Source organism: uncultured Psychrobacter sp. (assembly GCF_947488565.1).
GTDB classification, from domain to species: Bacteria; Pseudomonadota; Gammaproteobacteria; order Pseudomonadales; family Moraxellaceae; genus Psychrobacter; species Psychrobacter saeujeotis.
Genome location: NZ_CANKZC010000001.1, coordinates 980414 through 1038084, shown reverse-complemented (window position 1 = coordinate 1038084; position 57671 = coordinate 980414). Strand labels below are relative to the sequence as shown.

41 protein-coding genes and 1 pseudogene (1 of these 42 cut by a window edge) are annotated in these 57671 nt (G+C 43.3%); 30 read left to right on the top strand and 12 right to left on the bottom strand.

The features are described from left to right. Window positions 1-4044: the 3' portion of a DNA-directed RNA polymerase subunit beta' gene (gene rpoC / locus Q0890_RS04205; RefSeq protein ID WP_299217927.1), read on the top strand. Its footprint begins 180 nt before the window's first position; 4044 of the gene's 4224 nt are visible here — the last part of the coding sequence; the start codon falls outside the window, past its left edge; it ends in the stop codon at window positions 4042-4044. A gap of 173 nt (window positions 4045-4217) precedes the next feature. Continuing rightward, window positions 4218-4751 carry a DUF6586 family protein gene (locus Q0890_RS04200; RefSeq protein ID WP_299217925.1) on the top strand — a complete coding sequence of 178 codons (534 nt, stop codon included), beginning with the start codon at window positions 4218-4220 and terminating at the stop codon, window positions 4749-4751. Between the two features lie 158 nt (window positions 4752-4909). Here Q0890_RS04200 and Q0890_RS04195 read toward each other — a convergent pair whose 3' ends face one another. After that, entirely contained in the window at window positions 4910-7519 is a 2610-nt protein-coding gene (locus Q0890_RS04195; RefSeq protein ID WP_299217923.1) for a penicillin-binding protein 1A, read from the bottom strand. Between the two features lie 191 nt (window positions 7520-7710). Between Q0890_RS04195 and Q0890_RS04190 the strand changes: the two genes are divergently transcribed. The 11 genes and pseudogenes from Q0890_RS04190 (at window position 7711) to Q0890_RS04140 (ending at window position 24891) form a co-directional block, all read left to right on the top strand. Next, the gene (locus Q0890_RS04190; RefSeq protein WP_299217921.1) at window positions 7711-8766 is read left to right on the top strand and encodes a pilus assembly protein PilM; all 1056 of its coding nucleotides are present in this window, start codon (window positions 7711-7713) and stop codon (window positions 8764-8766) included. Further along, complete coding sequence (locus Q0890_RS04185; protein WP_299217919.1) at window positions 8766-9416, top strand: PilN domain-containing protein; 651 nt, start codon at window positions 8766-8768, stop codon at window positions 9414-9416. The genes Q0890_RS04190 and Q0890_RS04185 overlap by 1 nt, the downstream gene beginning before the upstream one ends. Beyond that, the gene (locus Q0890_RS04180; RefSeq protein WP_299217917.1) at window positions 9413-10129 is read left to right on the top strand and encodes a type 4a pilus biogenesis protein PilO; all 717 of its coding nucleotides are present in this window, start codon (window positions 9413-9415) and stop codon (window positions 10127-10129) included. Before Q0890_RS04185 ends, Q0890_RS04180 begins: the two co-directional genes overlap by 4 nt. Window position 10130: 1 nt before the next feature. After that, a complete protein-coding gene (locus tag Q0890_RS04175) occupies window positions 10131-10664 on the top strand; it encodes a pilus assembly protein PilP (protein WP_299217915.1) in 534 nt (177 codons plus the stop codon). A 27-nt stretch (window positions 10665-10691) separates the two neighbouring features. Then, entirely contained in the window at window positions 10692-13085 is a 2394-nt protein-coding gene (gene pilQ / locus Q0890_RS04170) for a type IV pilus secretin PilQ (RefSeq protein WP_299217913.1), read from the top strand. 167 nt (window positions 13086-13252) lie between these two features. Beyond that, window positions 13253-13816, top strand: a pseudogene (gene aroK, locus Q0890_RS04165) (shikimate kinase AroK); the annotation flags it as partial. A gap of 141 nt (window positions 13817-13957) precedes the next feature. Next, window positions 13958-15040 (top strand): 3-dehydroquinate synthase, encoded by a 1083-nt coding sequence (gene aroB / locus Q0890_RS04160; protein WP_299217911.1) that lies wholly within the window; start codon window positions 13958-13960, stop codon window positions 15038-15040. A gap of 93 nt (window positions 15041-15133) precedes the next feature. Then, window positions 15134-16231 (top strand): hypothetical protein, encoded by a 1098-nt coding sequence (locus Q0890_RS04155; protein WP_299217910.1) that lies wholly within the window; start codon window positions 15134-15136, stop codon window positions 16229-16231. A gap of 940 nt (window positions 16232-17171) precedes the next feature. After that, window positions 17172-21635: a glutamate synthase large subunit gene (gene gltB, locus Q0890_RS04150; protein WP_299217908.1), complete on the top strand. Its 4464-nt coding sequence runs from the start codon at window positions 17172-17174 to the stop codon at window positions 21633-21635. Between the two features lie 178 nt (window positions 21636-21813). Beyond that, window positions 21814-23235, top strand: coding sequence for an FAD-dependent oxidoreductase (locus Q0890_RS04145; RefSeq protein WP_299217906.1), 1422 nt, complete (start codon window positions 21814-21816; stop codon window positions 23233-23235). Window positions 23236-23655: 420 nt separating this feature from the next. Then, window positions 23656-24891 (top strand): FUSC family protein, encoded by a 1236-nt coding sequence (locus Q0890_RS04140; protein WP_299217904.1) that lies wholly within the window; start codon window positions 23656-23658, stop codon window positions 24889-24891. 88 nt (window positions 24892-24979) lie between these two features. On the opposite strand, the gene Q0890_RS04135 is transcribed toward Q0890_RS04140, so the two are convergent. Next, a complete protein-coding gene (locus tag Q0890_RS04135) occupies window positions 24980-26113 on the bottom strand; it encodes an extracellular solute-binding protein (RefSeq protein WP_299217902.1) in 1134 nt (377 codons plus the stop codon). Between the two features lie 263 nt (window positions 26114-26376). Between Q0890_RS04135 and Q0890_RS04130 the strand changes: the two genes are divergently transcribed. The 3 genes from Q0890_RS04130 (at window position 26377) to Q0890_RS04120 (ending at window position 29527) form a co-directional block, all read left to right on the top strand. Continuing rightward, on the top strand, window positions 26377-27174 hold the full coding sequence (locus Q0890_RS04130) for a 3-oxoacyl-ACP reductase (RefSeq protein ID WP_299217900.1): 798 nt from the start codon (window positions 26377-26379) through the stop codon (window positions 27172-27174). Window positions 27175-27336: 162 nt separating this feature from the next. Further along, complete coding sequence (locus tag Q0890_RS04125; protein ID WP_299217899.1) at window positions 27337-27600, top strand: hypothetical protein; 264 nt, start codon at window positions 27337-27339, stop codon at window positions 27598-27600. A gap of 307 nt (window positions 27601-27907) precedes the next feature. Further along, window positions 27908-29527: an AbgT family transporter gene (locus tag Q0890_RS04120; RefSeq protein ID WP_299217897.1), complete on the top strand. Its 1620-nt coding sequence runs from the start codon at window positions 27908-27910 to the stop codon at window positions 29525-29527. Between the two features lie 146 nt (window positions 29528-29673). On the opposite strand, the gene Q0890_RS04115 is transcribed toward Q0890_RS04120, so the two are convergent. Then, the gene (locus tag Q0890_RS04115; protein ID WP_299217895.1) at window positions 29674-30504 is read right to left on the bottom strand and encodes a Cof-type HAD-IIB family hydrolase; all 831 of its coding nucleotides are present in this window, start codon (window positions 30502-30504) and stop codon (window positions 29674-29676) included. 84 nt (window positions 30505-30588) lie between these two features. Then, entirely contained in the window at window positions 30589-31449 is an 861-nt protein-coding gene (locus tag Q0890_RS04110; RefSeq protein ID WP_299217893.1) for an HAD family hydrolase, read from the bottom strand. Between the two features lie 401 nt (window positions 31450-31850). Between Q0890_RS04110 and Q0890_RS04105 the strand changes: the two genes are divergently transcribed. Continuing rightward, window positions 31851-32330 (top strand): BLUF domain-containing protein, encoded by a 480-nt coding sequence (locus Q0890_RS04105; protein WP_299217891.1) that lies wholly within the window; start codon window positions 31851-31853, stop codon window positions 32328-32330. Window positions 32331-32472: 142 nt separating this feature from the next. Here Q0890_RS04105 and parC read toward each other — a convergent pair whose 3' ends face one another. Next, the gene (gene parC, locus Q0890_RS04100; protein ID WP_299217889.1) at window positions 32473-34764 is read right to left on the bottom strand and encodes a DNA topoisomerase IV subunit A; all 2292 of its coding nucleotides are present in this window, start codon (window positions 34762-34764) and stop codon (window positions 32473-32475) included. A 460-nt stretch (window positions 34765-35224) separates the two neighbouring features. Here parC and Q0890_RS04095 point away from each other — a divergent pair, with 460 nt between their 5' ends. The 5 genes from Q0890_RS04095 to Q0890_RS04075 all read left to right on the top strand — a co-directional run bounded on the left by Q0890_RS04095 (window position 35225) and on the right by Q0890_RS04075 (window position 41923). Further along, window positions 35225-36946, top strand: coding sequence for an AMP-binding protein (locus Q0890_RS04095; protein WP_299217887.1), 1722 nt, complete (start codon window positions 35225-35227; stop codon window positions 36944-36946). A gap of 514 nt (window positions 36947-37460) precedes the next feature. Continuing rightward, window positions 37461-39185, top strand: a complete 1725-nt coding sequence (locus Q0890_RS04090; RefSeq protein ID WP_299218015.1) for an AMP-binding protein — start codon at window positions 37461-37463, stop codon at window positions 39183-39185. A gap of 268 nt (window positions 39186-39453) precedes the next feature. After that, window positions 39454-40170 (top strand): ribonuclease PH, encoded by a 717-nt coding sequence (gene rph, locus Q0890_RS04085; protein ID WP_299217885.1) that lies wholly within the window; start codon window positions 39454-39456, stop codon window positions 40168-40170. A 109-nt stretch (window positions 40171-40279) separates the two neighbouring features. Next, window positions 40280-40771, top strand: a complete 492-nt coding sequence (locus Q0890_RS04080; protein ID WP_299217884.1) for a hypothetical protein — start codon at window positions 40280-40282, stop codon at window positions 40769-40771. A gap of 246 nt (window positions 40772-41017) precedes the next feature. Further along, complete coding sequence (locus Q0890_RS04075; protein ID WP_299217882.1) at window positions 41018-41923, top strand: hypothetical protein; 906 nt, start codon at window positions 41018-41020, stop codon at window positions 41921-41923. Window positions 41924-42073: 150 nt separating this feature from the next. Here the strand turns inward: Q0890_RS04075 and hemJ are convergent, their stop codons facing one another. The 6 genes from hemJ to serB all read right to left on the bottom strand — a co-directional run bounded on the left by hemJ (window position 42074) and on the right by serB (window position 47732). Next, complete coding sequence (gene hemJ, locus Q0890_RS04070; RefSeq protein ID WP_299217880.1) at window positions 42074-42508, bottom strand: protoporphyrinogen oxidase HemJ; 435 nt, start codon at window positions 42506-42508, stop codon at window positions 42074-42076. A gap of 108 nt (window positions 42509-42616) precedes the next feature. Continuing rightward, window positions 42617-43771, bottom strand: coding sequence for a biotin synthase BioB (gene bioB, locus Q0890_RS04065; protein WP_299217878.1), 1155 nt, complete (start codon window positions 43769-43771; stop codon window positions 42617-42619). Window positions 43772-43986: 215 nt separating this feature from the next. After that, window positions 43987-44493 carry an SCP2 sterol-binding domain-containing protein gene (locus Q0890_RS04060; RefSeq protein ID WP_299217876.1) on the bottom strand — a complete coding sequence of 169 codons (507 nt, stop codon included), beginning with the start codon at window positions 44491-44493 and terminating at the stop codon, window positions 43987-43989. A gap of 329 nt (window positions 44494-44822) precedes the next feature. After that, a complete protein-coding gene (aciT, locus tag Q0890_RS04055; protein WP_299217874.1) occupies window positions 44823-45212 on the bottom strand; it encodes an AciT family ciprofloxacin tolerance protein in 390 nt (129 codons plus the stop codon). A gap of 219 nt (window positions 45213-45431) precedes the next feature. Further along, window positions 45432-46472, bottom strand: coding sequence for a DUF368 domain-containing protein (locus tag Q0890_RS04050; protein WP_299217872.1), 1041 nt, complete (start codon window positions 46470-46472; stop codon window positions 45432-45434). Window positions 46473-46514: 42 nt separating this feature from the next. Next, the gene (gene serB / locus Q0890_RS04045) at window positions 46515-47732 is read right to left on the bottom strand and encodes a phosphoserine phosphatase SerB (protein ID WP_299217871.1); all 1218 of its coding nucleotides are present in this window, start codon (window positions 47730-47732) and stop codon (window positions 46515-46517) included. A gap of 347 nt (window positions 47733-48079) precedes the next feature. Here serB and Q0890_RS04040 point away from each other — a divergent pair, with 347 nt between their 5' ends. From Q0890_RS04040 to Q0890_RS04020, 5 genes are all read left to right on the top strand, one after another. Further along, complete coding sequence (locus Q0890_RS04040; protein ID WP_299217870.1) at window positions 48080-49594, top strand: hypothetical protein; 1515 nt, start codon at window positions 48080-48082, stop codon at window positions 49592-49594. Window positions 49595-49771: 177 nt separating this feature from the next. Further along, window positions 49772-50014 carry a PA3496 family putative envelope integrity protein gene (locus Q0890_RS04035; RefSeq protein WP_299217869.1) on the top strand — a complete coding sequence of 81 codons (243 nt, stop codon included), beginning with the start codon at window positions 49772-49774 and terminating at the stop codon, window positions 50012-50014. Between the two features lie 287 nt (window positions 50015-50301). Continuing rightward, on the top strand, window positions 50302-50859 hold the full coding sequence (locus Q0890_RS04030) for a UPF0149 family protein (protein WP_299217867.1): 558 nt from the start codon (window positions 50302-50304) through the stop codon (window positions 50857-50859). Between the two features lie 34 nt (window positions 50860-50893). Continuing rightward, a complete protein-coding gene (locus Q0890_RS04025) occupies window positions 50894-51331 on the top strand; it encodes a YbjQ family protein (protein ID WP_345832190.1) in 438 nt (145 codons plus the stop codon). Between the two features lie 64 nt (window positions 51332-51395). Beyond that, a complete protein-coding gene (locus Q0890_RS04020) occupies window positions 51396-51875 on the top strand; it encodes a YbjQ family protein (protein ID WP_299217864.1) in 480 nt (159 codons plus the stop codon). On the opposite strand, the gene Q0890_RS04015 is transcribed toward Q0890_RS04020, so the two are convergent. Beyond that, entirely contained in the window at window positions 51872-52975 is a 1104-nt protein-coding gene (locus tag Q0890_RS04015) for a formate/nitrite transporter family protein (RefSeq protein WP_299217862.1), read from the bottom strand. The two genes, Q0890_RS04020 and Q0890_RS04015, sit on opposite strands and share 4 nt — an antisense overlap. A 287-nt stretch (window positions 52976-53262) precedes the next feature. Here Q0890_RS04015 and Q0890_RS04010 point away from each other — a divergent pair, with 287 nt between their 5' ends. The 3 genes from Q0890_RS04010 to Q0890_RS04000 all read left to right on the top strand — a co-directional run bounded on the left by Q0890_RS04010 (window position 53263) and on the right by Q0890_RS04000 (window position 57612). Further along, window positions 53263-56220 (top strand): valine--tRNA ligase, encoded by a 2958-nt coding sequence (locus Q0890_RS04010; RefSeq protein WP_299217861.1) that lies wholly within the window; start codon window positions 53263-53265, stop codon window positions 56218-56220. Window positions 56221-56357: 137 nt separating this feature from the next. Then, window positions 56358-57341: a hypothetical protein gene (locus Q0890_RS04005; protein WP_299217859.1), complete on the top strand. Its 984-nt coding sequence runs from the start codon at window positions 56358-56360 to the stop codon at window positions 57339-57341. A gap of 139 nt (window positions 57342-57480) precedes the next feature. Beyond that, window positions 57481-57612: a hypothetical protein gene (locus tag Q0890_RS04000; RefSeq protein WP_299217857.1), complete on the top strand. Its 132-nt coding sequence runs from the start codon at window positions 57481-57483 to the stop codon at window positions 57610-57612. Window positions 57613-57671: the final 59 nt, after the last annotated feature.

Sequence of the window (57671 nt, the reverse complement as noted above, 5' to 3'; positions counted from 1 at the left end):
GCCAAAATCTTTGGCCCAGTTAAAGATTTTGAATGCTTATGTGGTAAATACAAACGTCGTAAGTTCCAAGGCGTAATCTGTGAGAAGTGCGGCGTTGAAGTCACTACCGCTAAAGTTCGTCGTGATCGCATGGGTCATATTGACCTTGCTAGCCCAGTTGCGCATATTTGGTTTTTAAAATCATTACCAAGCCGTATTGGTCTATTATTAGACATGACTTTGCGCGATATTGAACGTGTATTGTATTTTGAAAGCTATATCGTTACCGAGCCAGGATTGACCAGTCTTGAAAAGTACCAACTGCTTGATGATGAAGACTACTATAAAGCGCTTGAAGAGTTTGGTGATGAGTTTGTCGCCAAGATGGGTGCTGAAGCCGTACAAGATCTATTAAAAGACATCGATCTAGATTTAGAGATTGATGAGCTGCGTGAAGCTATTCCGCAGACAGGTTCTGAGACTAAGCTTAAAAAGATGTCTAAGCGTCTCAAATTATTAGAGGCATTCCGTGATTCTAATAACAAGCCTGAGTGGATGGTAATGACTATCTTGCCAGTACTACCACCGGATCTACGTCCGTTAGTACCACTAGAAGGTGGGCGTTTTGCGACCTCAGATTTAAACGATTTGTATCGCCGCGTTATCAACCGTAACAACCGTCTAAAGCGTCTATTAGAGCTAAGTGCGCCTGATATTATCGTACGTAACGAAAAACGTATGCTACAAGAATCAGTTGATGCGCTACTTGATAACGGTCGTCGCGGTCGTGCGATTACTGGAAGTAATAAGCGTCCATTGAAATCTTTGGCTGATATGATCAAAGGTAAGCAGGGCCGTTTCCGTCAAAACTTGCTTGGTAAACGTGTCGATTACTCAGGTCGTTCGGTCATCGTGGTAGGTCCAACGCTACGTCTACATCAGTGTGGTCTACCAAAGAAAATGGCACTTGAGCTATTCAAACCGTTTACTTATTCCAAACTATTGTCACATGGTATGGCAACCACGATTAAAGCGGCCAAAAAGATGGTTGAGCGTGAAGAGCCGCAAGTGTGGGATATGCTGGCCATGGTCATCCGTGAGCATCCAGTATTACTAAACCGTGCGCCAACGCTTCACCGTTTGGGTCTACAAGCGTTCGAGCCAGTACTTATTGAAGGTAAAGCGATTCAGTTACATCCGCTCGTTTGTACTGCATTTAACGCTGACTTTGATGGTGACCAAATGGCAGTACACGTGCCATTGACGCTAGAAGCACAGCTTGAATCACGTGCCTTGATGATGTCGACTAACAATATCTTGTCACCTGCAAATGGTGATCCAATTATTGTACCGTCGCAAGATGTGGTACTTGGTTTGTATTATATTAGCCGTTCATCAGTGAATGCTAAAGGCGAAGGCATGGTCTTTGCTACTGTCAATGAAGCCTTACGTGCGATCGGTTCTAATGACTTGCATGTGAATGCTAAGATAAAAGTACGTGTCGCTGAAACACGTATTGATGAAGAAGGCAATCATACGAAAGAGACCAGTTTAAAAGAAACGGTTGCTGGTCGTTTGCTGATTTGGAATATCATGCCAAAAGGTATGTCATTTGATGAATGCAACCAAGAGATGACGAAGAAAAATATCTCACGTCTGATTAACTCTTGCTATCGTAATATGGGTGTAAAAGACAGTGTCATGTTCGCTGACCAATTGATGTACTTAGGTTTTGCTCAAGCAACCTTATCTGGTGTATCAATCGGTTTGGATGACATGGTTATTCCACCCAGCAAAAAGCAGATTATTGAGACGGCAGAGGCAGAAGTACGCGAGATTGAAGATCAGTTTGAGCAAGGTTTTGTCACTGCTGGTGAGCGTTATAATAAAGTGGTCGATATCTGGTCACGTACCAATGACAAAGTTGCAAAAGCAATGATGGACAACTTGGCTACTGACAAAGTCATCAATGCTCAAGGTGAAGAAGAAGAGCAAAAATCCTTTAACTCAATCTACATCATGTCGGACTCAGGCGCTCGTGGTAGTGCCGCTCAGATTCGTCAGCTTGCTGGTATGCGTGGCTTGATGGCTAAACCGGATGGCTCAATTATTGAGACACCAATTAAAGCCAACTTCCGTGAAGGCTTAACGGTACTACAGTACTTTATCTCTACTCACGGTGCGCGTAAAGGTCTAGCAGATACCGCATTGAAAACGGCTAACTCAGGTTATCTGACTCGTCGTTTGGTCGATGTTGCACAAGACTTGGTTATTACCACTGATGACTGTGGTACTGAGCAAGGCTTGCTTATGACGCCGCATATTCAAGGTGGTGAGATCATCGAAAAACTTGGTGAGCTCGTCTTGGGCCGTGTGACAGCACGTGATGTGACGTACAACAATGATGAAACAAAAGTATTGGTTCCAGCAGGTACGTTGATCGATGAGCAGTGGGTAAATATTCTCGATGAAAATGCAATCGATGATATTTGGGTACGCTCAGTGATTACTTGTAATGTCGCTCATGGTGTTTGCTCGCAATGTTATGGTCGTGATTTGGCTCGTGGTCATAAAGTTAATATCGGTGAGTCAGTGGGTGTTATGGCAGCGCAGTCTATCGGCGAGCCTGGTACTCAGCTAACTATGCGTACTTTCCACGTCGGCGGGGCAGCAAGCTCAGCATCTGTCGATAACAGCATCTCTGTGCGTAACGCAGGTCAAGCGCATTTTGAAAACATGAAAACGGTTGAACATACGGACGGTCACTTAGTCATCGTATCGCGTTCAGCTGAGATCGCCATTACTGATGATTTAGGTCGTGAGCGTGAGCGTTATAAAGTACCTTACGGTTCAAGTGTGTTGGTTAAGAACGAAGAGCAGGTTGATGGTGGTCAGACGATCGCTAAATGGGATCCGCATACGCATCCAATCATTACAGAATTTGCGGGTACAGCACGCTTCAGCGATATTACTGATGGTATGACTGCCACAGTAAAAGTTGATGACGCAACTGGTATGAGCTCGTTTGAAATTCTAGCCACTCGTGATCGTTCAAGTACGGCAAAAGATTTACGTCCTGCCATCATTTTGAATACTGATGAAGGCAAAGAAGTGATTTATTTCTTACCTGCTGAAACGATTATTCGTGTTAGCGATGGTGAGAAAGTAGCCGCAGGTTCTATTTTAGGCCGTGTACCACAAGCAACTTCAGGTACAAAAGACATCACTGGTGGTCTACCACGTGTGGCTGACTTATTTGAAGCACGTCGTCCAAAAGATCACGCCATCATGGCAGAGATGACAGGTGTGGTTAGCTTTGGTAAAGAGACCAAAGGCAAAAATCGCTTTATTATTACCAATGAAGATGGCGAGGTTCATGAAGAACTAATCCCGAAATGGCGTCAGATCAACGTCTTTGAAAATGAGACAGTGGCACGTGGTGAGATTATTGCTGATGGTCCACAAAACCCGCACGATATCTTACGTTTAAAAGGTCAAACGGCCCTTGCTAACTATATCGTTAACGAAGTACAAGATGTTTACCGCTTACAAGGTGTGAAGATCAACGATAAGCACATCGAGGTTATTATTCGTCAAATGCTACGTAAAGTTGAGATCACTGATGGTGGGGATTCAAGCCACTTTAAAGGTGACCAAGCTGAATATGCAGATCTTATCGCATTGAATGCAAAGCTTACGGAAGAAGATAAATTCCCAGTACAGTATGAGCGTCAACTGCTTGGTATCACTAAAGCGAGTCTTGCAACCGAAAGCTTCATCTCAGCGGCATCGTTCCAAGAGACCACTCGTGTACTAACTGCTGCCGCTGTTACTGGTAAGGTAGATGAGTTACGTGGTCTAAAAGAAAACGTGGTTGTTGGTCGTCTGATCCCTGCAGGTACGGGTCTTGCGTATCATAAAACTCGCAAAGAAAAAGCGGAGCAAACGCTACAAGACAACGATATCAATGCCGCTTTTGATATGTCTGCTAGTACTGATAGTAAAGACTTTGCCAGTTTTGATGAAGCCTTTGCGCAAGAACTTAATCAAGATAGCCAATCTTAATCGTAGATGCTTAACATATCATTGTAATCAGAGTAAAAAAGCCAGCCATGTTGCTGGCTTTTTTATGGGCGTAAAAACTAAAAAACTAATAGTTTTATCAACCGATAAGATAGTACACTGCTAAAAGCAACTTTATAAGTCGCTCCTATTTTATTATTTATAAGGATAAACATATGGCAGGTAAAGGGCGTGTTGCCAAATACCAAGCTGATCGAACCAATCAAAAGCTGTATTTTTGTCGTCTGGCCTGTCAGGCAGCGGGCGATAGTAGTGATAAACAGTTGTATCAAGCTCATTGTGAAACCGCTATTTTTCATTTGTACGGTACTTTTTTAGCGTTTATGCAAGAGCTTGCACAATTTTATAGTCTGGATATGTCAGCGCCAACTTTAGAAAGTATTGAGCTAGCACTTAAAGAACGTACTCAAGTATCACCAGAGGTACAGCGCTTACAGCAACTGCAGCAGCAAGGGTTTTTGGCAAATGTAGAACGCGCTTATCAACGTTGTTTATATGCAGTATTACCAGATCAGATCGTCGACAAAGACATGAATATAAATGACTTGGAGCAAGAACCGCGTGACCTTATTGTGAATGTAGTCACACTATCGAATCAGTGGCTACCTGATGAAGCGACTATACGTGAGTGGCGACAACAGTTTTTAGAACTGATTGAACAATTGCGTGCAGGCATGGTAGAGTTTTAAATAGATTATCAGAGTAAAGTGATGAGCTTTTGCAAAGCGGGCTATTGGTAAGCTTTGTAGAAGGGTTTAATATTTAGATATCCAACGTTAAAAAGCTTGCTCAATATTCATTGAACAAGCTTTTTAGTATTTCCATGATCAGCAAAACGACAACCAACTTATTCTGGCATAGGGGGCATACGTTTTGCTGGCGTTACTGATAATGGATTTTGAGGAACACTGTCGTTATTTCCATTTTCTTCTATTTCAATCGGTTCAGGAGCCTTACGCTGCTGCGGTTTAGGTGCCACTGGTTTTGCAACATTGTCAATCTTTTGGTTTTCATCATCAGGATCGACAATCCCATCATCAGTCATCTCTAGAATACGCTGTTGCTGCTTTTTGGACTTGGCACGATTATTAACCGAAACCCATTGGTAAGGTTGATCTTTTAATTGTACCTTCATAAAGTCCATCCATACTGGTAGCGCTGCGACGCCTCCATATTCACGTCGCCCTAATGTCGATGGTTGATCAAAGCCCATCCAGACCACAGTGGCACTGGTTGGATGAAATCCTGCAAACCAAGCATCTTTGGCGTCATTAGTAGTACCCGTTTTACCACCAATATCGCTACGACCCAAAGCTTTTGCACGTACCGCTGTACCGCGCTGCACAACATCGCGCAAAATATCAGCCATCTCAAAAGCAACTCTTGGCTTTAAGATACGCGGTGCTTGGCTTGCATGTAGGTATTGTACTGCAGGTGCTTTTAGACGATCTGCTTGTGGACTGGCATCATAGACACTCAAATTACTCGTATCGACTGCTTGCTCAGTTTCTTCTTCTAAATTATCAGTATTTACTAACTCATCATTAGAACTGTCATCTTTGTCTTTAAGCGACTGATTATACTCTTCAACCAGTTTGGCGTTAAGGCTGTCGACTTGTTCATTAAAACACAATGCGCACGCTTGCTGCGGATTTGCTTGAAACAACAATTTATTGTCATAATTGTAGATTTGTTCAATAAAATAAGGTTGAACACGGTGACCGCCATTGGCGAAACTTGCATAAGCAGTGGCCATTTGTAACGGCGTTGCCTGTCCAGTACCAAGCGCTAACGATAAGGTCGTTGGTAGCTTTTCTTTATCCAGCCCAAACTGATCTAGTAAATTGCGTGTATCTGAGATGCCAATGGCTTGTAGCAAACGTATAGAAACTAAGTTGCGTGACAGGTATAGACCACGGCGCAAGGTAATGTCACCTAAAAAACGTTGATCGGAGTTTTTGGGTTTCCATTCACCTACTTGGATAGGACGATCTGAAACAATACTATCTGAGCGATAGCCTTTTTCTAGGGCAGCTGTATAAACCAATGGCTTAATCGTTGAACCTGGTTGACGCCAACCCTGCAGTGCACGATTGAACTTACTGTGATTAAAGTCAAAGCCGCCAACTAGGGCGTTGACTGCCCCTGTATCAGGATTTAGCGAAACCAGACTGCCTTGTACATCTGGTATCTGTGCCAGTTTCCAACCACCATTATTGGTCGGTACCAAGCGAATAATATCATTCTCATTCACAATTTGTTTGGCGTTACTTGGGTAGTAGCCAATACGATTCGCTGAAAAATACTTACGTGCCCAGCTCATACCTGACCAGTTAACCGTAACGTTTTCACCAGATGGCATTGTGGCTTCAAAGCTACGTGAGTTAACTTTAGTGACTTTAGCTGGATACATACCGCCATAACGTCGAAAGTCTTCTAAAGGCTCATCATTTGCTTCTGCACCTCGCCAGCCGTGGCGATGATCATAGGCTATTAGCCCTTTCGATATAGCTGCTTCAGCCGCTTGTTGTACCTCACTATCGACAGTAAGGCGAACGCGCCAGCCTCCGTTAACCACCTGTTCACCATAGCGATTGACCAAGGCATAACGTGTCATTTCTGCCAGATAAGGCATGTTGACATCAAGCTTTTCTTGATAAAGTTTTAGACCGATAGGGGCACTTATAGCTTCGCTATGCTCAGCATCACTGATATAACCAAGCTCATGCATGCGACCAATAATCCAGTTACGGCGGGTAAGTGCACGATCAGGGTTGGCGACAGGATTATACTTTGATGGCGCTTTAGGTAAGCCTGCCAGCATAGCCATTTCAGCAACGGTCAGACTCTCTAAAGACTTACTATAATATTTTTTGGCTGCTGCACGTATACCGTATGCCCCTTCTCCAAGATAAATTTTGTTGACATATAACGTCAGGATATCATTTTTACTCAGCTCATCTTCCATTTTACGCGCTAAAAACAGTTCGGTTAACTTTCTGTTTAAAGTACGCTCAGGGCTTAAAAAGTAATTTTTGGCGACCTGCATAGTAATAGTAGAGCCACCTGTCTGACCTTCATCGTCAGTGACCGCTTCGGTAACAGCGCGACCAAGTCCTTTAATACTAATACCACTATGTTGAAAGAACGATGAGTCTTCAGCAGCCAAAAAGGCATTGGTCAAATTTTCAGGAATTTCTTCAAAGGTAACTGGGAGCGATAAGCGATTACCATATTGGCCAATAAGCTTGTCATCACTACTATATATTTGCAGTGGCATCTCAAGGCTGGCTGTTTTTATTTCTTGAGTACTGGGTAAGGTTGGCGACAAATACATAGCCATACCGTAGAAGCCAATTGGCACAGTTAATGCAAGGATAATTGCAAGTGCCAGACAGGCAATAACAATCCCCACCAAAAAGTGAACGAGGCGAGCAGTAGCGTTTCTTTTGGTCATAATCAGGCTTATCAAATAAAATTTGCAACAAATATCTCATTATACAGTGAAGAAAACAGACAGGTCATCCTAAAAGTGTAATTTATCCAAACTGAACCTTTAAATGCTTGAATATGTCTGTTAAGTAAAGTATTGTAGTAAATTATTACTGATAACTATCAGAATGTAACTATATATAAGGTAAAACGTCTGTGAGGCTACTTTCTTCTAAGAATCGGCATTTAGTCGGGATAGATATCTGTGCTACCTCCGTAAAGCTAGTTGATATACGACGTCAGCAAGGAATATTTCACCTTAAGTCATATGGAGTTGAGGGGCTGCTACCCGGTACAGTCGTCGATAAACTTATTGTAGATACTGAAGCGGTTGGTGACGCTATCGCTCGTTTGACAAAACGTTGTCAAACGACAAGTGGCAGTGGTGCTACGGCTGTCACAGGTTCAGCAGTCATTACCAAGATTATTGACATGGATAGAGGGCTGAGCGATATCGAACGTGAAGCTCAAATACGTTTGGACGCTGATCAGTATATTCCTTACCCACTAGAAGAAGTCAATCTAGACTTTGAAGTACTAGGCCCCTCATTAGTTGATGACAATTTGGTTCAAGTACTACTCGCTGCCTCTAGATCAGAAAATGTTGATCAGCGTGTTGATGCGCTAACTTTCGGTGGTCTAAAAACCAAAATTATGGATATTGAGTCGCACGCGATAGAACGGGCTTTTGGATTGATGGCAGATAACTTGCCTAATATGCCAGAGCTGGTTGCACTGGTCGATATCGGACACAATCAGACCACCTTATACGTCGCAAAAAATGGTGAGTTTGTTTATAGCCGTGAGCAATTATTTGGCGGGTCACAACTAACAGAGGCGATTCAAGATCGCTACGGTTTGTCATTTGAAGAAGCGACGGTCAATAAACGTGAGCGCGCCCTACCTGATGATTATTATCCAGAAATTCTAACGCCCTTTATCGAAAGTACTATCCAGCAAATCACACGCTCTTTGCAGTTTTATTTTTCGTCTAGCCAATACAATAGTATTGATCATGTACTGCTCGCTGGCGGTAGTAGCTCTATTCCAGGTCTGTCAAGTATGGTAGAGCAAAAGCTTGATGTGCCGGTGACGGTAGCTAACCCTTTTATCAACATGACTATAGACCCCTATATAGACAATGAGCAATTAGAAGCTGATGCCCCAAGCTTGCTAGCTGCCTGTGGCCTTGCGTTAAGGAGCTTTGACTAATGGCTCGTATCAACCTATTGCCATGGCGGCAAGAAGAACGCGAACGTAGTAACAAAGAGTTTATTACCTTAGTAGTCGCAGTGACTTTGCTGGCGTTATTGTCTGCATTTGCAGCATGGAGTTATTTTAATAACGAGCTTGAAGAACAGCGTGATGCCAATACTCTCATCGAGCAAGAGAATGTACGCTTGGACAAGGTGCTAACCGAAATCGATAGCTTAGAGCAGCGCCGAGAAGAAATTATCTCACGGATGCAAGTGATTCAGGACTTGCAAGGTCGACGTCCAGTACCAGTTCGTTTATGGGACGATATTGCTAAAGCCATACCTTCTGCGCTTTACCTCAATAATCTAAAACGAGAAGGGGAGCTTCTGACCTTAACGGGTCTTGCAGACAATCCAAATGTGGTCTCAAGCTTGATTCGTAATTTAGATAGTAGTGAATGGATGGGTAACTCTGCCGTACGCAATATTCAGCAAAATATTACTGCTTATCAGCCAACCATTGCATCAAATGAAACTATCAACTCTGGCGAGAAGTCCCGTCCTATCTATCCTGAAGACAGTTATGTACAGTTTGTTGTCACAACGCAAGTTCAGTCAGAAAGCACCAATAATGATGAGGGCGCAGAGTCTGGAGGTGGGTTGTGAAGCTTATCCGTAAAAAAACGTTAATCAAGACTAAAAAGACTGCAGTAAGAAGCAAGAAGCAGTTTAATTTCAACGAGTTTCGCCGCAGCTTTGAGTCTTTAGATACAGAAAACTATGGCAGTTGGCCGACACCCGTTAAAGTGACGGTACTTGCATTTATCGTTGCATTTATTGCAGCGCTGGCTTGGGCACTGCCTATCAGTAGCAAGATTGATGAGATCACTGCTGCCGAAAGCGAGCAACAAACGTTACTTGATAGTTATCGTCAAAAAGAGTCACGAGCACGCCATCTAGAAGCTTACAAAGCTCAAGTAATCCAGATGGAAACTGAATTCAATACCTTACTTGATCAGTTACCTAAAGATACTCGTGTATCGGAGCTGGTAGAGGGTATCAATATGACGGGTGTCGGTAGCAACATTCGCTTTCAAGATATCTCAGTAGAGCCTGAAATAGAAAACGAGTTTTTCATTGAGCAGCCGATTCGCATCGCAGCTTTAGGTGAATATCATCAGTTTGGTAGCTTTATTAGTGGTCTTGCAGCGTTACCACGCATCATTACCATGCATGATTTCGAAGTTAGCAATCCGCAACCGACATTAGAGGCTATACCGGAGTTAAATCTGGTGCTACAAACCAAAACTTATCGATCAAAAGAAGTGGTGGATGAAGTAACCACGTCAGCTACTGACGATACTGCAGAGGCCAACTAGTATGGATATTAGAAAATCCCCAGCCCTGTTTATGTTAAGTATTGCAGCCATATCGTTGACTGGCTGTACCGATCGGATTGGTATGGCAGGTCAGGCAATGAGTGAGATTCGCAACTCGCCTTCGCAGCCAATTGAGCCGCCGCCAGAAGCCAAATTGGTAGAAGATTTTGTATATAGTGCAAGTTTAGTGCGTAGCCCGTTCCTGCCGCCAAGTCTCATCAACGTGCAGGGGCCAAATATACCATCGGATGGTGTGCGTCCTGATATTACACGAATCAAACAGCCACTTGAGCAGTACGATATTGCACAGCTTACTTTTCGTGGCATATTGATCTCTCCTGAAGGTCAACAGTATGCATTGGTTCAACGTCCAGATGGTTCGGTCGCTAACGTTAAAGTAGGTGATTATCTTGGACCAAACGACGGCCGTATTGTTGAAATCACGCCGACCCAGATTAATTTGATTGAAATTGTGCCAGATAGCCGCGCTGGGTTCATTGAAAGACCTCAGTCGTTGGTCTCACCTATAAATTAAGTTGGCAGATTTTTTGAGGAATAAGTAATGACAGTACGCAATAATAGGGTAATGGCAATGAGTAACCGTATGTCTTCTGCCTTTGCAATACCTGCGTTGGCAATTAGTATGATTGCTATTAGTAGTACAGCTTATGCAGTGGAACGCATCGATAATGTCTCTGTGGTACAGACCGCACCTGCGGTAACCCAGCTGCGTTTAGGATTTAATGGCGCGCCAGTACTGCCTGCCGCTTATCAGCTTGATGATCCTAGTCGCTTAGTTCTAGATTTTGAACAAGTGCAAAATGGTTTGGTCAGCCGATTTAGCAATTATAATATTGGTATGGTCAATGATGTCACAACATTGAGTAACGATAGTACCACACGTTTGATTGTGGGATTAAAGCAGAGCGGCGACTATACGACTGCTGTTGATGGCAATGATTTACTCCTGACTATTACTGATCCAAATCGTATAGTTCCTAATAGTCAAACCGTAACGACTGTACCTGTTACTACAGCCTCTAGAGCTTTATCAAAACCAAATACTACTATTGTTAATGATGATGCGCTGACCACGACAGCGATTGTGACGCCTATCGTCGAGACCAGTAGTGCTGGGGTAACTCCTGTCGTTACCGGCTCAAAAGCCATTAAGGTACAAGCGCCTACTGACACGATGGTTGTTCGCGTTAACCCATTATTAGATCCTAGGTTGGCGTCCTCGCAAGTAAGCCAGCAATATAGTTACGACGGTCTGAGTGCCTTGAATTTTACGGCGGAGAATAATGGTGGCGGTAATGTCAGTATTGTGCTCGCCAATGAGGCCATTCCAGTTGATGTACAGCGCCAAGGCAACAAGCTATTAGTACGTATGACTGGTAGCACCGTGCCTCGAAATTTATTGCGTCGTTTAAATATTAACAGTGGTCTTGTAGATAGTGTTGATACCAAAAATCAAGGTCAAAGCGGTGTTATTACGATTAATATGACTGGTGACTATGAGTATCAAGCGTATCAGTCAGGCAATCAGCTAAATATCAGTATTAGCAAACCTGAGTTATTGCGTGAACCGACGCTTGAAGAAAAGGTCTATAGTGGTGAAGCACTATCTATGGAATTTCAAGACGTTGAGATTCGTAGCGTACTGGATATCTTAGCGCAGTTTACTGATATGAACATTGTTGCTAGTGACTCCGTTAGTGGCAATATTACACTCCGTCTTATCAATGTGCCTTGGGATCAAGCCCTTGATATTATTTTAAAAAGCAAAAACTTAGATAAGCGTGAAAATGGTAACGTTATACTGATTGCACCTTCAATTGAGCTTGCAGCACAAGAAGCGCAAGAGCTTGAAGCTCAGCAAGCTGTCGAATCCTATGCGCCATTACGCACTGAATATATACGTTTGAGCTATGCTAAAGCACAAGATGTGTTCAACCTTATCTCTCAGGGCAGTGGTCCGTCTGGCGGTAGCTCAAACAGCAGTCGCGTAGAAGATAGCAATAGCCTATTGTCCAATCGCGGTACGGTAACGATTGATGAACGTACCAATACGTTAATCGTCAAAGATGTGGCTGATAGTATTGAAAATATTCATAGGCTTATTAGCAAAATCGATATTCCAGTACGTCAAGTGATGATCGAAGCGCGTATTGTGAGTGCCTCTGATAGTTTTAGTAAAGAGATCGGTGTACGCTGGGGTATCTTATCCAATGGCGCAGCCAATAACCGCAACCTACTGGTCGGTGGTAGTAATCAAACCTTGTGGGATCTAAAAGATTTTGATGTTGAGACAACAACAGTCAATGGTCAGACCGTATCCTATCCTTCCTACGATATCAGTCGCCCTGACAATCTAAACGTTGATTTGGGAGTGGCGAATCCTGCAGGAAGTATTGCTTTTGGTCTACTGGCTATGTCAGATATCATGCTAGATCTAGAGCTGTCAGCATTACAAGCAGACAACCGCGGTGAAGTTATTTCTACTCCTAAGATCTTAACCGCTGATAAACAAACCGCCAAGGTTTCATCTGGTACACAAATTCCTTATCAAGAAGCATCAGCTAGTGGAGCCACCTCTACCAGCTTTAAAGAAGCAGCGTTGAGCTTAGAGGCAACCCCAAATATTACGCCTGATGGTAAGATTGGCCTACAATTAATGATTACCAATGGCACGCCAACTATCATCAATAATCAAGTTGCTATTGCAGAAGACTCTATCTCAACCAATGTGATTGTAGAAGATGGACAAACCATCGTACTTGGTGGTGTTTTCAAAAACCGTGTCTCTAATGGGGTGGATAAAGTGCCATTCTTGGGCGATCTGCCTTATATTGGTCGCGCATTCCGTAAAGATGTCCGTAGCAACGCAAAAGAAGAGCTGCTTATTTTTGTCACACCAAAGCTCATTAACGACGGTATTAGCCGTTTGGATTAAATCTGTTTTGTTCATAGGTCACAAGCCATAAAAAAGCGAGCCTAAGTGCTTGCTTTTTTATGGCCTATCATTTAATAAAATCTAATTTTACTGATAATAAACCCAGCTCATTACTAGCCAGAATAACGATGACGTTGTATGATAGTTAATTTATCTGAGTGAGTGCTATGTTGGAGGAATTGCCATCGGTATTCTTAGTTGGGCCGATGGGAGCGGGTAAGACCACTATTGGCCGGTTGCTTGCTAAGCAGCTAGGACGAGAATTTATGGACAGTGACTGGTATATCGAGTTACAAACAGGTGCTGATATTGCTTGGATATTTGCAAAAGAAGGCGAGGTGGGGTTTCGAGCACGTGAGACACGAGCAATTGATGAGTTGACTCAGCGTCAGCATATCGTCCTTGCAACAGGTGGCGGCGCTGTCATGAGCGCTGACAATCGAAAGTTTCTGCATCAGCGCGGTATCGTGGTTTATTTGAACGCACCCGTAGAGGTACAAATGGCTCGCACTGCTAAAGACAAGTCGCGCCCATTATTGCAACAACCCAATCCCAGAAAAATACTACAAGATTTGTATAGCACTCGCGATCCATTGTATCGACAAGTGGCACACATTGTATTGCCGACTGGTCATACCTATCCTCGTCATATGGTCAATCAGTTATTACAGCAGTTGAAGACTTTTTTGGTGGCTGTAAGCACAGATTTAGAGTCAACAACACTAAAAGAGCAGGTAACAACCGATATCCAAACACCAGACACAGACGACAACATACAAACGTCTTCAACGCCAAAGCCGCTTATAGATTAAAAATGCTTTATGCCATCTGGTAATGAGCCGCAAATGGACATATCAAATATAGGAAATTTTATGGCAGCGCCACTATTTAACGCAAAGTTGACCGTTCATACTCAAAGCCATGATTATCCGATAGCTATTGTCGAGCAGTGCGATATGGCCACAAGCATTGCGCCTTATATTAATGGTCAGCAAGTATTGATTGTGACTAATGATACCGTTGCGCCTTTATATTTGCAGCAGTTACAAGAGCAGTTAGCAGATTCATTTACTGTCGCTGTTTGCATACTTCCTGATGGTGAGCAATATAAAAACCAAGATAGCATCAATCAAATTTATGATGCCTTGATGGCTCAGCATTTTAATCGTGATGTAACCTTAGTGGCTCTTGGGGGCGGTGTTATTGGTGATATGACTGGGTTTGCAGCGGCAAGTTTTATGCGCGGCGTGGATTTTATTCAAATCCCGACCACCTTATTGTCGCAAGTAGATTCAAGCGTAGGCGGCAAAACTGGTATCAATCATGCGCAAGGTAAAAACATGATAGGCGCTTTTTGGCAGCCGAAAATGGTACTGGCTGATATGAGCACCCTCAAAACTTTACCTGCGCGTGAACTATCGGCAGGATTGGCTGAAGTCATCAAATATGCGTTGATCATGGATATCGAGTTTTTAGAGTGGCTTGAAACAAATCTACCTGCCATGATGCAGCTGGATCTGGCAGTACTTGGAGCGGCTGTAAAGCGTTGTTGTGAGTATAAAGCGGCCGTAGTGGCGCAAGATGAAAGAGAAGCTGGTATGCGAGCGTTGCTCAATTTTGGTCATACTTTTGGCCATGTGATTGAGACTCACGAAGGTTACGGTAGTTGGCTCCATGGCGAAGCTGTTGCCGCTGGTATGGTGCAAGCGGCTCAGCTATCACAAATGATGGGCTGGCTAGGTGAAGCTGATGTGGCGCGGATCAAACGTGTATTGATACTTGCTAACTTACCAATTGACCCACCACCTATCAATGTCGATACAGCTTTAGAACTTATGGGGCATGATAAAAAGGTGAAAGGCGGACAAATTCGTCTAATTTTGTTAAAATCAATAGGACAAGCGGTGTTAACAGATGATTTTGATACGCAGCTACTTAACGATGTTTTGTCATAGACTATACTTAATCACTATAACATGAGTCGTTAGATAGCTGATTCGCTATAGTTTACTAACATGCTTCACCCTATTTTCCCCAAGGAAACACTCATGGTCTCATCGAGCTCAACGACTCGTTCAAAACATACGTCATATCGCAGGCAGGCTTTAATGTGGCTGATGATGACTTTGCTTTTAGGGGTTTTGACCGCCCTGCTTTGGATGTTTAGTCAGACTCCCGCTATCGGTGCCAAAATTGAAAACGCGCCAATAGCAGCGCCAGAAGCCCTCAGCACTGAGCTGACACAACCCTTATCTGTTGAAGCGTTGCATGAGCTTGATAATGACGTTCAACCGATTAACTTTGAAGATACCATCCGTGATTTGCGCAACTACCCTGATGAGTTTAAAGACAAGCGTTATTTGCTAGCCAATAAAGGTAAATGGACTGTACAAGTCATGAACGTAGCAGAGAACGAAGTCATTACCAGTTATCTAGAAGGCCGTGATGATCGTAAGAAGTTTTCATACTTTCGTTACCGTGATGATAATAATCAACTGCGTTATATGCTGACTTATGGACTAATGAGTAGTCCGCAAGAAGCAGTAGGCGCAGCTAAATTGGTTGATTTTGGATTACCAGCTGACGTACGTGTGCTGCCAGAAGAGATCAGCCGTTATGTCGGTATTGTCGATAACTATGAGCGTCCTGGACCCATCAAAGACTTAAGTACGAGACGTTCGAGATCTGTCAGATTGCAGCCGACTGAACGTGAGGTACCAGCTCGCAAGGCAGATGAAGGCTTGGCAAGCAATGAAGCTGGGAACGGTAATCAAATGGCAAACAATGGCACTGTTGAGAGCATTCGTCAATCAGAGGATACCTCTGCAACGTTGGCAGTAAATGAAGAGCGTACTGTGATTACCGAAGATGAAGGGCGTGTCTCATCAACCACCGCTAAAAAAGAAGATAATGCCCGTAGTTCTGGGTCGGAAGACAAAAGCTTACCAGTGGTTCCTACGCCAAAACCGCCAACTGCGCCAGACAGCAGTGAGAAAAACAGCCCAAGTTCAGCCCCAGCTAATAAAAGCGCCAGTAACGAAACCGTGAAAAACCCCAATGCTGGGTCGGCTAGAAACGATAGCGCTGGAGCAGCTAAAAACAAAGACGATAGCATCAAAGAGCTCATCGAAGAAAAAACTGACTAGCACTTTACCAGCTGATTAGCGCTGCCTTTATCGCTAGTTGCTGTGCCTGCAAAACGTAAGTTTTGCAGGCTTTTTTGTGCCGATTTATTAAATGATTTACTAAGTAGCATCGGAGAGCCGCCATATTTTTGAAAACTGGTTACCAGTAATCGTTCAATTATGATTATGAGCCCTTTTAAGACCATAAGAGTTTAAAGAAAATAAAAATAACTCAGCAGTATTTTATGAAGATTTTAATATAGCTAATTACGTGTTCTAATACTAAAAGTTTGAAACAACTCTTAATACCATAATTAAATGAATTAATAAAAAAGACTAGATTTTTCTATAATCATTAACTAATATGAATATGGGTGACACTTTGTAGAGTTACTGTAAAGCAGCTATTTCGGTTGGCCTTTGTTTTATGCTGTTGTTGCAAGCTTTTATGGTAGCGTCGTCGCTTCAAGCGTATTGACTGACCATTTGCATTAAGTTTATTAAGAATGGTAGTACAAATCCTCTTATCCTCTTCCTTCCTAGGGTTGTTAAGACGCTTGAATGTAAAGTGTCTGATATTCAAACTCAATTGAAAACCGTGTTGTCAGGCTTTCAGTCAGTTGTTGATCGATATATGTGTCATATTGATGCTTATAACTAAAAGCTATAAATAGCTGCCAAGCAAAGAACAACGTGCTAATACTTTAACGATTAGCTTTTTATCGACGCTCTTATCTTGCTTCTATTAATGCTTAGCAGCCGTCTATTTAGTGGTCTGTCTTAAATAAATGCGACAGTGATGAGTATTTTGTCACTTTCAACGCGCTAAAACCTATTGTTAATCGCATCATTTATTTATCCGGAAATATGAGTATTTATCATTAACCCGTTCTGCCTACGGCATTTAGCCTATGTTCTGCATTGGATACATAGGCTGCCCGTTCACTTAAAAGGACTAGCCATGTCAATGATTTCCTCCCATACGCATTTGGCCACGCCAGATGACTTCTCTGATAACTGTGGCTTTGGTTTGATTGCTCATATTGAGGGTCAAGCCAGCCACAATCTGGTAAAGACTGCTATTCATAGCTTAAGTTGTATGACCCATCGCGGCGGTGTTGCTGCCGATGGTAGAACTGGTGATGGTTGTGGTCTATTGTTAGCAACGCCTACGGAGTTCTTTCAGCAGATTGCCACTGAGCAGCAGCTTGTGCTCAATGACAATTTTGCTGTCGGTATGGTCTTTGTTAACGTAGATAATAATAAAGCTCAGCATAGCCAGCAGATACTCTCCGAAGAAATCACTGCGCAAGGCCTAGATGTAGTAGGCTGGCGTGATGTACCACTCGACTTAAGTATCGTCGGTGAGATTGGCCGTGAGACGCTGCCTGATTTTAAGCAAGTGTTTGTCAATGCACCTGATGATCTAGCCGCAGATGATTTTAACCGTAAGTTGTTTGTCGCTCGTAAAAAAGCAGAGCAGCGCTTGGCAGATGACGAACTGTTTTATGTGTGCTCATTAAGTTGCCAGACGATTATTTATAAAGGGCTTGTGATGCCCTCAGATCTGCCAGCTTTCTTTTTAGACTTACAAGATGAGCGTTTGGCGTCCCATATTGTGGTATTTCATCAGCGTTTTTCAACCAACACGCTACCGCGTTGGCCACTCGCGCAGCCATTTCGCTATCTTGCCCACAACGGTGAACTTAACACCATCACAGGTAACCGTAATTGGTCAGAAGCACGTACGCCAAAGCTAAAATCAGATAAATTGCCGAACCTGAATGAGTTGTCGCCACTGGTCAACCGTACAGGTTCAGACTCATCGAGCTTAGACAATATGCTTGAGGTGCTGATGTCAGGCGGTATGAATCTGTTTCATGCCATGTCGATACTTGTGCCACCAGCTTGGCAAAATGTCGATAGCATGGATATGGACTTGCGTGCATTTTATGAGTTTTATTCGCAGCATATGGAAGCGTGGGATGGGCCAGCAGGTCTGGTGATTCAAGATGGGCGCTATGCGGTCTGTATGCTCGATCGTAATGGTCTGCGACCCTCACGTTGGGTGACGACTAAGAATGGCTATATCACGGTGGCCTCTGAAGTGGGCGTTTGGGATTATGATCCCAAAGATGTATTAGCAAAAGGACGCGTAGGCCCAGGTCAGATGCTGGTTATCGATACATTGACTGGTCAAATCTTAGATACTAAAGCCATTGCCACCTTACTTAAAAAGGCTCATCCTTATCGCAAGTGGCTGCGTGAAGAAGCGAAACGTATCCGCGATGATGAGCGTTTGGAAGAAGAGCTAGCAGCGCAAGCATGCCGCGGTGATAAGTTAAAAGCATTGCAAAAAATGTATCACATTACCAATGAAGAGCGTACTGAAATCATTCGTCCCAATGCCGAAAATGGTCAAGAGCCAGTCGGTTCGATGGGTGATGATACGCCAATGGCGGTGTTATCGCAGCAAATTCGCCATGTTGGAGATTTCTTTCGTCAGCAGTTTGCACAAGTAACCAACCCGCCGATTGATCCCCTGCGTGAGTCAATCGTCATGTCGCTGCAAACGTGTCTTGGTGCTCAAACCAACGTATTTGCGCCATCAGAAAAAGATGCGCATCGCATTATTTTATCGTCGCCAGTATTATCAGCCAGCAAAATGCGGCAGCTTGAAACCTTGGATGATCCAGCGTTTCAGATGGCACGTATTGATCTAAACTATGATCGTACGCTAGAGCTGTCTGAGGCTATCAACGCTATTTGCGAAGAAGTGGCACGCGCTATCCGTGCTGGTCATACCTTGATTGTATTGTCCGATAAGAATATCGCTGCAGATAAAGTACCAGCGAACGCCATTATGGTAACTGGTGCGGTGCATCATTACTTGATTGCTCAAGGTATCCGTACTGATGCCAACTTAATCATTGAGACTGGTCTGGCACGTGACTCACATCAAGTAGCAGTATTGATAGGCTTTGGGGCAACCTGCGTTTATCCATACCTAGCCTATGATGTCATTGATGATTTGGTTGCAACAGGGGAGTTGCTTGGCGATCCGATTCAAGCACGGGTTAACTTTCGAAAAGGCTTGGATAAAGGTTTACTAAAAATATTATCAAAAATGGGCATCTCTACCATTGTCTCTTATCGCGGCGCACAATTATTTGAAGCGGTTGGGCTCTCTGAAGAAGTCGTGAGCTTATGCTTTAAAGGCGTACAAAGCCGTATCAAAGGCGCTACCTTTGCCGATCTGGCAGCAGACCAGGCGCAATTGGCGGCCAATGCTTTTAAACGTCGCGCGCCACTGGATCAAGGGGGCTTACTAAAATTCGTCTTCAATAAAGAATATCACGCCTTTAATCCTGATGTGATTAATAGCTTACATACGGCCGTACGTACGGGCGATTATGACAATTATCGTCAGTATGCCGACTTGGTCAATAGCCGTCCGGTTGCAACCTTACGTGATTTGTTGCAACTCAAAACGGATAACAGTATCGATGTCAATGAAGTTGAAGATACAGCAAAGATTTTGGCGCGTTTTGACTCGGCTGGTATGTCGCTTGGCGCGCTATCACCCGAGGCGCATGAATCAATCGCTATGGCGATGAATACCATTGGCGGACGCTCAAATTCAGGGGAGGGCGGTGAAGATCCCACTCGTTATGGTACCCTACGCAACTCAAAAATCAAACAAGTCGCCTCTGGTCGTTTTGGGGTCACGCCTGCGTACTTGCGCTCAGCAGAAGTCATGCAGATTAAAGTTGCGCAAGGTGCAAAACCTGGCGAGGGTGGTCAGCTGCCAGGCGGAAAGGTCAATGCTTTGATTGCCCGCTTGCGTTACTCTGTGCCTGGAGTGACACTCATCTCACCGCCGCCGCATCATGATATTTATTCTATCGAAGATCTTGCCCAGCTTATTTTTGATTTAAAACAAGTCAATCCAGATGCCTTGGTCTCAGTTAAATTAGTTTCGCGTCCAGGCGTTGGTACCATTGCAACAGGTGTAGCAAAAGCTTATGCCGATTTGATTACCATCTCAGGGTATGATGGCGGTACCGCAGCCTCGCCACTGTCCTCTATTCACCATGCAGGCTCGCCATGGGAGCTAGGGTTAGCTGAGACGCATCAGTCGCTACGCGTCAATGGTCTGCGCGATAAAGTACGCGTGCAAACTGATGGCGGTCTCAAAACAGGCCTTGATGTGGTCAAAGCCGCTATTCTTGGAGCAGAAAGCTTTGGTTTTGGTACCACACCGATGATTGCAGTTGGCTGTAAGTACTTGCGAATTTGTCATCTTAATAACTGTCCGACAGGGGTTGCCACGCAAAAAGCTAAGCTGCGTGACGAGCACTTTATTGGTGAAGCTGAGATGCTTATCAATTTCTTTAAATTTGTGGCCACTGAAACGCGCGAATGGCTCGCCGCTCTTGGCGTACGTAGTATGGAAGAGCTGGTCGGGCGTACAGATCTGCTTGACGTCTTAGAGGGCAATACTGACAAACAGCGTCATCTTGACTTGACGCCGTTACTATTTAGTCATCCTGCCAGTAGTGGCAAAGCGCAAACTTGTCAGGTTGAGCGTAATGAGCCGTTCGATAAAGGCTTGCTTGCTGAGCAGATGATTAGTGATATGCTGATTAATATCCGTAAAGGTAGTGGTGGTGATTATAGCTATTATGTCGGCAACTGTGATCGCTCTATTGGCGCCCGTATCTCCGGTGAGATTGCACAAGTCTGGGGCAATCTTGGCATGAGTGACATGCCTATTAAGCTGCATTTAACAGGTACTGCAGGGCAAAGCTTAGGCGTTTGGAATGCAGGCGGCTTGCATATTGAGCTTGAAGGTGATGCCAATGATTATGTCGGTAAAGGCATGGCAGGTGGCGAGATAGTCATTTATCCGCCAAAAGACTCAAACTTTAGCGCACAAGAAACCGCTATTATCGGCAATACGTGTCTGTATGGTGCGACAGGTGGCAAGCTCTATGCAGCAGGTACAGCAGGTGAGCGTTTTGGGGTACGTAACTCTGGCGCTCATGCCGTCATCGAAGGCACTGGCGATCATTGCTGCGAATATATGACAGGCGGTATCGTCACGATTCTTGGTCGTACAGGACTTAATTTCGGAGCGGGTATGACAGGCGGGTTTGCTTATGTACTTGATATGGATGGAGACTTTTTTGATCGCTGCAATCATGAGCTGATTGACCTAAACCGTATCTCAAGTGAACAGACTGAAGAACATCGTATCCATTTGCAGCAGGTTATTGAAGTACACGTGGAGAAGACAGGTAGTGCGTGGGGTCAGACAATATTGGCTGACTTTGAACATTATGTTCGTAAGGTGTATTTGGTTAAACCCAAAGCGGCGAATATTGCAACACTGCTTAAAACCACCACAGCCGATCCACAGTAATTTGCTGTTTATTGATCTGCTAAGGTTTAAGTAAACATTTAAGAGATTACCTCTCACTGCGCTAATATTGTAGGTAGGTAAGTGACAGTATCGCTAGGTCTCTTGACCTAATATAAATGGTATATGCCAACTGTCACTACCCACTATAGAAGAGCCCCATATAGAAGAGTAAGTCATTATGGCAAAACGCTTAGATAATAGTTTTCAGTTTTTAGAAGTACCACGGGTTGAGCCGAATAAAAAAGACATTGCGACGCGCTCAACAGAGTTTGTCGAAATTTACAAACCATTTGAGAGTGAGTCGGTGGCCGAGCAGTCCCATCGTTGTCTTGAATGCGGCAACCCCTACTGTGAGTGGAAATGTCCAGTACACAATTACATCCCTAATTGGCTTAAACTTGCCACCGAAGGACAGATATTCCAAGCGGCAGAATTGTGTCATCGTACTAATACTTTGCCAGAGGTCTGCGGGCGCGTCTGTCCACAAGACCGCTTGTGCGAAGGTGCCTGTACATTGAATGATGGTTTTGGCGCTGTGACCATCGGTAATGTCGAAAAGTACATTAACGATACCGCCTTTGCGCTTGGCTGGCGTCCAGATATGTCAGATGTCGTCTGGACGGATAAAAAGGTTGCCATTATTGGTGCAGGCCCTGCTGGTCTTGGCTGTGCCGACATTTTGGTAAGAAATGGTGTCAAACCAGTCGTCTTTGACAAACGCCCTGAGATTGGCGGCTTACTGACCTTTGGTATTCCAGAGTTTAAGATGGAAAAAGACGTCATGCGCAACCGCCGTGTTATTTTTGAAGGTATGGGTATTGAATTTCGCCTTGAGACAGAAATCGGAACTGATGTCAGCATTGATGAGCTGTTAAGTGATTATGATGCGGTATTTATGGGTATGGGTACATACACTTATATGCGTGGCGGCTTCGCTGGTGAGGAGCTGGACGGTGTCTATGATGCACTAGATTATCTCATTGCCAACGTCAACCGTTGTAACGACTGGGAAAAAGATGCCGACGAATATATCGACCTAAAAGGCAAAAAAGTCGTCATATTAGGCGGCGGTGATACGGCTATGGACTGTAATCGCACCAGTATCCGTCAGGGTGCAGAGCAGGTCGTCTGTGCCTATCGCCGCGATGAAGAAAACATGCCCGGCTCACGTCGTGAGGTCGTTAATGCGCGTGAAGAAGGGGTTGAGTTTTTGTTTAACCGCCAACCAACCGAAATCATCGGTTTAAATGGTAAAGTGAATGCGGTAAAAGTTGTCACGACCCATCTGGGTGCACCAGACAATCGTGGTCGCCGTCGCCCAGAGCCGATTCCTAACTCTGAAGAGATTATTCCTTGCGATGCGGTCATCATGGCCTTTGGCTTCCGTCCTAGTCCTATGGAGTGGTTTGAGACGCAGCAAGTGGCGCTAGACCCTACAGGACGCGTCGTCGCTTTAGAAGAGCAAACCTATAAGTACCAAACGCAAAATCCTAAGATTTTTGCTGGAGGTGATATGGTACGCGGTTCTGATTTGGTCGTGACCGCCATCTGGGATGGTCGCCAAGCGGCTGAAGGTATTTTGGACTACTTAGAAGTATAGTGTTTAAAGCAAGTCCTCTCTTTAAAAATGCGATAAGTATTGAAGAGTGAGTATGTCAGTTTTGTCTATTTTGTACTCGCGCGCTTTGACCTTTAACGTCTTTTGTCTTTTAATAGATGAAAGGCGTTATTTTTTGCTGGTGAGTGAATAGTTATAGTTAATTCACTCCAAAAATGTTATGGCAAAGCTGATATAAATTTTTGTAGCCTCTGTCTGCGCAGGTACAGCAAGCAAGAAAACTTCTATCGGCTTTGCCTACAGATAAAATACATGACACTTTTAGTTAGTATTGGCTATATGAAATAGTAGCTGTCCGATTAATGGCTACGTGGTCAATTATCATTTAATAAATGCTGTCTATTGAAATTCTCTATTATCTTTATTTTTAGATTTTTTATTACATAAAAAGAGTGATTCCAAGTGAAACCGACCTTTTGGCAACGATTTACCGCCCCACTTGTTGAGCCTTATGCGCGTTATCAACATGCTGACGTATTACATGCGATACGTTTGGGCACAGCCGTGCTGACTGCGCTATTATTGAATGAGGTCACCAATTTACCACATGGAGAGTGGACCACCATTACGGTGTTTGTCATTTTGGGTTTATTACAATACCAAGGTGCAATTTATACCAAAGCCAAAGAGCGCATATTGGGTACCTTGCTTGGTGTGGGCGTCGGGCTTGGGTTTTTGTGGTTAAGTCAAGACATCGGTACGTGGATGTGGATATACTATCTACTTATCGGCATCATCAGCGGTATCATTGGGTATGTTGCGGTTAAACAGTTGGGTTATATTGGTCTATTAACGGGTATTACCATGCTGATGATTGTTTCAAGTCCTGACCAAAGCAGTATCGGTCAAGATGGTCTGTACCGTGCCTTTAATATTTTGCTGGGCGCTGGCGTGGCGGTGGCAGCGACCTTAGTTTTACCCCTCAAGTCTACTTTGATGTGGCGTTTTTTGCTGGCAAGCAATCTTGAGACCTGCGGTAATCTATATGCCGGAGTCGGCAACCATATTGATGCTGACATTCTCGTACCCAAACCATTCAAATATACTAAGAGCACCAGCTCAGCAAGTTTGATTTATCCTACCAGTAGCTCTGTCCCTGATATCCCAGTCAACAAAGCATTGGTTAAGGCGCTACAAAAAATCAATAAGCGACTATTAGCAGTACGCCCGCACATTGCTGCGACAGAAAGAGAGTCGGGCATTGATAAAGAGACTCTAGAGACGATTCAGCGTACGCATCGAAATATCATCGGGACGATTGATTTATTATTAAGCGCCGCACCGCGCTTGGCTAATATTGAGATAGATGATGAGAATCATACCCTATTGATTCATTATCAGCATGAGCTGACCCAAGCCATGCTACACATGGCAGCAGTGCTGCGTAGCCCAAGTGATGAGGTGTTTCGGCCGATCACGCGTATTACCGTATCAGATTATCTAAGCGTGCAAAACTTAGGGTTTGAATGGCAAGGTTATTTTTGGTTGACCCAAACTTTGCAAGTGCAATTACAGCGGCTTAGCGATTTATTACAGACCACCAAACCGCAATGGTTTGCAGCCTCAGGTCTTCGTTACCAGCGCCGCGAACAACGTCGAATTGAGAATAAAGGCGGCGAGACCGATCTACATCTATAAAAAAACGCCGACCCTTTAGAGTCAGCGTTTTTATGCGTATGTAACCGATTAGAGGCTTGGGTTAATCGTTAAATAGAACGAAATTGTATTAACGACCAGTTTTGAGCTTATCCCAATATTGCTGATAGACTTGCAGCGCTTCATCGCCCACATCTTCTTGGAACTCAGCTTGCGCCAGTACTTCCTTACTTGGATAAATGGCTGGATTGTTTTGGACGCTTTTGTCCATCAGTTCACGCGCAGCCATGTTTGGTGAAGCATAACCGATCTCTTCACTAACAATCTTGGCATTTTCAGGACGCAATAAGTAATCAATAAATTTGTGTGCCGCATCAACCTGCTTGGCGTTTTTTGGAATAACAAAGTTGTCCATCCAAAGTATTGCACCCTCAGATGGGTATTTATAAACCAAGCTGGTCAGACCTTCATCATTGGCCATGACCGCTTCACCATTCCATGTCATACCAAGGGCAGTTTCACCTTCGATATAGGGCATGCGCGTTGCATCTGAATTAAAGGTTTTGACATTAGGCATCAAAGTGGTGAGCTTATCATAAGCCGCTTTAATTTCATCAGGATCGCTACTATTGCCTGAGTAACCAAGCGTGAGTAGTGCCATGCCAAACACTTCACGCACATCATTAGTCAACATGACTTGACCTTTATACTCAGGATTCCACAGATCATTCCAGCTATTAACGGTCGCAGGATCAACGCTATCGCCATTGATGGCAAGCCCAGTGCTACCCCACATATAAGGAATAGAGTACTTGTTTTCAGGATCGACCTTAGTGTTGGTAAATGAGGTATCTAGGTTACTAAAGTTACTAAGTTTTGACTGGTCAATCTCTTGTAAAAGACCTTCATTGGCCATTTTTTCAACGTAATAAGTAGAAGGTACTGCTAGATCGTACTGACTAGAGTCGTCAAGCAGTTTGAGCTTGGCATACATCGCCTCATTGGAGTCAAAGGTGGTGTAATTGACTGCGATGCCCGTTTCTTCTTCAAAACCGTCCAAAATCTCTTGCGGCATATACTCTGACCAGTTATACAGGTTCAGCGTCTCGTTACTCGCCGCAGCGCTACCATCTACTGCATTGTCAGAGTTGCTACAGCTGGCAAGAGCGAAACCGATCGCAGCCGTTAATAACACTTTTGGCATCACTTTTGTGGCAGGTCGTATCACATTTTTCGCTGCTGATTCAGATGATAATCGGGTCAAAACATTTCTCCTAAAAGGTGATATAAATCAGTATAAACAAGCATATTTATATCTTTATGGTCATGATTTGGGGATATTTAAAGAGGGACTATAAAATTAGTGACTTTTGTTAATGACTCATCGCAGCATAGCGAGTTGAGTGAAAGTAGCGCTATAAAAATGGCTTGTGAATTATGCTATGATTGCTAGCTTTTATTCAACCATAAATGACAGCTCGATGATTGATAGCTATCAAGGACTATAAAACAATAAAGGATAATATAATGAATCAAACTCAAACCGCTATTCCTCATCTGCTCACTGATAAAGTCGCTATTGTCACGGGGGCAAGCCGTGGCCTTGGCGCCCAGATTGCGCAACAAATGGCAACAGCTGGCGCAATGGTTTGCGTAAACTATCTCGATAGTAAAGACGCTGCTGAACAGGTAGTAGCCGATATCGAGCAGGCAGGTGGACAAGCATTTGCGTATCAAGGCGATGTCACGGATTTGGCTCAAATGCAGGCCATGGCAGCCGAAGTCATTAAGCGTTATGGACGTATTGATGTGTTGGTTAATAACGCCTTGCCAAGCTACCAGTTTGATCCAAGTGCTGACTATACCAGTATTGAAACGGTTAAATGGACACATTTTTCGCAGCAAATAGATGGTATCGTACAAGGCGCGGTTAATACGACGCAAGCGGTATTACCACAGATGAAAGCGCAGCAAGTAGGCAAGATTATCAATATCTCAACCAACCTTGTCTACAATCCAGTGGTTACTTACTATGATTACACCACGGCCAAATCGGCGCTGATAGGCTTAACGCGCAACCTTGCAAGTGAGCTTGGACAGTATGGTATTCGGGTCAACTTGCTGGCAGGCGGACTACTCAAAACCACTGATGCCAGTAGTTTAACGACCGAAGAGGTGTTTGACTATATCGCCACCACGACGCCATTACGTCAAGCGACTTCAGTGGCTGATTTTGCCAATTCAGTGTTGCTTATGTCATCTGATTTGAGCTCAGCTATTACCGGACAGTCCATTGCTGTCGATGGTGGTCTGACAATGCCTTAACAATGCTCCAAAACTTTCAGGCTATGATTTGCGGCTTTATACCAGTTGCGCATCACGTTACAACGTATCAATTTTATTTGGTATCGACTATATATAAAGCTTTAAAAATGAGCAGATGAACCACTTAATAAGTAACTTGATTGAATTTGAAAGAGAAATGATATGAATAACCGTAAGCGTGCTGGAATTATTGCTGCATTGATTGGTCTAGTAGGCTTTATGGCGATGTTTAATGCAGGCTCGCCGACCTCTGTTGTGGACTGGCCAGTTGAAACTTATATGGGCTTGGCCTTTACCATTGGTTGGTTAAGTAGCGTACCTAATTGGTTGGCCTATGTATTGGCAGCGCTGGTGCTTATATTAATAGTGGCAGGGTTTTATAAAATTGGTGGTTGGATATATAGTTTGATAACCCGTAAACGTTAGGTGCTGGCGTAGTACTGTTTTCAATGTATCTCTATTATTGTGAAATGACAGTACTTAATTAACCCTTACATATTATTGATTGGCGATAGGTTAGAGATATTCTAATCTGTCGCTTTTTTTATTTTTAATAACAAGTTTTGATTAGCTGTAATTTTGGTATTACCAAATATTGCAAAAAATTTGTTTTATAGGCCAAAACTGTTTGTTTCTGTTTCTCAATTATGTTTCAATCGCAACCTTTTATCGATGTTTTCATACACTTTAAACTATCTCAACAGTATCTAACTTTTGAATGGAGCAATGCGCTATGCAAGGAAGTAATTCGCCAAATGGCAGTCCGCCACCCAATGATTTTGATGCAGCAGAACAAAACTCTCGTATGCAGCGGTTTTTAAAAGGGGTTGAGTGGCTAGGTAATTTATTACCGCACCCTGTTATTTTATTCGTTTGGATGTCGGTGCTGTTGTTGGTGCTCTCAGCGGTCATGTCATACTTTGGCGTGTCAGTCCTTGATCCAAGACCAAAAGGTACAAGCGGACGTAGCGCTGATGGGATGATCGAAGTCGTCAACTTATTAAACGGTGAGGGCTTGGCTCGTATCGTCGAAAACCTTGTGACCAACTTTACTGGTTTTGTGCCGCTAGGTACGGTGCTAGTAGCGTTGCTGGGTGTTGGTATTGCTGAGCATTCTGGCATGATATCAGCGGCGCTACGCGGTCTAGTCATGAATGCACCCAAAAAGATGGTCACCTTTACCATCGTCTTCGCCGGCATCATGTCAAACACCGCAGCTGAGCTGGGTTATGTGGTATTGATACCACTGGCGGCGGTGATTTTCCACTCGCTAGGTAGACACCCATTGGCAGGTTTAGCAGCAGCATTTGCTGGGGTATCAGGCGGTTATAGTGCTAACTTATTGCTTGGTACGGTAGATCCTTTACTATCAGGGATTACCCAAGAGGCGGCGCGTATTATCGATCCCGCTTATATCGTAGGCGCAGAGGCCAACTGGTACTTTATGATCGCCAGTACCTTTTTGATCAGTGGCCTTGGTTACTTTGTCACCGAAAAAATCGTTGAGCCAAGCTTGGGAGAGTATAACCCTAAAGACGCTGACGATGCTTCGGTACTTGAGACGCAAATCGAAAAAGTATCGGCACTTGAGAAAAAGGGGCTACTATGGGCCGGTATCAGCATGTTGGTGTTTTGCTTGTTGCTGGCGTGGACAGTAGTGCCTGCCGATGGCATCTTACGTAATGCGGAAACTGGTCTGGTGTCAGGATCGCCATTCTTAAAAGGTATTGTGGTCTTTATTTTTGTGTTCTTTGCGATACCAGGTTATATTTACGGGAAGATCACTGGCAGCATCAAAAGCAATCAAGACGTCGTCGATGCCATGAGTAACGCCATGAGCTCATTGAGTATTTATATCGTTTTGGTATTTTTTGCGGCACAGTTTACCGCGTTCTTTAAATGGTCAAACTTGGGCTCAGTAATGGCCGTATCTGGCGCGACTTTTTTGAGCGATATTGGCCTAACTGGGCCTTTGCTGCTGGTTGGTTTTATCCTAATCTGTGGTTTGGTCAACCTCATGCTCGGCTCGGCATCAGCACAGTGGGCAGTGACCGCACCTATCTTTGTGCCCATGTTGATGCTCACCGGTTATGCGCCAGAGATGATTCAGGCAGCCTATCGTATCGGTGATTCAACCACCAACATTATCACGCCTATGATGAGCTATTTCGGTCTTATTTTGGCCGTGGCGATGCGCTATAAAAGAGACACTGGGGTCGGGACTTTGATGGCAATGATGTTGCCATACTCGATGGCGTTTTTGATTGGTTGGACAATCTTGTTCTCTGTTTGGGTATTTGTACTGGGTCTGCCTGTAGGGCCGGGTGCAGAGACATTTTATCCTGCTCGATGAATGGAGTTAGAGGCTATATAGCCGCTAAATAACCATTAACGCTTAATGTTGTTTTAAAATTAAAAAGCCCTTATCAGTGTCTGATAAGGGCTTTTCTTTAGCCATTAAAAAAGCTATCGCAACGGTTTGATCTGTTTCCGTTCTATTTACGATGCTATTTTAAGCTGTTTAATCACCGCTTGTATTCCATGCTCTTCAATCGTACCGGTGACGAAATCTGCACGCTCAATCAGAGCAGGCTGCGCATCACCCATCGCTACCGCATAGCCGACCAAGTCAAACATCTCTAAGTCATTAAATCCATCACCGAACGCCATACAATCGCGCGCGTCAATAGCAAAATGCTGGCACAGATCTGTGATGCCCCTTGCCTTGGATGCATTGACTGGTAATATGTCTGCGCCAATATGATGCCAAGGTACCAATTTTAATTCATCCTGAGCAAAGTCAATCTCTTGCATTTGGTCTTGTTGATTGTTAAAAAACACCGAACATTGATAGACCGTGTTTGACTTATAATACTCAGGATCAAGGATAGAGTTGGGCGTTATAGCATTGTATTCACGCAAACGCTCATTCTCATGTGACCAGGCAATATGAGTCGCTGAGTCAAATTTATGAATAAGTTCACTTTTTTGGCACAGTAATACAATCTTATCAGTCTGCGCATCTGATAACGGATAATGACTGATGATACCGTCTTTGTTAAAGCTGTATTGTCCATTCATACAGATAATGGCGTCCAACACGTCGGCCTCAAGTAAGGCTAAGATATCAGGAGGTAAGATCGCTTTAGAACGTCCTGTCGAGATGACCAATTTGATATCAGTCTTTGCAAGTGCTTCAAGGGTTGCTTTGTTGTGTTCGGCAATAATGCCTTTGCGACTGAGCGTATCATCGATATCAAAAAATATAATTTTGGGGGTGGGTACCTTAGTATCGGGCCGTGCGCCGCTCGCTTTGTATTCAGTAAACATGGTTATCCTTGGTTTTTGTATTTTTTCTCTATCGTCTAGCTTATGTCATTTGGCTTTTTTTACAGAATATCATCTTAAACCCTATTATACCGCTTTACCTGTCTGAGCCTGTAGAATAGGGTTCAATACCGTCTGAATACCTTGCTCTTCGATGGTGCCGGTGATGAAATCAGCGCGCGCCTTTAACTCGTCTTTACCATCACCCATTGCTACCGCAAAGCCAACCAAATCAAACATTTCTAAATCATTTAACCCATCACCAAATGCTATACAGTCGGCCGCATCAATACCAAAATACTGGCAGACATCTAAAATTCCACGTGCTTTTGAGGCGTCAATAGGTAAGATATCACCGACAATCTCATGCCAGTGTACTAGCTTTAAATTCTGCTCAGCAAAGTTGACGTTTTGCATTTTGTCGTCTTGATTGTCAAAAAATACCGAGCACTGATAGACAGTGTTATATTTGCAATACTCAGGGTCAATGATGCTACAGCTTTTGATTTTATCGTGATATCTGTCTTGCCACTCATGCTCATCCGACCAAACAATCTGCGATTCGGCATCAAATTTATAAACCAAATTGCTTTGTTGGCATAGCTCTGCGATGGTTGTAGCTTGTTCGCTTGATAACGGATAATCGCTGATTATGTATTGATTATTAAAGCTATATTGTCCATTCATACAGATAACCGCATCCAAAACATCTGCCTCAAGTAAGGCTAAGATATCAAGGGGCAATATCGCTTTTGAGCGTCCCGTTGAGATGACCAGTTTAATATCTAAGTTTGATTTGGCGAGTGCTTCAAGCGTGGCTTTGTTATGCGGGGCAATCTCACCGTTACGGCTTAGCGTATCATCGATATCAAAAAAGATCATTTTTGGGGTGGAAATGGAAATAGTGTTATGCATATCAGCATTCACAGCTTTATCTACAATAAACATGATTATCCTTTATATTTTAAACACTACTATGAATGGTAAGCAGATATCGCTTGGTACTGCTTGTATAAGGGGGTTTTTCATTATGCGTTTCATTCTACATGGTAAGTAGTACGGCAGTACATAGGTTCTGGCCAAGTTATGTAACATGTTGATTAGTTTATTATTTATAGGGGCTGTATATGCATATTCAAGGTTTGCTATTCGCGTAGGCCGTGCTTTTAGACCAGCATCTTGCACCGACTATATGTCAGAAAGAAAATGAGATGGTATATACGACAGGTACAACTCTAAGAAATCATGATAGATAAAAAATCGGTCGAAATCCAAAAGCTTTATCGATTATATTTTATAATAAAGGTGTATCTTTAGTTTATATAAGCATTTTATAAATAAGGTTTCTTATGCATACAACGAAAAGCCCTACTCCAGATAGCAAAAAAAGAAATGGTGAGCATATTCTGATCAACATGACATATATTGCCAAAAATATCGACCTAGATTCGGGAGTCGAGCTGACTCGTGCACTTGAGTATTGGCGAAGATATTTTGAAGATAACAATATAGTTTCAGCTTTAGTCATTAGTGAAGGTTATTTCGTTCAAAGTTTTCAAGGAACAAGGCCTGCTATCAATACGGCCTTAGGAAAAATACTTGACGAGCATTCAACCATTTTTCCTAATATTGTTAATATAGATGAAATAGAAGCGCGTCAATGGAGTGGGTTTTTAATCAAACATCTAACACCAAGCGCTGAAGATGAAGAGTATGCCTTAAAAAGCTTCTCAGCAGGTTCTGATTATAATCCCTATCTAATGACAAGTACTCAGATTGAAAGCTTTTTGACAGCAGTTTTTGAAGATAGCAAATCCAGCAAGTTTTAGACCAGTAGTGTCTTTTCACTATACCGATCATCTGTTTTAGCTTGCATAAAAAAGCCGTCTATACCTTATGTGTAGACGACTTTTTGTCAAAAGTATTGTGAGCTGCAAATGTTAGAGATTAAAGCATGAAGTATAGCTATTATCACCCAACCGCAACACTCGTCACATTCTGAAAGCCTCTTGGCAACTGTCCACCACGATTACCACGATTGCCCGTATAGTTGGCAAGATCCATCGGCTTGAGCGTCACATGACGCTTACCTGCTGTAATAACTAAGCTGTCCTGCAAACTAAGTGGCGTGATAGCAAGTACTTCTTCATCACCTTTTAGCGTAATCATCTTATTACCCTTTCCACGTGCCTGCTCAGGCAAATCATCAAGAGCAAATACCAATAGATATCCTGCATTGGTCACAACGGCAATGTGATCAGGAGTAGTGGTTGGCGCTGCGCTATCATTGGCTTGTACATTAGTATCAATCCGTACAACAGGTAACAGCTTACTATTCGCTGACAGAGTAATAATTTTCTTACCAGCTTTCTGATTGCTATCAAGATTGCCAAGCGTATTGACAAACCCATAACCTTGCGAACTGGCAAGGACGATGCGCTGGTCATTAGCGCCCGTTAATAGCTGCTCAAAGCTGGCACCTGCTGGGGGTTTTAGCACACTGGTCAGCGGATCTCCTTGACCACGAGCAGAGGCAAGGTTGTGCGCATCAATACTATAGCTGCGACCAGTGCTATCAAGCACGTAGATCTTTTCGTTAGATTTGCCGCGTGCATACGCTTGATAGCTGTCACCTGAGCGATAACTCATACCAGTCGCATCGACGTCATGACCTTTGGCAGCGCGAATCCAGCCAGCTTTTGATAGTATGGCAGTAATAGGCTCACTTGGCACCAGATCTGACTCTTTTAACGCCTGTGCCTCTTCGCGTTCTGCCAATGGCGACATACGATCGTTGCCGTGTTCTTTCATGTCGGCGGTAAGCTCTTCAATCATCAGGTTGGTCAAGCTGTCTGGGTTATCCAAGTACTCTTGAATAGTGGCGCGCTCAGCTGCTAGCTCGTCTTGCTCGCGGCGTAGCTCAATCTCTTCTAGCCTTGCCAACTGACGCAGACGTATATCCAAGATAGCATTGGCTTGTATGTCAGTCAGATCATAGCCTTGCATTAATGCTGACTTTGGATCGTCTTCTTCACGAATAATACGAATCACTTCATCGATATTGAGATAAGCAATCAATAATCCCGCGAGGATATGCAAGCGCTTATCGATTTTATCGAGACGATATTGCAAGCGGCGAGTGACCACTGAGCGGCGACAGACTAGCCATTCGTCTAAAATCTCTTTGAGGTTTTTCACCTGCGGTTTACCATTTAGGCCGATCATGTTCATATTGACGCGGTAATTGCTTTCTAGATCAGTACTGGCAAACAAATGACTCATGACGCGCTCGACATCGACGCGGGTAGATTTTAGCTCTAGGACGATACGGCAAGCGTTTTCATGGTCTGATTCATCACGAATATCGGTAATCCACGGCAGTTTTTTGTCCATCATGAGCTTAGCGATTTGCTCTTGGATTTTGTTACCTGAGACTTGGTAGGGCAGCGCATCGATAATGACAAGATTTTTCTCTTTGCTATCGATATGATAGGTTGCGCGCATTTTATAGCTGCCACGACCGCTTTCATACATGGCCTGTAAGTCTTTTTTACTGGTGATGATTTCAGCAGGCGTTGGCAAGTCAGGCGCTGGTATCGACTGCGTGAGCTGCTTCACGGACAGATCTGGATTTTTGAGCAAACGAATGGCTGCACGTACCACTTCATTAAGGTTGTGCGGCGGGATGTCTGTTGCCATACCGACAGCGATACCAGTCGTACCGTTTAATAAAATATTAGGCAGGCGAGCGGGCAGAGTAACGGGTTCTTGCATGGTGCCATCGAAATTGTCTTGCCAATCGACCGTCCCTTGACCGAGCTCTGTCAGCAGGGTATTGGCATAAGCAGACATTTTGGCTTCGGTATAACGCATGGCCGCAAAGGATTTGGGATCATCAGGGCTACCCCAGTTGCCTTGACCCGTGATGAGCGGATAGCGATAACTAAATGGCTGTGCCATCAGTACCATGGCTTCATAACAGGCGCTATCACCATGTGGATGATATTTACCCAATACATCACCGACAGTACGCGCGGATTTTTTGGCTTTGGCGGAGGACTTTAGGCCAAGCTCACTCATGGCATAGACGATGCGGCGCTGGACAGGTTTGAGGCCATCAGCAATATTTGGCAGCGCACGATCCATGATGACGTACATGGCATAGTTTAAGTAAGCTTGTTCAGTGAATTCCGCGACCGATCGGGTATCCATTGGCTCACTTGGAATAATGGGAGCAATCGTATTATCAATAACATCGGACATAAAGTAGGTTTCGCTTCTGTGTTTTTAATTAGTATGGTTTGTATAGCACATATTATGTGCCGCACTGTATTGGCGCAAAATTAATATAAGAATAAGGTAGCGTTATCCTAAAGGATATTACGACAATTAAAAAGGGATAATCTAGAATAGACGACAGGTCATGACGTGCTGATATAGTAGTGCCCACTATATAAGAGCTTGCGATGCATACGTCGTCATGTAGTAATATTCGAGTAACATTATAGGAGGGTAACTCGCTGTTTTTTGCTAAAAATCGATGTAAAAAATGCTCAAATTTGTCATGAATACCATTGATTTAATAGAGAATAATAAACGTCAAGTAACTTTGCGAACTCTGGTGCCAATCTTTTGTATTGAGTAGTGTGTATAAAGTGTGTATGTTAAAGAACAAAGGGGTATTTACCACTGAATGCGTCAATTCATTAGGAGAAACAAGATTATGGATGATCAAGTCAATTTAACCCGTCGTAACGACAAAGTCTGGCTCAAAACGTATGAAGCGCTTGGGCTAACGTACGATATTGACATGCCAAGCGATGACACCTCACTGATTGATATCTTTGAGCAAAGCTTTCTTAAGCACGGTGATAAGACAGCGTTCGTTTGCATGGGTTCTTCGATCAGTTTTAAAGAAGTAGACTTATATAGCCGTCAAGTTGCCGCTTATTTACAATCGCTTGGGCTGGTCAAAGGCGATAAAGTTGCAGTCATGATGCCCAATATTTTGCAGTTGCCTGTTACTGTCATTGGCGTACTGCGAGCAGGTCTGACCTTAGTCAATGTCAATCCACTATATACCACAAAAGAGCTTGAGCATCAGCTGACTGACTCTGAGTCTAAAGCCCTTATCTTGGTCGAAAATTTTGCCAAAACCTATCAAGATATTGGTCGCAAAGTAGTGGATCATGTCGTCATCACTGGCATGGGTGATCTGATGGGCACGTTAAAAGGCCTGATGGTCAACACAGTCGTGCGTCATGTCAAAAAAATGGTACCGCCATACCAAATCGCCAACAGTGTTGATTTTAAAAACATGCTTAAGCAAAGCTCGGCAGGTAAGTATCAGCGTCCTAATAATATCAGTCTTAGCGACGTGGCTGTATTACAGTATACCGGCGGTACAACTGGCGTGGCTAAAGGTGCCATGCTCACGCACAAAAACTTAGTGGCCAACCTTATTCAGTCCGATACCTTTTTGGGTAGTGCTTTTGATGAGTTTGAGAGTAGTAACGAGCAGCCTGTCATCATGACTGCTTTACCGCTATATCATATTTTCTCTTTTACTGTCTGCGGTATGTTTGGGATTTATCGCGGTTGTATTGGCTTACTGGTACCCAATCCACGTGACCTTGATAGTTTATTAAAAGCTTATAAAAACAACCCGCCGGCATTTTTTCCAGCAGTAAATACTTTGTTTAACGCACTGGCTAACAACGATGAATTTAAGTCGATGGATCATAGTAAGCTGCGCACGTCGATGGGCGGCGGTATGGCAGTCCTTAGCTCAACGGCAGAAAAATGGCGTCAGGTAACGGGCAATATTATCGTTCAAGGTTATGGACTATCAGAGACGTCACCAGTTGCAACAGCTAATCCACATAATAGTGCTACGTTCACAGGCAACATTGGCGTACCGATGCCAGGTACTGACGTTGCTATTTTAGATGAAGCGGGTAATGAGCTTGAGCTGGGTGAGCGCGGCGAGATTAGCGTTCGTGGCCCGCAAGTTATGAAAGGTTACTGGAATCGCGATGATGCGACTCGTGAAGTGATGACCGATGATGGCTTTTTCCGTACTGGCGATATTGGGATTATGGATGAAGAAGGCTATGTCACCATCGTTGATCGTAAAAAGAACATGATTTTGGTTTCAGGCTTTAATGTGTATCCGAATGAAGTCGAAGAAGTGATGGCAGGTCATCCAAAGATTTTAGAGTGCGGGGTCATTGGTGTTGAGGATGAGAAGAGTGGCGAGGTTCCAAAAATATTCGTCGTACGCCAAGATGATAGCCTTACTAAAGAAGATGTTCTTGCCTACGCTAAAGAGCATTTGACTGGCTATAAACGCCCACGTCATGTTGAATTTATTGATGAGCTACCAAAATCGAACGTTGGTAAAATTTTGCATAAAGACTTGCGTAAGCTTGAAGAAAAAAATTAAGCATCTTAATATACGACATTTGAATGCGGTTGGAGGATTTGGCTGTCATAGATAGCGGATGTTTAAACAATACTATTTGTATGGATAATGGTGAGACTGTATAGAGGCGGTCTCACCATTTTTATTGAGATTTATTGGCAGTATGAACCATAATAAGCGCAGTATGAGGCACTATTGTTTATAAGCCACTATAATGATAAATATTCTAATGAGGGGATATAGGCTGCCTCTACATACAATTATAGAGAGTTTTTTGCAAAACTGTTATAGTACGGACGCATACAATCAGGCGGACATTGGTTATTATTGTCTGGTTTTTAGTGACTTTGTGTTCACAAATAATGATTTATAAACCCAATACTTTTATCATTATTATATTATTCTACGTTTTTAATTGTAGTACTTAGGAAAAGTTATGACTGACCATACCAACAACAGCGGTACTAATAAAAACGCGCCAGACCAAGCGTCTGTCACTGATGGTAATGACCATGCGCATAAAAACGAACAAATGATGTCGGATATGACAGCGTTTCCTACGATGCCAACCATTCCAAGTGATAGACCATGGCTTGACGCTTATGAGCGTTATGGTATCGATGCAACTATCGATATGCCTGATGATGAGACCTCTTTGCTTGAAGTATTTGAACGTAACTTTCGTCGTTATGGACAAAAAACTGCTTACCTCTGTATGGGCGCATCCATTACCTTCAAACAGTTGGACCTGTATAGCCGCCAAATCGCAAGCTACTTACAATCATTGGGATTGGATAAAGGCGATAAAGTTGGCGTCATGATGCCAAACATTTTGCAGTATCCGATTGTTATGCTCGGTATCATTCGTGCCGGTATGGTATTGGTCAATGTCAATCCACTATATACCAGTCGAGAGCTATCACATCAGCTACATGATAGCGGGGCCAAAGCATTATTCATCGTTGAGAATTTTGCCAAAACTTATCAAGACGCTGAAGACAAAGGCCAAGTAGAGCATGTGATTGTCTGTAAGATTGGGGACATGCTGGGCTCAGTCAAAGGGAGGGTGGTCAATTTAGTCGCACGCCATATCAAAAAGATGATTCCAGCGTATAATTTGCCTAATAGCACAAGCTTTAAACAAGCGCTAGGAGCGGTATCTGCCAGCAAATATAAGCGTCCCGACTTATCATTGGATGATGTGGCGTTGTTACAATATACTGGCGGTACGACAGGTGTGGCGAAGGGTGCTATGCTGTCACATGGCAACTTAGTTGCCAACATGCTACAGATTAGCGTCCTTATCAATAGTGCTTTTGAAGATGACATCAATAGCGACGATGTGATCTTGACCGCTTTACCGTTGTATCATGTGTTCTCATTTATGGTCTGCGGCATGTATGGCATGTATCAAGGTTTTACAGGTCTATTAATACCGAATCCGCGCGATTTAGATGGTCTGATCAAAGAGATGGATAAATATAAACCATCATTTATTCCTGCTGTAAATACCTTGTTTAATGGCTTGGTGCATAAAGACAGCTTTGCCAAATTGGATTTTTCCAATCTTAAAGCAGCTATTGGCGGCGGTATGTCAGTATTGCCAAGCGTGGCAAAAGAGTGGCATAAAATCACAGGCCTGCCTATTGTAGAAGGTTACGGTTTATCGGAAACCTCACCCGTGGTCGCTTTTAACCCGATGACCATTGCAGAGTTTACAGGTAAGATTGGTATCCCAGCATCTAGTACTGATATTGTATTAATTGATGAAGAAGAAAACGAAGTCGCTATTGGTGAGCGCGGTGAGATTTGTGTCAAGGGGCCACAGGTGATGATCGGCTACCAAAATCGTCCTGATGAAACAGCTAACACCTTCACAAAAACCGGTTACCTAAAAACAGGTGATATCGGTATCATGGACGAAAAAGGCTTTATCAAGATTGTCGATCGCAAAAAAGACATGATCATCGTCTCAGGCTTCAATGTCTATCCAAATGAGATTGAAGAGGCCATGAGTGAGCATTCAGGCATCGTAGAGTGCGGCGCCATTGGCATACCGAGTGATGAGCGCGGTGAAGACCCCAAATTGTTTGTGGTCAAAAAAGGCGATGTCACTGAAGAAGAGCTGCTCGATTTTGGTAAAAAGCAGTTAACTGGCTACAAGCGTCCGCGTCATATCCAGTTCGTCGATGAGCTGCCAAAATCAAACGTTGGTAAAATTTTGCGTAAAGAGTTACGTAAAATGGAAGGACTAGAATAGAGCGCCAGTGAGCGTTGTAGAAAATGCTTGCTTTACTCTCATTGTGTTTTTTGTCAAAATCACCACGTAATAACAAGTACTTATATTGCTATTGCGTGGCTGCCACGTTAGGATATCTCAGGTTTTGGGTCTGCTAGTGTTTATCATGTCTGATACTTAAACACTTTTTAATGACTTTTTTAGTATAATTAACGGTTCAAAAAGCCATTGGCAGACCGTTATACTTATTTTATACCACTGCTTTTATAACATCGTCTTAGGGAATTTTATGCGTATTGATAACCGTGAGCTTGACCAACTTCGCTCGATCAGCTTTGAGCGCCACTATACCAAACATGCTGAAGGGTCAGTGTTGGTTAGTTTTGGCGATACCAAAGTGTTGTGTACGGCAAGCGTCGAATCAGGGGTTCCACGCTGGTTAAAAGGCAAAGGCAAAGGTTGGATTACCGCTGAATACGGCATGTTACCGCGCGCAACCAACACTCGCAATCAGCGTGAAGCCGCCCGCGGTAAGCAGTCTGGTCGTACTCAAGAGATTCAGCGTCTCATCGGTCGTAGCCTACGTGCCATGATTGATCTTAGTAAGCTTGGCGAAAACACCATTTATCTTGATTGTGATGTATTGCAGGCAGATGGGGGTACACGTACCGCTAGTGTGACTGGTGCTGCTATTGCTTTGATTGATGCGCTTGAGAGCATTCAAAAAACCAAAAAACTAAAAGCTGATCCCCTGATTGGTCTGGTCGCTGCGATCTCTGTCGGTATGAAAGATGGTAAAGCTTATCTAGACTTAAATTATGAAGAAGATGCCAGCTGTGATACGGATCTAAACGTCGTTATGACGCAAAAGGGTGAGTTTATTGAGCTGCAAGGTACTGCTGAAGAAAAGCCGTTTACCCGTGCCCAAGCTGATGATATGTTAATCCTTGCTGAAAAAGGAATCGCTGAGCTTATCAAAATGCAACAAACCGCCCTTGGCTGGTAGATTTTTTATAAGAACTATCTAATATAAATTATAAGCAGCTGTTCAACTCAATATATAAATAACTGATGTGTTTATTCGTCAATGGGTAGCAATCGATAGGTAATAATGCATGTTAAAGCTAACCGATGATGGTGCCAAAATTACCTTACAGAATCAGCCTCCATCAAAGGACAACGGGCTGTTTTGGTTCGGCTCAGCATTGCTGGTTGGTGCTGTGGCAGTGGCCTTAGCGATGAGTCTACTGCCAGAGCGCCTAGCAATTGGCGCACTGGCTTTTTTGATTATAGGCAGTTTTATCTTTAATCGACAGCGCCAACAGCGTAAAAAATCTATGAGCGGCGATATCAGTAGCGGTGTCTTATGGGTACGTGTAGGCGAGCTAGTACACGACAGTAATGGTCGACGTGATCATATTACGCTCAGCGACGGTGATAAAGTTACCTTGTTTGGCGAGCAGCTCCAAATTGTCGATACAGATAACGTACGTAAATACCATATCAGTGGCTTTGATACTGTCCAAGAGGCGCAAGCAACCAAAGCGATATTAGAAGGACAAGCCCTCAATAAGCGTCATGTTAATATTAAAATGAACGAGGATTGAGTCTTTTATCAATCGATTTTTAGTCAGCGATTTTTAAACAAAAAAGCCATCTGTAAATAGGTGGCTTTTTCTTTATTGTTTTTTTACAGACCATTGTTAACCTACCTTTTATCTTGCTTTTTGTACCTTTTATCATTTAAAAGTGTTGAATAAAGCTTGCAGCCTCTTACCTAAATGGTTTATAACTAAAAACTAAGGCGTGTCGAATATTCATCAACACTATTGCTGTCTTAAAAGGAGCTGGTCATGCTGCTATCGTCGGTTATTACCTCAGATAAAACAAATTCATATAAAGATAAAATGTCATTGTATAAAGCATCGTGGTATCAAGTGTCGTCTACTCAAGCCAGCACGGTTAAAAAGTTTCCTGTAGGGCCTTTTTTCATAAAAAGAACCTCTATTAGCGCATTGTTGTTACTGTTGAGTAGTACAAGTTACGTGTATGCCGATAGTATGAGCGATCTTATCGCACAAAAGACAGCTCAACCTAATCTGGCAGTACCGCGTGCTAAAATAAATACACGCTCGACCATCCAGCGTACCCGTACCAACTATTCAACCGTTAACAACACGAGTCGCTTTAATGCTCAGCTGACACCCAATACGCATGCCTACAATCAGCTGCCGCAAAATACATCCGAATCAAAGTCATTTTATCGCTATCCGAAAATTCAGCGGCAAGCGCCGGCTGTCTTGCCTGCATTTTTATCAGGCAATTACGATAATATTGACAGTGAATATTTGCCCCTATTGAGCAGTGCTGAAAATCAGAGCAGTACGGCTGCACGAGAGGTGATTAGTACGGCACGCAAGATGGCACTGAACGAGCGTGCTATTATTCAAGGCGGCTGCTGGGATTATCTAAATGAGGTATTTAAGCGAGCAGGGGTCACCCGTGACACGGTACATAAAGGCGCTTATGGACAAGGCCCTTATGCCAATAGTAATGAGATTGAGATTGGTGATTGGCTTTATTATATCAATCATGGCTACAACGGGGTCGAACATAGCGGGCTGTTTGTCGGCTGGGTCGATGAAGCGGCCAAGCAAGCGCTGATACTCAGTTATGCTGGGGAAAATCGCCGCGAGCCTGCGCGCTACCGTGTTTATGATTTGAGCAATGTATATCAAATCATGCGCCCAATTATCTAAGTAGCCCAACTATCTAAGTAGTACATGCAATAACTTTCAAACACTATATCTTTCAAATATTAAAAAACGCCCGTGACTGATAGAGGTTACGGACGTTTTTTAGTATTTAATAAAAAGTGCTGTTCATTTGACTAAAATTTATAAATAAGCCTAGAACGGTTTGACGACCACTAAGATGACGATGATGACCAAGGCAAAGACTGGTATCTCGTTAAACCAGCGCCAAAATTTATGGGTTTTGTAGTGGGGGTTACCAATCAGTTTTTTTCGATAAAAACCACATGCGCCGTGGTAGGCTGACAATAAAATCACCAAAAAAATCTTCACATGTAGCCAGCCTTGGGTTTTATATACTTCCCAGCCAAGCGCTACCATCCATAGACCCAAAATCCACGTCGCTATCATTGATGGGGTCATGATACCGCGATATAGCTTACGCTCCATCACAATAAAACGCTCTTGACTGATTAAATCATCACTCATGGCATGATAGACAAAAAGCCTTGGCAGATAAAAAATCGCTGCAAACCAGCAGACCATTGCAATAATATGTGCCGCTTTAATCCAATTAAAATAATCTGGCATAGTTTTTCTCTTGTTCTCTCGTCAATACTTTTATACGTCATATATAAACGCGGGCAAGCTTAACGCAGATTAATGGGTAATGGTAGCAGCACATCGTAAAGACAATTGCTATTCTGCCAGTACCACTTGCGATTGATGCCCACTCATCGCATCCATAACAGGCACTTGCTTGGGCGCTCTTGGTGCTGCAATTTGTGCAGTCAAGCCAAGCTCTCGCATAAGCCTATTATCATTAGACTGGCTAGCATTGCCTGTCGTTAATAGCTTATCACCATAAAAGAATGAGTTGGCACCTGCCATAAAGGCCAAAGCCTGCTCAGCATCGGATAGGCTTTCGCGTCCAGCAGATAGACGTACATAGCTGCTCGGACAGCAGATACGTGTTACCGCAATCGTGCGAATCCATTCCAGCACCGATAGCTCACCCTCTGCCAATACTTTATCACCGATTGGAGTGCCTGCGATCGGGACGAGCAAGTTAACAGGAATAGATTCGGGTGCTTTGGGCATTTTAAGTAACTCATGTACCCAGTCTATGCGGTCATCACGGCTCTCACCCATACCCACAATATTGCCGCTACAGACATTGATACCCGAGTCGCGTACGTGCGTTAGTGTATCGAGCCGCTCATCATAGCTACGCGTACTGACCACTTCTTCGTAGTAACGGCGCGAGGTGTCTAAATTGTGATTATAATAATCCAATCCTGCCTCAGCCAATCGTGTCGCCTGATCAGGGTTTAGCATACCAAGCGTCATACAAGTCTCAAGGCCCAAGCTTTTGACTTCTTTGACCAACTCGACCACATAAGGCATGTCTTTGACACTCGGATGCTTCCATGCAGCGCCCATACAGAACCGCGATGAGCCACTGGCTTTAGCGCGTTTGGCCGCTGCAATCACCTTATCAACTTCTAAGCGTTTTTCTGCTTGAAGTTTGGTTTTATCACGATGGTGACCTGACTGCGAACAATAGCCACAATCTTCAGGACAGTTGCCTGTTTTGATTGATAATAAGGTGCTAATTTGTACTTCATTGGCCTCGAAGTTTTGACGGTGGATGGTTTGTGCTTGTAATAATAGATCCATCAGGGGTAGATCAAACAGCTGCGCAATGTGTTCACGACTGTATTTGACTGCCGAGGTATTTGTTGCTGTGGTTGCGCTGTCCGCCGACAGTAAGCTGGATGTGGAATGCGAGTCAATGTTAGTATTATTATTGGTTTGATGGTTAGGTTCTTGGATAGAAAGCAGTCCTGCCATGGGTTAAGTCCTTTCAAGATAAGATGAGACAAAATCAGATAAGCTAGAATAGTCATCTGATAATAAGACAATAAAAAAGGTTGCGATAACCGTAGTATACCGCAACCTTTTCATAAAATCAGAACGCTATTAACAACATTAACAGATAGCGCTTAAAGACAGGCTAATGGCCGTAACCTTGTAAATACAGACTGTCTTTTTAACGGTACCATGTATTATTTACCGACTTTGTGCTTAGCGACACCAATCCAATGATTGGCAAATTGCTGCGCTTTATAAGCATAAGGTTTTGCTTTTTGAATGTAAGGTTTATAGTCTTCTGGAATAGTAGGTACGATATGTTTGGCAAGCTTATTGAACCACATCATTAAGCTGTAATCACCTTCTATACTTAAATTACCTTCTTGAACTGCTGTCATAAAGGCGGGCAGATTGCCTTTAGATAACAGCTTAACCCCGGTCATTGAGTCTTTAAAGTTAATCGTCAAATCTGGCGCGTCAGCATGACCACTACGCTGACTAAACGTCCCATTATCAAAGTCAAAATGACGCGCAACGTTTGCTTCCACACTAGCGATTTCGATGGTAACTTTACGGTCAGCCAAAAGCTTTTTGATATCTTCATCATCACTGTCAGCAAGCATAGACAAGCGATAGCCAACCACAGCCAACATCACGTCTAAAGGGTCAGATTTGATATCTAATACAGGAATAGTAAACATAGTCAGTCTCCTAAAATAAGTATAACAATAAGTGTAAAAAATGTAGGATTACAATAAAAGTAACTTTATAAAGTAGCTTTATATTGGTTTGTACTACAATTTGTAGGTAGAGTATAAACTATCTTCTACCCTTAATACTTTAGTAGTTGCGTAGAAGGCATTAGATATCGTGTAACAATACCTTGAATCAAAAGTAACTTTATTAATGAACAAGTTGGTACATACCATATTGACAGACAAAGTTGCTTATATTAAAAACAGTCGCGCTAAAAAATGCGCCTATATTGGGCGCAATGATTAAAATAAGTCATATATCTCAAAAGGCACTACTAAAAACGCGGCTGATAGTGATCATCATAGATCGGCGTATGTTCAACGTAGCGTGCAGCAGCTCGTTCACGCTCTTGCTGCACGGTACGGCTCACATCATCATAACGTAGCGCGCGATATAACACCCAACCAGCTAGTGGCAGCCAACTGATACCAAATGCTGCAACATAACTATGCCAATCAGATAAGCCAAAACCACTCATCAACGCGCTATGTAACATCTCAACACTTAGCCAATATATCATACCACCGAGCACATACCATAATAGCCAACGCTGCGAAGTTAAAGCAATCGCTATAATAAAGCTTGCCAATAGACCATAGCCAAGTAGCGCACTACCGTCTAACGTATCTATACCAGCAACCGAAAATATAGTCAAAAACATCATTCATCTCGCTATTCATAAGGTGAATTTCAATAAGACTATTATGCTGGTTTACCGTAAAAAGCTGAATGGGGTAGAGGCGACTTTACGACAACGGTTGTCGTCTGATTTATGGTGGCTGTTTTATAGACTAAGAAGGTTTAATATAAAAAGTAAGCGCCTTATGATTAGGCGCTTACAGTAAAGTATTATAAAAAATCAAGCCATATTAAATGGTTGGGATTATTGCTTAATCGGTTGTACGCGCTTGGTACGATTGCCCCACCACGACAGTGCTGATACCAATATTGCCCCAAGTAACATCAGTCCTAATGTCGTCAGCCAGTGTGCGCCCGCAGGATATTGCCACGGGGCAACGTTATTGATCGCCTCATTATTTAAAGTACCTAAAGCATCTACTTTCCATGGCCACACCTTGACCAGTGAACCAGCAATAAAGCCGGTAAGCAGGGCTAATGTTCCTTGATAATATCGCGACAATAACCATTTAAGCACACGCGTGAAGATGAGTAGCCCAGTGGCCATTCCTGCCATTAAGGTGATAATAACCGTCAGATTAAACGTATGGACGGCTTCCAATACCGTATCGTAAGCGCCCATCAGCAACAAGATAAATGACCCTGAAATACCAGGAAGTATCATCGCACAAATGGCAATTGCACCTGCAAGGAATAGATACGGTAAGCTTGGTGCCGTAGCGAGCAGGGGTAAGTTACTGATCACAACCGCTGTCACAATACCAATGACAAATAACCCCGCCCGTGCCGCATTCCACCGTTTTATTTCACTCAATAAAATAACGACGGTCGCAATTACTAAACCAAAGAAGAACGACCAGATAAGCAGAGGCTGATTGTCCAGTAAATGCTTGATTAGACCTGCTAAAGTGGCAAAGCTTGTGGCAATACCTAATAGCAAAAATAGCAAAAATGTCGCATCGACTTGTCGCCAGACGGCAAGTAAACCTTTGATACCGCCATGCTGACGAAATACTTGCCAAAGGCTTGGGCCAATACTACCCAGCGCATTAATTAGGCGCTCATAGATACCTGCAATCAGAGCGATAGTACCGCCCGATACACCAGGTACGATATCAGCTGCGCCCATTGCCATACCTTTAATGTAGACCGCCGCCAACTGCTTTGGATTGTCTGCACCGGATAGGTTGGCAGATGAGGTGACTGACAGATCTGATGATGGCGCTGCATCAGTCTTCGCGCTTGATGACGGCGTGTCTGGCCGCGGAGTTTGTGATGCCGTCATGGACATTCCTTTCTAAAAATAAAAATAAGTGTTGATCGGCTACTAGTTTGAGAGGAGTGCAGGATACCCAAGTGCATAGAGTACGCCTTCAAGACCTGTGACGTTTACCGCTGCATCAGCACGGGCTTGGACAATAGGTTTTGCATGATAAGCAACACCCAAATCGGCATTGGCCATCATGGGTAAGTCGTTTGCGCCATCACCAACGCAGACCACTTGTGACATCTCTATGCCCATACGCTCAGCAATATGCGCAACAATAGACGCTTTTTTGGCACCATTGATGATAGGCATCTGCACATGCCCCGTCACTTCGCCTTCTTCAATATCTAAGTTATTGGCATGGACTTCGTCAATCCCTAATTGTTCAGCGACATAACGGGCAAAATAAGTAAAACCACCAGAGAGCAGTACCGTGTGGTAGCCCAGTGCTTTAAAAGCACTGATAGTGGTACGAGCACCTGTCGATAAAGTCAGCCGCGCACAAATATCATCCAATACTGTAGTAGAGATGCCTTCTAGTAATGAGACGCGCTGCACAAAGGATTCATCAAAATCAATTTCACCACGCATAGCGGCTTCTGTGATGGTTTCTACTTGCTCACCAATACCAGCAGTCTTTGCCAGCTCAACAATGACTTCTTGTTCGATCAAGGTTGAGTCCATATCAAAGCAGATAAGCTTATGCGTACGTAGCATATGACCAATAGATAAGATGTGGCAGTCGACTACATTCATGCTGTCAATGCCCAGATTTTGGACACCACTATCCTCTTTTGCTAGATAGTTCTCTGCCAAGTCGTGACGCAAACGAGTCGTCAGCTGATCATCAATGATGTGAGCGGCGGCTGTTTTTTTGCCAGGATGCATGAGCGTATCAGTGACAGGAACCAATAAATAACGAAATACTTGAGCGGGAACAAACGGCTGTTTGGTATCATCGTCGATGCCAAAGACAGAATCAGTGTCAGCAGCAGCTTTAGAAATAGTAATATCTACAAAGCTTGCCTCCGTATCTTCTGCCACTGTTACCAAATGCCAGCTTGGCTGCTCATCGACCCAAGACTGTACATATTGATGAATATCAAGTGCGTGTATATGTGCAGGCAGTACGACAATAAGGGCAAATACAGGGAGAGATTGGAGCGTATCGAAGTCTAGCAGATTGGTATCGTCAGGCAATAGTGACGCGACAGAATCTACAGCTTGTTGCCATGCTTTGCTGTCTTTTGGTAACGAGTAAGGCGTATTTTTTGGCATGTCTCAATTGTCCCTTGTGTGCGCAGTTAAGATTAGGAATAATAACAGTTTTACCGTGTATCGCCTATACATGACGCACAAAGTATAACAGTTGAATAATAATGCCATTATCTTGAGTATATTGACCGAATGTCATAAATGATTAAATGTATACTGATAGATAAACCTATGATGACCATTATGGTGATATTATAGACAATACCAGTTGGTCGACTGCTTGTATGATAGTCGGTAGTGCGATTAAATAAGACTCGTTTGAGTTAAAATGATTAGTAGCATACTTTTCCAAAAAATGAGCAACAGTCTCGTTTTTTTAACTTCTTCCATTCAAAAAAGTTTAACATATCATGACGTATTTAGCGCCGCGGCAAGGGTTGTTTGCCATTATCATTCTAGTCAGTTTTTGTTTGCAGACTTTACTGCTGGTCATCAGCACCGATCAGCAGCTGACGACCAGTCGTGAGCAAAAGGGTGAGCAAATGGTCGCCCAGCTGATCGATGAGGCGCGTTTGTCTTTAGAAAACGAAGACCGCGTAAGCTTAAGTGTCATCGCCAATCGCTATACTAGCGAGCAGGACGTGGCGCGCATCGTTATTAAAGACAGCAATGATGAGATTTTAGTGCCAGTCGGCAATGCTCCGATGCAGCAAGGCGATACCATCAGCCAGATGGCAACCAAAGGTGATGCCGTTATTGGTAGTGTCGCGTTGACCCTAAAAGACATCAGTAAGGGTGAGATTATCGCGATGCAATGGCCATTTGTCATCGGCTCGCTGGTATTGCATCTTTTCTTGTGGCTGCTGTATGGTTATGTGGCTCGTCCAACCAAAGAGCAAATCAATGCATTGAGCCGAGATATTCAAGATTTGCACCGCGAACAATATATTCAATCTGGTCAATTGAGCTATGGGCGTGCGCCTAATGAAAATTATGCTGAAAAAAGAGATGCCATGGGCGATGAGATTCATCATACTGCTGATACAAGTAATCATGAGATGGGTAAAACTGGCAAAGTGAACACCGCTGGCATCCATAATGAGCTCAACGCGTATCTAAAGTCGCAGCAAGCCAATACCGCTGATCAGCAAACAAGCTCGAATACATCAACTGACGCCGCGCAAGGCGGACAGTCAAACAACGCTGACAGCACAGTTCAGCATACAGATGATATGCAGACTAGCGCAGGCGTCGACAGTAGTCACACTCATAAATTTACCAGCAGCTCATCAAAGCTGTCTGCGACACGCACTTTTGATACAGTCAGTGTGCAGATTATGTTTCACGATGAATACAATATGCTAGAGCGCCTTGCTCCTGAGATGAGAATGCCTTATTTGGCATTATGCACGCAGTTATTAAATCAAGCAATGACAGAGCTACTCAAGCAGCCACTACTGCTTGGCGTCAGTGCGGTGAATGAGCCACATTTTGATGAAAGTGGAGCATGTGCAATACTTAAAGCTGATAACAGTCATGCAAAAGCTGCTCTAGCTGGCGTTATGCTAGGGAAGCTGTATTTAATGCTCAATAAAATCATTCATGAAAAGCATATTGAGCTGTCAAGATTTGCGTTGCCAGCTAAAGTGGGTGTCAGTGACGAAGACCAAGCACAAGCAATGAGACAGCTACTCAATAGCGTTGGTAGAAAGGAACAAATGCTGATTCTATTACCCAATGCTGGACTCAAACAAATCGGTAGTCATGTTCAGGTACAAAGCTTAAAGCGTCCAACAACGGTATATGAGCGTGAATGTGCGGTCTTTGATGGTGGTAATGATGCCATGATACAACGGTTGGCGACTGTCCGTAATGCAGTGTTAATGTCAGGTGTCGAAGAAGAAGAGCAAAGCGTTACCAATTAGCTTTTAATAGACTACTGTTTATCAATAAAAGATAAATTAAACCAACTCGTAATCAAAGATGTTCCTTTATAATCAGCAATAGGCGTAAAAAGGATTGACAAGAGGCGAGCGAAACTTTATAAGGCATAAGTATATCGATGTGTTTTGAATTTATTGCCCAAATAATAGGAGTTTGTCATGAGTGATACTGATATCGATGATGATTTTGATGGCGAATTTGCCGATGACGATGATGCAAAGATGGTCGAAGAAGCAGAGACCAGTGTTCGCACTCGTCTAAGTAGCCTTGAAAAACGTCGTTTGATTGATAATTTATTAGAAGAAAAGCGTCTGGCCAAAGCACTAAAAGACGAGCTAGATGATCTAGGTGATGATGACGACGATGACTTTGATGATGATTGGGATGATGATGACCTTTAAGCATTTTTAGACCTTGGACTATAGATCAATCAATAAGCAGAAAGCAAAAATCATTAACGAGGCTACATAGTAAGCGTAACAATTTATCGACAGCTAACCGTGTTAAGCTGAACCTATTTTACTGACTGTTATGACTGTTATTCATAAAAGCCAATAGGGTCTTTAGTAGCACAGTCTTTTGCAAGTAGTGTGCTGATCAATCGTCAGGTCGATTATCCCTCATTAGAGATAATTCAATTTTTTATGTGCGTTGTCACTTCAATGACCGATTCAAGGATAAGTATTCCATGAGTAATCAATTAAGCTTTGATGAGCTGTTAGACTTTTTAGACAACCAAGAAAGCCAGTTTGTGCTCGACAGTGTCGCCACTCATGGTTTCTTGACTGCTACCGTAATAGGACGTCCACTACCAAACTGGATAGATGCGTTGTTTGAAGGACACGTCAGTGAAGTGCCAGATAACGTCGTCGATGGTATACGTCGCTGGCGCGACTCTATCATGGCTGAGCTAAAAAACGAGACACCTATCGAGCTGCCTTTTGGTGAAGATGCGGGCAATGAGGAAGTCGCCGTCGACTTTTCAGATGAGTCAGATATCGTGGCATGGTCGATTGGGTTTGTAGATGCCATGTATGGTGATGAAGCCAGTAATTGGTTTGAAGATGAAGATACAGCTGAGGATGTTGCCGTATTAACCCTACCTATGATCGTGCTAAGCGGTATCGATGATGAAGATCCCGAGCTTGCCGACATGCGCGCTGACCAAGACAAAATAATACAGATGGTAAACAGTATTGAAGGTAACTTAACCGAGTTGTTTTTATTGTTCCATACTAATGATTAATTTTATAAGTCACTGCTAAGGTAATACCATGGCTATGCAACTCTCCAATCTTGAGCACTTACCCAATTATCAAATCACTGAACGCTTAGATGTCGTTTATGGTAGTACGGTACGCTCAAAACATGTCGGCAAAGACTTGTTTGCTGGATTTAAAAATATCGTTGGCGGCGAGCTGACAGCTTATACTGAGCTGCTAGAAGAGTCACGTCAAGAAGCGATTGATCGTATGGTAGTCAAGGCAGAAGCCTTAGGCGCGGATGCGATCGTCGGTTTACGTTTTTCGACATCGAGTATTGCACAAGGAGCCTCAGAGTTGTTTGTCTATGGTACAGCTGTCAAAGCGATACGTATGCAACCGAATATGTCGTCTCAACCACCGCATTATCCTTCTAACGATTATCAGTCCAACGAATCATCAAGCACCGCGCAAACCCCAACTGATGAGTTACCACGTTTTAATCCTTTTGGTTAATGATAGTGAACCAACTGCAAAACTCTTGCAACTTCGCCTTTGCTTTTAAGATAAGAGACGTGCCATGAATGATTCTATGACTCAAATACTCATTAACTATGGGCCATTTGTTTTGTTATTTGTGGTCGGGTGGTTTTTTGGCATGCGTCATGAACGTCAGCATTTAGCGCAGTTGACAATAGCAGAAAAACAGCTGGCTCATATCATTGTCTCTAGTGAGCGTTTTTATCGCCCCAATCTGACAGCCAATAGTGAAGGGGAGCTGGTGCTCGGTAGTGTCGTTATTGCACAAGATTATTTTAAAATGGTCATCGCGCGGGTTTTAAGTTTGTTTGGTAAAAATCTCACCACTTATGAGACATTATTAGACCGCTCTCGCCGTGAGGCTTTAGTACGTATGCGTACGCAAGCACAAGCCAAAGGCTACAATCACATCTATGGCCTGCGCTTGGAGGTCAGTAATATTAACCAGCTGGGTAGTATGGTTGAAGCGATCGCCTATGGCACCGCGGTCATTAGCACTGACGATGCCAAAACACGTTAACGACGGCGTATCCCCATTCGAGCTAACCTGTTTTTTCTATCATTCCTTGCCTCTTGTTTTACTCTTTCAACTTCAAATAAGAACGTACGATTTTTTAGTACTGCCACAAACACCACGCCTCCAACGGTATTCCCTGCCAGTACCATAGCCAAAAACAACAAGTAACCTAAGATACTCACAGTTGTGCCGTACATAAGAGCGGCAAACACTTCAATATTACCAACGATACTATGATGCAGGCCCAAAAAGCCAATACTACCAGTGATGAGAGTGACCAGTACAATGCGACTGATCGTATCGCGCGCTGAGGTGACAAGCCATGCTGCAACGCCCATCATCCAGCCTGCCAATACAGCGCTACCAAAGATAACCCACCATTTAAACCCTAGTACATGCGCTGCATAAGCATCGATATCACTGACACTAAACAGATGCATATTCAAGCCGAGTCCTATCATCAAGGCGGCAAATATACAGCCGCCAACGATATTGCCAGTGATAACAATACCCCACAGACGCAGCAACTTGTGTAATGGCTCTATCTTATTTAACACAGGTAAGCTAAGCAGTGAGGTTTGCTCAGTGAACAACAACGACTGACCAATCACAACGATGATAAAACCTATCGGATATAGCAATGAAGATAGCACCATTGCATATTGATTGGGCATCACCCCGCTAAGCAGTGAAAAAGCTGCTAAAATTATAAAAAAGCTAATGCCGATCTCAAGCCCAGCAGTAAAAGCACTGGTAAATAAAGAACCTAAAGAGCGATCAAACGTTTCTTTGGCATGGATGACCTGCTCAACCAAAATACTGGCGTAGCTCTTTGCTTGGCTTAAATTGTCATCGCTGGCGACTTTTTTGATGGTTTCTTTGTCTTCATCACTGATTTGTTCAGGGAAGTCTTCATCCTTAAGGTTTTCAGTGGCTTTTGTTTCGCTGTCTTGTTGCTCATTTTTTTGATGCTGACTGTCCTCAATATCACTGTTATTTTGCTCATCTGTATCATTGGTATCATCGGCATTGTTATCGGCTAAATGCGTATCGTTTGATGGGTCAGTCTGAGAATCGTCTTTACGCTCGGTATCTTGGGGCACAGTAAACTCGCTGATTATGGGATAATGATTTCGCTGCATGGACTAGTAGAAGGCAACGTCTGATATATAAGATGCGTTATATTCTATGGTATGACTATAGCCTATCATATTTAGCATTGCGCTGATTGCTGTTGTTAATGGTTTAATACGCTCACTCAAACCTGATAAATTTGCTCATCATCTAACAAAATCTTGCCATCTGCGTTAAAATCACTCTATTACTTATTTCGCCTATTTTTCGACATATTTTTTGGCCACATTCATTTTTAATAAAAGACAATCCTATTATGAGCAATCCTGAGAATCACACCAATACTAATACCAACCTGACCCAATCTATTCAAGCCGCCTTAAGCCAACTAGAAAACGCCTACAATCCCAAGGATGTCGAAGCGGGTATGTATCAAAGCTGGGAGAACAGCGGCTATTTTCAGCCGACTTTTGATAAAGACGAGTCGTTCTCTATCGCGCTGCCACCGCCAAACGTCACAGGCTCGCTGCATATGGGTCATGGGTTTAATAACGCGATTATGGATGCGCTCACACGTTTCCACCGCATGGATGGTGACAATACGCTGTGGCAACCAGGTACGGATCATGCCGGTATCGCCACCCAAATGGTCGTTGAACGTCGTTTGGAGGCGCAAGGACTCAAACGCCGTGATATGACGCGTGCAGACTTCGTCGATAAAGTGTGGGAATGGAAAGAAGAGTCTGGCGACAATATCACCAACCAAATCCGCCGTTTGGGCAGCTCAGTTGATTGGTCACGCGAGCGCTTTACTATGGATGACGGTCTGTCCAATGCGGTAAAAGAAGTGTTTGTACGTCTGTTCGATGATGGTCTTATTTATCGTGGTAAGCGTTTGGTGAACTGGGATCCGAAATTCCAAACCGCGCTATCTGATCTAGAAGTCGAAAACCATGATGAAAAAGGCAGCTTGTGGCATTTCCGCTATCATTTCACGGATACAGAGCTGACCACGCAAGATGGCAAAAACTATCTGGTGGTCGCGACCACGCGTCCTGAGACTTTGCTTGGTGATACCGCTGTCGCGGTCAATCCTAGTGATGAGCGTTATGCGCACTTAGTTGGCAAAACCATTACTTTGCCAATTACTGGTCGTGTCGTGCCTATCGTCGCCGATGATTATGTCGAGAGCGACTTTGGTACAGGCTGTGTCAAAATTACCCCAGCACATGACTTTAACGATTATGAGCTAGGCCGCCGTCATAGCTTGCCGCTGATTAATATCCTTGATGAGCGTGCCAATATTTTGCCAGCAATGGAAGTCTATCCTGATTTGCAGACGCGTGAGCCAACATTAGAGACCACGCCAAAGGATTATGCAGGACTTGAGCGTTTTGCCGCGCGTAAATTCCTTGTGGCGCAAGCAGGCGAGCAAGGCTGGCTAGAAGAGGTAGAAGACTATGCACTAAAAGCACCGCGCGCTGAGCGCGGCGGTACCATCGTTGAGCCGTGGTTGACCGATCAGTGGTATGTCGCGGTTAAAAAGCTGGCTGGCCCTGCGATTGACGCAGTAGAAGATGGCAGCATTGAGTTCGTCCCTGCACAGTATAAAAACATGTATATGGCGTGGATGACGGATCTACAAGACTGGTGCATCAGCCGTCAGCTCTGGTGGGGTCATCGTATCCCAGCATGGTATGACGATGCGACAGGTGAGATTTATGTGGCGCGCGATGAAAGCGAGGTGCGCACTAAGTACAACTTGAGCGATGATGTGAAACTGCGCCAAGACGATGATGTGCTTGATACGTGGTTTAGCTCAGGGTTATGGACCTTTAGTACGCTGGACTGGGCAGACCCGAATGCCGATCCGCGTGTGTTGGAGACTTTCCATCCAACTAGCGTACTCGTGACAGGTTTTGACATTATTTTCTTCTGGGTCGCACGCATGATCATGATGACCTTGCACTTTGTCAAAAACGAAGACGGCACGCCGCAAGTACCGTTTAAGACTGTCTATGTCCATGGTCTGGTGCGCGATGGTAATGGTCAAAAAATGTCCAAATCAAAAGGTAATGTCTTAGATCCGATTGACCTTATCGACGGTATTGATCTAGAAGCGCTGGTCGAAAAACGCACCAGCAATATGATGAACCCAAAAGACGCGGCCAAGATTGAGAAGCAAACGCGTAAAGAGTTCCCAGAAGGCATCCCAGCCTATGGTACCGATGCGCTGCGCTTTACCTTCACATCCTTGGCCAGTACTGGTCGCGATATCAACTTTGATCTAAAGCGTGTCGAGGGCTATCGTAACTTCTGTAATAAGATCTGGAACGCCAGCCGTTTTGTACTGATGAACTGTGTTGATAGCGAGGGCAGTGCCAAGCCTATCGACCAAACGGCAAACCCTGATGTTTGGGAATTACCAGAAAAATGGATCATGAGCCGCCTGAACTCTAGCATCAAAGATATCCATCAGCATTTTGCTCAGTATCGTCTCGATATGGTCAGCCAAGATATCTATGAGTTTATCTGGAACGAGTACTGTGATTGGTACGTGGAGCTTGCCAAAGCTAGCCTAAATGATGACTCGGTATCGGATGAACGCAAAGCGCAAATCCGCTACGTACTCTTGCATGTGCTCGAGACAGCGCTGCGCTTCACCCATCCAATCATGCCGTATCTGACCGAAGAGATTTGGCAGACCGTCGCGCCACTATTAAATCGTAAAAACACCGACAGTATCGTCATCGCTGACTACCCACAAACCGATAATGCACAAATCAGTAAGCAAGTTGAGTCTGATATGGCATGGCTACAAGAGCTCATCGCGAGCGTCCGTAACATCCGTGGTGAGATGAAACTGGGTAACGCGGTACGTCTGCCAGTGCTACTACAAAATATCTCTCATGATGAAGAAGCGCGTCTAGCCCGTATCAAAAACCAGTTTAAAGCGCTTGCCAAAGTCGAGAGCCTAGAGATCGTCAAAGAAGGCGATGAGGTGCCATTGTCGTCATCAAGTATGGTCGGGCAACTGCGCGTGCTTGTGCCGATGAAAGGACTGATTGATCCAACCGCTGAGCTAAAACGCCTTGATAAATCTTACGAGAAGCTGCAAAAGCAAGCGGACGGTATCTCGCGTAAGCTGGGTAATGAAGGCTTTGTGAGTAAAGCGCCTGTGGAAGTGGTCGAGGCTGAGAAGGTTAAGCTTGAAGAGTTAGAGGGGCAGCTTAAGACTATGGCGGGGCAGATGGAAGAGCTTAAGGCTTTGTAAATCAATGCGGTAACAAGTCTGATAGTGAAAAAAATGCCTCCATGATGGGGGCGTTTTTTTTAGTATAAATTAACTTTTGCTAATTTAGTTGACATCTGTATAGTATTATAAAAAATTTAAAAAATAGGGATGAGAAAATGGATGATAGAAAAATGAAATATTCTTCAGAGTTTGCGATAAGTTTCTCATCTGGAGCATGGACAATGATACCAGTTAAAAATATCGCATCTGAAAAAGATGTAGCTAATAATGGTTTCAAAGAAGTGATTGATGAATATTATATATATTTAATAACAAAACTACCAAAAATTTGGTTTGATGAGCTAGATTGCTCAGAAGATTTAAAAAAATCGGATATAAAAATTTCTTACAGAAAAAAAGGTATTGTACATAGTAATAGTATTAAAATCCCATTTACTCCTACTGAAGATACAAAGTATATAGAAATCTCTGAATATCCTCATGTAAATATTTATATGCTTAATAGCAATAGGGATAAGATAAGATATATTCCTATTAATGTACTTCCAATAGCTATCGGTAATGAAAACAATAATGATGATTTAAGGAATTTAGAAGTTTTATATATAGGAAAATCTTATTCTGAAACTAATAATAGAAATATTATTAGTCGCCTAAAAAGTCATTCTACGCTACAAAAAATACTGGCTGATATTTCTTGTGACGATCCAGATTATGAAGTATATGTGCTTACTATGAATTTTGATGATTATAATTTTATTTCTCAAGTTAATGGTATGAATGAAAACATCGAGATAGACAATAGGGATTTAAATATTGATAGGTTCAATAGTATATATGAAAGTGATATTTCCAAAGAGACTCAGGTTAGTATAGTAGAGGCTGCAATGATTAAATACTTTCAACCTAAGTATAATAAGATATATAAAGATAACTTTCCTAATAAGAGCTATAAAATTTTAGAAGATGTTTTTGCTCTTGATTTTACGGGAGTTATAGTGAATATTAACTCTGATAACTTGTATTGTCGTTTATTTTCCGAAGTCGTTGAACCTTCAGAGAATCATTCTTGCGTATTTAATTTGTCTAACGAAGATAAAAGACAAGGTTTTTTTGAAGCGTTTTATAATACGAAATAGATTACTTTGATTTGAATAGTCTACTGTCCGCTTAAGAGTTTATAAATTTAAACACTTTGACCTATGCTTGTAAATTAGTAAAAATTCTTTTTTATACGCTATTATTACTATAATTATCTGTATGAACGTAAGGAACACCATGAACCACCTCACCGTCGGACAACGCGTGCCTTTAAGCAATCTTGCTATTGACGATACCGCACCGATCACGCTCAAGTTCACTCGCCAAAGTCCAATCGAGATGGACATCAGCTATTTTGCACTAGCTTAAATAGTACAGGCGAACTGATTAATGATAAAATGTAGTTATATTATAATATAAAAAATATG

Bases quoted from the DNA above. Each gene is read 5' to 3' on its own strand.
- Q0890_RS04125 (WP_299217899.1), top strand. From the start codon at position 27,337: ATGAATAACCGTAAGCGTGCTGGAATTATTGCTGCATTGATTGGTCTA.
- hemJ (WP_299217880.1), bottom strand. From the start codon at position 42,508: ATGCCAGATTATTTTAATTGGATTAAAGCGGCACATATTATTGCAATG.
- Q0890_RS04010 (WP_299217861.1), top strand. From the start codon at position 53,263: ATGAGCAATCCTGAGAATCACACCAATACTAATACCAACCTGACCCAA.
- Q0890_RS04080 (WP_299217884.1), top strand. From the start codon at position 40,280: ATGTTAAAGCTAACCGATGATGGTGCCAAAATTACCTTACAGAATCAG.
- Q0890_RS04090 (WP_299218015.1), top strand. From the start codon at position 37,461: ATGTCGGATATGACAGCGTTTCCTACGATGCCAACCATTCCAAGTGAT.
- Q0890_RS04075 (WP_299217882.1), top strand. From the start codon at position 41,018: ATGCTGCTATCGTCGGTTATTACCTCAGATAAAACAAATTCATATAAA.
- Q0890_RS04175 (WP_299217915.1), top strand. From the start codon at position 10,131: ATGGATATTAGAAAATCCCCAGCCCTGTTTATGTTAAGTATTGCAGCC.
- serB (WP_299217871.1), bottom strand. From the start codon at position 47,732: ATGCCAAAAAATACGCCTTACTCGTTACCAAAAGACAGCAAAGCATGG.
- Q0890_RS04030 (WP_299217867.1), top strand. From the start codon at position 50,302: ATGAGTAATCAATTAAGCTTTGATGAGCTGTTAGACTTTTTAGACAAC.
- Q0890_RS04020 (WP_299217864.1), top strand. From the start codon at position 51,396: ATGAATGATTCTATGACTCAAATACTCATTAACTATGGGCCATTTGTT.
- gltB (WP_299217908.1), top strand. From the start codon at position 17,172: ATGTCAATGATTTCCTCCCATACGCATTTGGCCACGCCAGATGACTTC.
- parC (WP_299217889.1), bottom strand. From the start codon at position 34,764: ATGTCCGATGTTATTGATAATACGATTGCTCCCATTATTCCAAGTGAG.
- Q0890_RS04110 (WP_299217893.1), bottom strand. From the start codon at position 31,449: ATGTTTATTGTAGATAAAGCTGTGAATGCTGATATGCATAACACTATT.
- Q0890_RS04115 (WP_299217895.1), bottom strand. From the start codon at position 30,504: ATGTTTACTGAATACAAAGCGAGCGGCGCACGGCCCGATACTAAGGTA.
- bioB (WP_299217878.1), bottom strand. From the start codon at position 43,771: ATGGCAGGACTGCTTTCTATCCAAGAACCTAACCATCAAACCAATAAT.
- Q0890_RS04200 (WP_299217925.1), top strand. From the start codon at position 4,218: ATGGCAGGTAAAGGGCGTGTTGCCAAATACCAAGCTGATCGAACCAAT.
- Q0890_RS04005 (WP_299217859.1), top strand. From the start codon at position 56,358: ATGGATGATAGAAAAATGAAATATTCTTCAGAGTTTGCGATAAGTTTC.
- rph (WP_299217885.1), top strand. From the start codon at position 39,454: ATGCGTATTGATAACCGTGAGCTTGACCAACTTCGCTCGATCAGCTTT.
- Q0890_RS04095 (WP_299217887.1), top strand. From the start codon at position 35,225: ATGGATGATCAAGTCAATTTAACCCGTCGTAACGACAAAGTCTGGCTC.
- Q0890_RS04130 (WP_299217900.1), top strand. From the start codon at position 26,377: ATGAATCAAACTCAAACCGCTATTCCTCATCTGCTCACTGATAAAGTC.
- Q0890_RS04025 (WP_345832190.1), top strand. From the start codon at position 50,894: ATGCAACTCTCCAATCTTGAGCACTTACCCAATTATCAAATCACTGAA.
- Q0890_RS04155 (WP_299217910.1), top strand. From the start codon at position 15,134: ATGGTCTCATCGAGCTCAACGACTCGTTCAAAACATACGTCATATCGC.
- Q0890_RS04050 (WP_299217872.1), bottom strand. From the start codon at position 46,472: ATGACGGCATCACAAACTCCGCGGCCAGACACGCCGTCATCAAGCGCG.
- Q0890_RS04185 (WP_299217919.1), top strand. From the start codon at position 8,766: ATGGCTCGTATCAACCTATTGCCATGGCGGCAAGAAGAACGCGAACGT.
- Q0890_RS04120 (WP_299217897.1), top strand. From the start codon at position 27,908: ATGCAAGGAAGTAATTCGCCAAATGGCAGTCCGCCACCCAATGATTTT.
- pilQ (WP_299217913.1), top strand. From the start codon at position 10,692: ATGACAGTACGCAATAATAGGGTAATGGCAATGAGTAACCGTATGTCT.
- Q0890_RS04105 (WP_299217891.1), top strand. From the start codon at position 31,851: ATGCATACAACGAAAAGCCCTACTCCAGATAGCAAAAAAAGAAATGGT.
- aciT (WP_299217874.1), bottom strand. From the start codon at position 45,212: ATGATGTTTTTGACTATATTTTCGGTTGCTGGTATAGATACGTTAGAC.
- Q0890_RS04000 (WP_299217857.1), top strand. From the start codon at position 57,481: ATGAACCACCTCACCGTCGGACAACGCGTGCCTTTAAGCAATCTTGCT.
- Q0890_RS04035 (WP_299217869.1), top strand. From the start codon at position 49,772: ATGAGTGATACTGATATCGATGATGATTTTGATGGCGAATTTGCCGAT.
- Q0890_RS04195 (WP_299217923.1), bottom strand. From the start codon at position 7,519: ATGACCAAAAGAAACGCTACTGCTCGCCTCGTTCACTTTTTGGTGGGG.
- Q0890_RS04040 (WP_299217870.1), top strand. From the start codon at position 48,080: ATGACGTATTTAGCGCCGCGGCAAGGGTTGTTTGCCATTATCATTCTA.
- aroB (WP_299217911.1), top strand. From the start codon at position 13,958: ATGGCAGCGCCACTATTTAACGCAAAGTTGACCGTTCATACTCAAAGC.
- Q0890_RS04145 (WP_299217906.1), top strand. From the start codon at position 21,814: ATGGCAAAACGCTTAGATAATAGTTTTCAGTTTTTAGAAGTACCACGG.
- Q0890_RS04060 (WP_299217876.1), bottom strand. From the start codon at position 44,493: ATGTTTACTATTCCTGTATTAGATATCAAATCTGACCCTTTAGACGTG.